Annotated in this window: 42 protein-coding genes (1 of these 42 running past the window's edge); 18 read left to right on the forward strand and 24 right to left on the reverse strand. The window is 44.7% G+C overall.

Annotated features, from left to right (window positions below; genetic code table 11):
• Positions 1-865 precede the first annotated feature (865 nt).
• The 4 genes from L2744_RS13800 to L2744_RS13815 all read left to right on the forward strand — a co-directional run bounded on the left by L2744_RS13800 (position 866) and on the right by L2744_RS13815 (position 4,957).
• Complete coding sequence (locus L2744_RS13800; RefSeq protein WP_248992453.1) at positions 866-1,825, forward strand: integron integrase; 960 nt, start codon at positions 866-868, stop codon at positions 1,823-1,825.
• 456 nt (positions 1,826-2,281) lie between these two features.
• Positions 2,282-2,935, forward strand: a complete 654-nt coding sequence (nfsB, locus tag L2744_RS13805; RefSeq protein WP_248992454.1) for an oxygen-insensitive NAD(P)H nitroreductase — start codon at positions 2,282-2,284, stop codon at positions 2,933-2,935.
• A gap of 330 nt (positions 2,936-3,265) precedes the next feature.
• Positions 3,266-3,910 (forward strand): DNA-J related domain-containing protein, encoded by a 645-nt coding sequence (locus L2744_RS13810; protein ID WP_248992455.1) that lies wholly within the window; start codon positions 3,266-3,268, stop codon positions 3,908-3,910.
• Between the two features lie 294 nt (positions 3,911-4,204).
• Entirely contained in the window at positions 4,205-4,957 is a 753-nt protein-coding gene (locus L2744_RS13815; RefSeq protein ID WP_248992456.1) for a thiol:disulfide interchange protein DsbA/DsbL, read from the forward strand.
• 69 nt (positions 4,958-5,026) lie between these two features.
• Here the strand turns inward: L2744_RS13815 and L2744_RS13820 are convergent, their stop codons facing one another.
• Both L2744_RS13820 and hemG read right to left on the reverse strand, forming a co-directional pair.
• Positions 5,027-5,575: a cytochrome b/b6 domain-containing protein gene (locus tag L2744_RS13820; RefSeq protein ID WP_248992457.1), complete on the reverse strand. Its 549-nt coding sequence runs from the start codon at positions 5,573-5,575 to the stop codon at positions 5,027-5,029.
• A gap of 31 nt (positions 5,576-5,606) precedes the next feature.
• Entirely contained in the window at positions 5,607-6,128 is a 522-nt protein-coding gene (gene hemG, locus L2744_RS13825) for a menaquinone-dependent protoporphyrinogen IX dehydrogenase (protein WP_248992458.1), read from the reverse strand.
• 496 nt (positions 6,129-6,624) lie between these two features.
• On the opposite strand from hemG, the gene L2744_RS13830 reads away from it, so the two are divergent.
• On the forward strand, positions 6,625-7,464 hold the full coding sequence (locus tag L2744_RS13830; protein ID WP_248992459.1) for a TIGR03899 family protein: 840 nt from the start codon (positions 6,625-6,627) through the stop codon (positions 7,462-7,464).
• A gap of 112 nt (positions 7,465-7,576) precedes the next feature.
• On the opposite strand, the gene cysC is transcribed toward L2744_RS13830, so the two are convergent.
• The 5 genes from cysC to cobA all read right to left on the reverse strand — a co-directional run bounded on the left by cysC (position 7,577) and on the right by cobA (position 13,315).
• Positions 7,577-8,194 carry an adenylyl-sulfate kinase gene (gene cysC, locus L2744_RS13835; RefSeq protein ID WP_248992460.1) on the reverse strand — a complete coding sequence of 206 codons (618 nt, stop codon included), beginning with the start codon at positions 8,192-8,194 and terminating at the stop codon, positions 7,577-7,579.
• A 65-nt stretch (positions 8,195-8,259) separates the two neighbouring features.
• Complete coding sequence (locus L2744_RS13840) at positions 8,260-9,984, reverse strand: SLC13 family permease (protein ID WP_248992461.1); 1,725 nt, start codon at positions 9,982-9,984, stop codon at positions 8,260-8,262.
• Between the two features lie 3 nt (positions 9,985-9,987).
• Positions 9,988-11,430, reverse strand: a complete 1,443-nt coding sequence (cysN, locus tag L2744_RS13845) for a sulfate adenylyltransferase subunit CysN (RefSeq protein WP_248992462.1) — start codon at positions 11,428-11,430, stop codon at positions 9,988-9,990.
• A gap of 83 nt (positions 11,431-11,513) precedes the next feature.
• A complete protein-coding gene (cysD, locus tag L2744_RS13850) occupies positions 11,514-12,422 on the reverse strand; it encodes a sulfate adenylyltransferase subunit CysD (RefSeq protein ID WP_248992463.1) in 909 nt (302 codons plus the stop codon).
• A 59-nt stretch (positions 12,423-12,481) separates the two neighbouring features.
• Positions 12,482-13,315 carry a uroporphyrinogen-III C-methyltransferase gene (gene cobA, locus L2744_RS13855; protein ID WP_248992492.1) on the reverse strand — a complete coding sequence of 278 codons (834 nt, stop codon included), beginning with the start codon at positions 13,313-13,315 and terminating at the stop codon, positions 12,482-12,484.
• Positions 13,316-13,755: 440 nt separating this feature from the next.
• Between cobA and L2744_RS13860 the strand changes: the two genes are divergently transcribed.
• Positions 13,756-14,637, forward strand: coding sequence for a phospholipase A (locus L2744_RS13860; protein WP_248992464.1), 882 nt, complete (start codon positions 13,756-13,758; stop codon positions 14,635-14,637).
• A 179-nt stretch (positions 14,638-14,816) separates the two neighbouring features.
• Positions 14,817-16,391 carry a S41 family peptidase gene (locus tag L2744_RS13865; RefSeq protein ID WP_248992465.1) on the forward strand — a complete coding sequence of 525 codons (1,575 nt, stop codon included), beginning with the start codon at positions 14,817-14,819 and terminating at the stop codon, positions 16,389-16,391.
• Positions 16,392-16,446: 55 nt separating this feature from the next.
• Here the strand turns inward: L2744_RS13865 and pbpG are convergent, their stop codons facing one another.
• Positions 16,447-17,418 carry a D-alanyl-D-alanine endopeptidase gene (pbpG, locus tag L2744_RS13870; protein ID WP_248992466.1) on the reverse strand — a complete coding sequence of 324 codons (972 nt, stop codon included), beginning with the start codon at positions 17,416-17,418 and terminating at the stop codon, positions 16,447-16,449.
• A 785-nt stretch (positions 17,419-18,203) separates the two neighbouring features.
• Between pbpG and L2744_RS13875 the strand changes: the two genes are divergently transcribed.
• Positions 18,204-18,644, forward strand: coding sequence for a DUF2846 domain-containing protein (locus L2744_RS13875; protein ID WP_248992467.1), 441 nt, complete (start codon positions 18,204-18,206; stop codon positions 18,642-18,644).
• 128 nt (positions 18,645-18,772) lie between these two features.
• On the opposite strand, the gene lysS is transcribed toward L2744_RS13875, so the two are convergent.
• Together lysS and prfB are read right to left on the reverse strand one after the other, a co-directional pair.
• Positions 18,773-20,275: a lysine--tRNA ligase gene (gene lysS / locus L2744_RS13880; RefSeq protein ID WP_248992468.1), complete on the reverse strand. Its 1,503-nt coding sequence runs from the start codon at positions 20,273-20,275 to the stop codon at positions 18,773-18,775.
• A 29-nt stretch (positions 20,276-20,304) separates the two neighbouring features.
• A protein-coding gene (gene prfB / locus L2744_RS13885; protein WP_248992469.1) for a peptide chain release factor 2 occupies positions 20,305-21,403 on the reverse strand; the annotation gives its coding sequence in 2 pieces (ribosomal slippage) (positions 20,305-21,327 and positions 21,329-21,403; 1,098 coding nt in all).
• A 792-nt stretch (positions 21,404-22,195) separates the two neighbouring features.
• Here prfB and fdhF point away from each other — a divergent pair.
• Positions 22,196-26,464: a formate dehydrogenase subunit alpha gene (gene fdhF, locus L2744_RS13890; RefSeq protein ID WP_248992470.1), complete on the forward strand. Its 4,269-nt coding sequence runs from the start codon at positions 22,196-22,198 to the stop codon at positions 26,462-26,464.
• A gap of 65 nt (positions 26,465-26,529) precedes the next feature.
• Here the strand turns inward: fdhF and L2744_RS13895 are convergent, their stop codons facing one another.
• The 5 genes from L2744_RS13895 to ohrR form a co-directional block, all read right to left on the reverse strand.
• Positions 26,530-28,194: a methyl-accepting chemotaxis protein gene (locus tag L2744_RS13895; protein ID WP_248992471.1), complete on the reverse strand. Its 1,665-nt coding sequence runs from the start codon at positions 28,192-28,194 to the stop codon at positions 26,530-26,532.
• A 133-nt stretch (positions 28,195-28,327) separates the two neighbouring features.
• Positions 28,328-29,482, reverse strand: coding sequence for a chromate efflux transporter (chrA, locus tag L2744_RS13900; protein WP_248992472.1), 1,155 nt, complete (start codon positions 29,480-29,482; stop codon positions 28,328-28,330).
• Positions 29,483-29,599: 117 nt separating this feature from the next.
• Complete coding sequence (rlmC, locus tag L2744_RS13905) at positions 29,600-30,769, reverse strand: 23S rRNA (uracil(747)-C(5))-methyltransferase RlmC (protein ID WP_248992473.1); 1,170 nt, start codon at positions 30,767-30,769, stop codon at positions 29,600-29,602.
• Between the two features lie 77 nt (positions 30,770-30,846).
• Positions 30,847-32,022 carry a glycerol-3-phosphate dehydrogenase/oxidase gene (locus L2744_RS13910; protein WP_248992474.1) on the reverse strand — a complete coding sequence of 392 codons (1,176 nt, stop codon included), beginning with the start codon at positions 32,020-32,022 and terminating at the stop codon, positions 30,847-30,849.
• A gap of 115 nt (positions 32,023-32,137) precedes the next feature.
• Complete coding sequence (gene ohrR / locus L2744_RS13915; RefSeq protein ID WP_283103976.1) at positions 32,138-32,635, reverse strand: transcriptional regulator OhrR; 498 nt, start codon at positions 32,633-32,635, stop codon at positions 32,138-32,140.
• Positions 32,636-32,772: 137 nt separating this feature from the next.
• Between ohrR and ohr the strand changes: the two genes are divergently transcribed.
• The 3 genes from ohr (at position 32,773) to L2744_RS13930 (ending at position 35,121) form a co-directional block, all read left to right on the forward strand.
• Positions 32,773-33,198, forward strand: a complete 426-nt coding sequence (gene ohr, locus L2744_RS13920; RefSeq protein WP_248992475.1) for an organic hydroperoxide reductase Ohr — start codon at positions 32,773-32,775, stop codon at positions 33,196-33,198.
• Positions 33,199-33,426: 228 nt separating this feature from the next.
• Positions 33,427-34,851, forward strand: a complete 1,425-nt coding sequence (locus tag L2744_RS13925) for a cytochrome C biosynthesis protein (protein WP_248992476.1) — start codon at positions 33,427-33,429, stop codon at positions 34,849-34,851.
• Between the two features lie 84 nt (positions 34,852-34,935).
• Complete coding sequence (locus L2744_RS13930; RefSeq protein WP_248992477.1) at positions 34,936-35,121, forward strand: cytoplasmic protein; 186 nt, start codon at positions 34,936-34,938, stop codon at positions 35,119-35,121.
• Between the two features lie 69 nt (positions 35,122-35,190).
• Here the strand turns inward: L2744_RS13930 and L2744_RS13935 are convergent, their stop codons facing one another.
• The 5 genes from L2744_RS13935 to L2744_RS13955 all read right to left on the reverse strand — a co-directional run bounded on the left by L2744_RS13935 (position 35,191) and on the right by L2744_RS13955 (position 43,079).
• Entirely contained in the window at positions 35,191-36,927 is a 1,737-nt protein-coding gene (locus tag L2744_RS13935; RefSeq protein WP_248992478.1) for a hypothetical protein, read from the reverse strand.
• A 271-nt stretch (positions 36,928-37,198) separates the two neighbouring features.
• Positions 37,199-37,984 carry a monofunctional biosynthetic peptidoglycan transglycosylase gene (gene mtgA, locus L2744_RS13940; protein ID WP_248992494.1) on the reverse strand — a complete coding sequence of 262 codons (786 nt, stop codon included), beginning with the start codon at positions 37,982-37,984 and terminating at the stop codon, positions 37,199-37,201.
• Positions 37,985-38,706: 722 nt separating this feature from the next.
• Positions 38,707-39,489 (reverse strand): phosphoadenylyl-sulfate reductase, encoded by a 783-nt coding sequence (locus tag L2744_RS13945; protein WP_248992479.1) that lies wholly within the window; start codon positions 39,487-39,489, stop codon positions 38,707-38,709.
• Positions 39,482-41,179: an assimilatory sulfite reductase (NADPH) hemoprotein subunit gene (gene cysI / locus L2744_RS13950; protein ID WP_248992480.1), complete on the reverse strand. Its 1,698-nt coding sequence runs from the start codon at positions 41,177-41,179 to the stop codon at positions 39,482-39,484. Before cysI ends, L2744_RS13945 begins: the two co-directional genes overlap by 8 nt.
• Positions 41,180-41,279: 100 nt before the next feature.
• Entirely contained in the window at positions 41,280-43,079 is a 1,800-nt protein-coding gene (locus tag L2744_RS13955; RefSeq protein ID WP_248992481.1) for an assimilatory sulfite reductase (NADPH) flavoprotein subunit, read from the reverse strand.
• A gap of 419 nt (positions 43,080-43,498) precedes the next feature.
• On the opposite strand from L2744_RS13955, the gene L2744_RS13960 reads away from it, so the two are divergent.
• Together L2744_RS13960 and pntB are read left to right on the forward strand one after the other, a co-directional pair.
• Entirely contained in the window at positions 43,499-45,025 is a 1,527-nt protein-coding gene (locus tag L2744_RS13960; RefSeq protein WP_248992482.1) for a Re/Si-specific NAD(P)(+) transhydrogenase subunit alpha, read from the forward strand.
• A gap of 11 nt (positions 45,026-45,036) precedes the next feature.
• Positions 45,037-46,521 carry a Re/Si-specific NAD(P)(+) transhydrogenase subunit beta gene (gene pntB, locus L2744_RS13965; RefSeq protein ID WP_248992483.1) on the forward strand — a complete coding sequence of 495 codons (1,485 nt, stop codon included), beginning with the start codon at positions 45,037-45,039 and terminating at the stop codon, positions 46,519-46,521.
• 114 nt (positions 46,522-46,635) lie between these two features.
• Here the strand turns inward: pntB and L2744_RS13970 are convergent, their stop codons facing one another.
• From L2744_RS13970 to hldE, 3 genes are all read right to left on the reverse strand, one after another.
• The gene (locus L2744_RS13970; protein WP_248992484.1) at positions 46,636-47,115 is read right to left on the reverse strand and encodes a TetR family transcriptional regulator; all 480 of its coding nucleotides are present in this window, start codon (positions 47,113-47,115) and stop codon (positions 46,636-46,638) included.
• Between the two features lie 152 nt (positions 47,116-47,267).
• On the reverse strand, positions 47,268-48,095 hold the full coding sequence (locus L2744_RS13975) for a hypothetical protein (RefSeq protein WP_248992485.1): 828 nt from the start codon (positions 48,093-48,095) through the stop codon (positions 47,268-47,270).
• A complete protein-coding gene (gene hldE / locus L2744_RS13980) occupies positions 48,092-49,522 on the reverse strand; it encodes a bifunctional D-glycero-beta-D-manno-heptose-7-phosphate kinase/D-glycero-beta-D-manno-heptose 1-phosphate adenylyltransferase HldE (RefSeq protein WP_248992486.1) in 1,431 nt (476 codons plus the stop codon). The genes L2744_RS13975 and hldE overlap by 4 nt, the downstream gene beginning before the upstream one ends.
• A 103-nt stretch (positions 49,523-49,625) precedes the next feature.
• Between hldE and L2744_RS13985 the strand changes: the two genes are divergently transcribed.
• Positions 49,626-50,552 (forward strand): LpxL/LpxP family Kdo(2)-lipid IV(A) lauroyl/palmitoleoyl acyltransferase, encoded by a 927-nt coding sequence (locus tag L2744_RS13985; RefSeq protein ID WP_248992487.1) that lies wholly within the window; start codon positions 49,626-49,628, stop codon positions 50,550-50,552.
• A 67-nt stretch (positions 50,553-50,619) separates the two neighbouring features.
• Here the strand turns inward: L2744_RS13985 and L2744_RS13990 are convergent, their stop codons facing one another.
• On the reverse strand, positions 50,620-52,344 hold the full coding sequence (locus tag L2744_RS13990) for a potassium/proton antiporter (RefSeq protein WP_248992488.1): 1,725 nt from the start codon (positions 52,342-52,344) through the stop codon (positions 50,620-50,622).
• A 619-nt stretch (positions 52,345-52,963) separates the two neighbouring features.
• On the opposite strand from L2744_RS13990, the gene L2744_RS13995 reads away from it, so the two are divergent.
• From L2744_RS13995 to L2744_RS14005, 3 genes are all read left to right on the forward strand, one after another.
• The gene (locus L2744_RS13995; protein ID WP_248992489.1) at positions 52,964-55,249 is read left to right on the forward strand and encodes a nitric-oxide reductase large subunit; all 2,286 of its coding nucleotides are present in this window, start codon (positions 52,964-52,966) and stop codon (positions 55,247-55,249) included.
• Positions 55,250-55,456: 207 nt separating this feature from the next.
• Complete coding sequence (gene norR, locus L2744_RS14000; protein ID WP_248992490.1) at positions 55,457-57,010, forward strand: nitric oxide reductase transcriptional regulator NorR; 1,554 nt, start codon at positions 55,457-55,459, stop codon at positions 57,008-57,010.
• 171 nt (positions 57,011-57,181) lie between these two features.
• Positions 57,182-57,671: the 5' portion of a L,D-transpeptidase family protein gene (locus tag L2744_RS14005; protein WP_248992491.1), read on the forward strand. 425 nt of this gene lie beyond the right edge of the window; only the first 490 of its 915 coding nucleotides appear in the window; its start codon is at positions 57,182-57,184; its stop codon lies beyond the right edge, outside the window.

Here is a 57,671-nt window from a genome sequence, read left to right on the forward strand (position 1 = left end):
TGCTTCATCTACTGCGTTAACTCAATCCTTTTGAGTAACGTAAAAATAAGGCTTAAATAATTAGGCCGATATTTGTGTGCTCTACTTGACGTGGGGAGTCATACCAACGCCCGGCTAAGGGGTTGACAACGCACCGCCGAACTTAAAAAACACACTGTAAACACTGAACTTCAATTGTGCACTAAAACCGCCACGCGTTGGCAATCCCTCTTGAGCCGTTTGTTAGGCCAACAGATTGACAACGACACTTTCAAAAACAAAGAACAGGCTTTTTTGCAAACTTAAAACTAACTAACCGATTCATTTATAAACCAAAATGCTGAATCAGCAAAGAAACCAAAAAAACTCAAATTGAGCGATTTGGAAGAAAAGTGACGAGCGTAGCATGCTCGGCGGACGTTTGGATGCTGAAGGTTATTTTGCCGCTAAACCCACAGAGCTAAACAACCCAACGCGATCAAGAAACAACAAATATGTGATGATTATTTATTGCTTAAATTAAGCCACAAAGCATGGGATTTACCGTTCAATTCAAACTCGATTTAGCTAATAGAAACTCACTTTGCCTAACATTTTATTAGTGCGCATGCGCGTTTATCTCATTAGACCAGTAAAAACGCGCATTGTTAACTAGTTGTATTGCAAAGAACTTATCAGCTTTCCATTAAATACACCATCAGGAAAAACGCGCATGCGTATTTTCCAAACCTATTAACTCAAACCGTCAAGAACTAAATTGTTGATAATTAATATAATATATAAGGGAAGTAAATGTAAACGCGCAAAAAATTTTTACAGTCTTCCTTGATCTCAGCGATTTTCAAATAATACTGTATATATAAACAGCACTATAGAGATTGCTATCATGAGTATGAAAAGCCCTTTTTTAAGCGGTGTTCAAGAAGAAATGCGCATGCGTGGTTACAGTATCAGAACAGAAAAATCCTACCTGTATTGGATCAAGGCATTCATTAACTTTCACCACAAGCGTCATCCTGAAACGATGGGAACGGAAGAAGTCGCACAATTCTTAACCTTCCTTGCCAACCAACGGAATGTGGCTATCAACACTCAAAAAATTGCACTGAACGCGTTAGCCTATTTGTACCAGAAACATTTGCATCATGAGCTTGGAAATTTAGGTTTTTGCTATGCCACAAAACAGCGTTATTTACCTACTGTGTTATCCCCATCAGAAATCTCACTAATATTAAATGAACTTGATGGCCGCGATAGGTTAATAATAGAGCTGCTCTATGGTAGTGGATTGAGAGTTTCAGAATGCCTCAGGTTACGTATCCAAGATATTGATATTGAAAGAGCTTCGTTGACCGTTAGGGATGGTAAAGGTCATAAAGATAGACAAACAATCCTTAGCCATAAATGTGCCATTAAACTCACAGCATATATTAATAAGGCAATGGAGATTCTACATCGTGACAACCAACAAGGGATCGGTCCTTCCTTACCAAATGCGTTAGAGCGTAAGTATCCTAATGCTTTTAAGCAACACGGATGGATGTTCATTTTCCCTTCAACCACAACCTGTATTAATCCTTATACAGGAACGCTTTGCAGGCATCATCTCCATCAGAGTGTTATTCGTAAAGCTCTCGGAAATGCGGTACGTAATATCAAAATAGCTAAGCGTGTTACCTGTCATACATTTAGACATAGCTTTGCAACCCATCTACTTCAATCGGGCAGTGATATCAGAAGTGTTCAGGAGCTACTTGGCCATAATGACGTTAGTACAACACAAATCTATACTCACGTGCTCGGCCAACATTACGCGGGGACAACTAGTCCATTAGACACGTTATAATTTACTGTCGAAGTCAGAATGCAGAGTGCTTTAGACGCTCTCTAGTATTACTAAAATTTGATCAACTTGAAGCTATCAATCCTCACAATATGGAATGCTTCTAGCTTGGAATGGGGCAAAACAGTGGCAATAAATTCAGGATTGCTAATGGCTCCTTTGCCTCGACTTTGGAGGGCAAATAGCCATTCAACTAAGACAGCTAAAAGCTTCGTCCTAATCTTTGCTGTCAGCACCTGTTGCCGCTATTTATCTGCAATTTTGGTCGTGCCTCAACGGTAATAGCCAAGTTCCTATCCTGAATCTCAATTGAGCTTTTTTGCGTTTCAATAAGGTGCATCGTTGAAGCTACACCCAGTTTCAAAATTTTTTGAAACTAATACCTACTCTGATCACATTGTTTTTTACTTAAACCTGCTTAAAATGCTGACATGAATTTGTACGAATAGGAGCCGTTACATGAGTGATTTAAGTTTTCTTGCTAAAAAGCGTTATACCACTAAGGCATTTGATCCAACTAAGACGATTCCTGCGGATAAAATAACTGAAATCAAAACGTTATTGCAGTTCAGTCCATCATCAACTAACTCACAACCTTGGCATTTTGTGTTAGCGAGCACGGCCGAAGGTAAAGCGTTAATTGCACAAGCAACCGAGAATTATGCCTTTAACACTCAAAAAATTCTTAATGCGTCCCATGTCGTTGTGCTTTGCACACGCACCCAATTAGACGAAGCACATTTACTTAAGGTGCTTGAACAAGAAGCAAAAGATGGTCGCTTTGCTAATGAAGAAGCGAAACAAGGCCAGCATAATGGCCGCTCTTTCTTCGCTAATATGCATAAAAATGAACTCAAAGATGCCCAACATTGGATGGAGAAACAGGTCTACTTGGCGCTGGGCACCTTGATGTTAGGCGCGAGTGTTTTAGATATCGATGCTTGTCCGATTGAAGGTTTTGATGCGACCAAATTGAATCAAGTGTTAGGTTTAAGGGAGCAAGGTTTATGTGCCTCGGTTGTCGTCGCCCTCGGCTATCGCTCAGAGGAAGATTTCAACGCTAAATTACCAAAATCACGCTTAGCACAAGAAGTGATCTTTACCGAAATCTAAAAACAGTTGCAACACACTTCAATTAAAATGTCCTTGATTTAATAGCATTTAAACAAGGACATTTTTTATTATTCCGTTTGCTAATCTGAAGTGTTCCTCATTTTTACCACCTAAAACTAACCAGTTTGACAATCACACAGGGCTAGATTGCTCTAAAATCCATCTTTGCCTACACTTTTCCTCTATGGCATAGTCTAACTTCAATCATATTTTCAGTGGCACTCAGCAAACCCAATTCAGGCCCTCAAAATACAATGGCCGAAAGCTCAAGCAAATGGACATTTTAATAACATTGCTTTGCAAACAACAATATAGGATGGGACAGTTAGTATGTTACTCGCTAAACCTTCGCTCACAGCAGAAGCGCAATCGGCAACATTATCAACCACCAAAGGCGATAATCCGCTGATTTGGCCCCTTCTCTCGGTATTGCAAGCCTCTAATCAAAGCTGGAAAATCCACCACCTCGCCACTGAATTGCAAAGCAAAGGGTTAATTCATCCACTGGATGATAACCCGGGCAATGATTTGTTTAAGCGAAACTTCCTGCTGATGAATGCCCTATTTGAGTTACAGGAAATCCTTCTTCCTAGGCAATGGCTTCAGGTTAAAGCCATGGATATTCAAATCTTTCGCTTAGTACCATCAAACATAAACCTACTGATGATGGAAGATACATCGCTTAGAGAATATTACCTTGACTGGAATAACTACGACACAAGTGAAAATGTGGTAAGGGAGTTATTAGAAGCCTTCTGGAGTAGTTACAAGAGCTATATTGGCCTTAACATTAACCTAATGAATAAAGGGCACGCCCTTAGGGTATTTGAGTTAGATGAAAGCGCCACAGCGCGGGATATTCGCAAACAATGGCGTCGCTTAGCCCTTAAGTGGCATCCCGATCGACCTGAAGGCGATCCCGCAAGGTTTCGCGAAGTCTGTGAGGCTTGGCAATCGCTAAGGGATGTAGCTTAGAAATATGGCTAAGGCTAGCCATAAAACGTAAAGGATCTAGACCCCGCAATAAGTGTGATCCTGTTTGCAGTCCTGCAAATCTAAAGGGAAACTCCCTATGGGATCACAGATTTAGTCTAATATCCTCAACGCAATTCAGCGATAATTAAGTCTTTCAATTTAACCTGAAGAGCCTATACGTCAACAGCGCAGTCTCTGTCTGGCTTCGATGATGAAGCCTATTGACCTATTTTAGGTTTATGCCGCGCAGTGCATAATAATGATCCATTCCATCTAACCGATTTTGAGGAAAATATGATTAAACCATTAACCTTGGCAGTAGCCTTAATTTTGGCACCATTAAGTGCCTTTGCGGCCAACTTTACCGAAGGTACTCATTACACCCAAATCTCGGATAAAGCCCCTAGTAGCGAGCCTAAGTTAACTGAATTTTTCTCTTTCTATTGCCATAATTGCTTTAACATGGAAACAAACTATCTACCTGATATAAAAGCAAACTTAAATAAAAAGGTGGCATTTGATAGCAAGCATGTCGACTTTATGAATAGTGATATTGGCACAGAAGTAATGCGTTCATTGGCTGTTATTCAAGTCGTGGATAATAAAGACGCCTTAACCCATGCCATGTTTGCAGCAATACAAGGTGAAGCAGGGGCGAACGGTCACGATCACAGCGCGCCTGGACATAAACACGAGCCGCAAATCAATAGCCGTGATGATATAAAACAAATATTTGCCAAATTTGGAATTGATGGCGCTAAATACGATGAACTTGCCGATAATAAAAGCACCAATGAAAAACTCGCCCTGTGGCGATCCCAGCAAGACCAGTTCAAAGTAGAAAGCGTGCCCACGTTTATTGTAAATGATAAGTATGCTGTTAACTTAAGCAGTATCAAAACCTTAGATGAATTGATTGGATTAATTAACTATCTGGCCGTTGAAAAGGATGCCCAAGCCCCTAAAAGTTCAGGCGGCAGTTTAGCTTGGTTGTTTCTCGCCTTCGCTGCAGTGATAGGGTTAAGCCGCCAGAAGCAAATGCGTTAAGCATTACACCTTAAGTAAAAATAAAGATGGCCTCCAATGGAGGCCATCTTTATTGAAATGTGCTAAGCATTACTGCCGAATAAATTCAATGATATGGGTTGCAGCCAGCACAATGTGCACAATCAAAAAGCCAATAAAAGCCTGTGCACAAATGAGATGATAACCACGCCACTCCATCGCTGTTGATGTGCCTTGATATACAAACCAAACAACGCCTGTCAATCCGGTCGCGACCAGCAATAACATTCCGATACCTTCAACAACGCTGAATAGCCCTTTACCGCCCGCAACCGGGAGCTTACCTTTCGTTAACCCTGCAATGTCTTGTTTAAGTTGTGCCCAATCACCCACCAACCAACCAAAATATTGGTGCCACTTTCCCTGTAAGGTATTGCGAAGTAGAAATAACAAACCGAGTACCGCACTGACTAATCCTAAGTAAACATGCAAATAATCCCAAAAGCTGGCGGTATTTCTCAGGCTTCGTCCCATAAAAATCCATGGGCTTGTGCATACCAATAAAGTACAGCCAATCACAAGCCACACATGCAAATGTGCTAGCAAAATGCTCAGCACTTTGCCGAACTTTACTGTGGCTGTCGGTTTATCAGTCGTCATTTAATGCCCTTAAACTTCTAGCGAGCCACTTTTATGCTTGATGGATTTGCTCACCAAACTCGTTCACTTTCTGCCAATCAGTATATTCAACATTGGTAACAGGATCCGTTGGCCCCTTAGTTAACCACATAATAAAACGAATTATATTTCTATCTAAGGCGTTATAACCTTGGTAGTTTAAGTTACCACCAAAAACCTGCAGTAGTTGAGGTCTCCAAGTGGTTTTACTTAAAAAAGCCTGCATATAAGGGTTAGTCTCTGGGGTATTTTTTTGTGGCTTACGGGCAACTAAACTCACGGAGAAAAAACCGCTTACTTTTTGTGTCAACAACGCTTGATGCTTTTGAATAAATTCATATAACGTCGGGTTATGTTTTCCATGGCGGATACTGGCGCCGATAATGATTTTGTCGAAGGACTCCATCGCGGGTACGGCCTTAATATCGGCGATAACGACTGAATTACCTAAATCCTTAAGTTGCTGCGCTAACTGATTGGTGATCTTACGGGTTTGGCCGTGAACACTAGAGAAAATGATCAGAATTTTTTTCACTGTAGCCTCGATTATCTCAACAAAAATAAGAAAAAGCGGCCTGAAAAATGATAGTGAAAGGCGGCTTAGATTTATGACGCAAAAAGCAAACTGCCTATTACGAGATTGCATATTAGGTGATTTAATTATCAATTTACATGAAATAGATCACGGGCTTAGCCCCGACGGGCTTAAGTATATACCGTAGTTTTAGCTTGCTCACAAAAATAGGCTCGAGTGATAAATATAGAATGCAAAAATGACATCGCATTACTGACTAACACCACTCCATTAGAGCTCGAATTATTCAGCAATCTCACCTCACCATCTGCTATCAAAATTTAAGCTTTCAACATAAACATAATAATCGTGAATAGATTGAGTTAGATAAGCTAATATAGCCAGAAGCCTGAGAAAGCATAAACTCAAGTAGCGCATAGACTAAGCTAAATCACACTCTTAGGTTCGCAAATTCGTTAGACTCCCGATGTCAGCACACAAACAAGGATCGACTCAAATGAAGGACTCGGATATTTTAATGCTGGCGGAAGAAAGCGAGTCAGCGTCCGAAGTCTCCGCTCGTAAAAAAGCCCTACTACTGGGCCGCCAGTTAGGGCTTGCAAGTGAGCAGGAGTATCGCCCAGCTAACGCATCGATTGCTGAGCGCGCTCAGCACAGGGAACGAAAATTATCGAGCCAATATCAATCGAATGTGGAGACGATTTTCGCGCTGGCACTCAGTTACACACCATCGGATGTGACGGGAGTGGATCTCGATCCTGACTGGAGCCATCAATTCTTCCTGATGGCAGAGCAAATTCATAATCGAAAAATGCAGGATCTCTGGGCTCGTATTTTATCAAGTGAAATCGTTAATCCCGGTAATTTTAGTCTGCGTACCCTAGTCCTCCTTAAACAACTCACCCATAGGGAAGCGCAGATCTTCGAAAAAGCCTTAGGAATGGCGGCAAAAGTTAATAATGAACAACGTCTTAAACTGATCAGTGGCTATCGGCTATCTGGCGGAATTGGACAATACTTCAGAAAAATCACCACAGTAAATCTTGGCCTATCTCAATTTGGTCTGCCTTATTCCAGTATTCTAACCTTAGTCGATGCGGGTATTTTGCATAGTAGCGAGTTTGAAACTGGGCTTCTTAATAGCAAAACCCCAATCCAATTCGCCATGCCAGGCATACATATGAAATTAACGCCTAAAAGCGGTAATCTTCTATTTACTTATTACCGTTTAACCCCCATTGGTGATGAACTCGCCTTACTCGTGCAACCCAAAGCAGATCAAGAATACTTAAAAGCACTACAACTCTTATTCGCTAAAGACTTCAAAATAGAATAATTATCACGACCTGAAAATAGAAAGTTTCGAATTAATCACCACCCACTGCCAAAAAATTTCAGAAGTAAAAAAGGAGCCAAAGGCTCCTTTTAAACAGGATAAACGCCAAAAGTTAAGCGAGCACTTTTGCCTTATCGGCATTGATAACATTTATCGCCGTTAAATAGTCAATTAAGGCGCGCACTTGAGTCGCTAAATCGCCTTTGCTGGTATCTATGGTTAACTCGGCGGCAAGTGGCGTTTCATAGGGTGAGGAAATACCCGTAAAGTTACTGATCTCGCCACTGCGCGCTTTCACATATAGCCCCTTAGGATCGCGCTGTTCACACACACTTAATGGCGTCGATACATGCACTTCGATAAACTGCCCCGCAGGAAAACGGGCGCGAATGCTATCGCGCTCTTCACGGGTCGGTGAAATAAAAGCCGACAAAACCACAAGCCCAGCATCCACCATTAATTTAGCTACTTCACCCACTCGGCGCAGGTTCTCATCACGGTCTTCAACAGTAAAACCTAAGTCTTTGCACAGACCATGGCGCACATTATCGCCATCGAGCAAATAAGTGTGGAATCCCGCCTCAAATAACGCTCGCTCTAATGCTCCAGCCAAGGTCGACTTACCCGCGCCAGAAAGTCCGGTAAACCAGAGTAATACTGGGTTTTGGCCTTTCTGCTCGGCTCTGGCAGCTTGATCTACAGGATGTTGATGCCACACGATATTTGTCATAATAACTCCTCAATCCCCAAAGCTGACAAGCAGCTAAAACTGGGGTAATAAACTCAAGCTAATCACTAAAATGGAAAGATGATCGGCACCATAAAAATAACGATCAGGGAATACAACACAGATAATGGTAACCCGAGGCGGACAAAGTCACTGAAGCGATAATTGCCCGCATTAAAGACCATTAAATTGGTCTGATAGCCGTAGGGTGAAATAAAGCTCGCACTGGCACCAAAGACGACGGCCATAATAAAAGGTCTTGGATCCACACCGTAATTCAGCGCAATGGCGTAGGCAATGGGGAAAGATAAAGCAGCGGCGGCATTATTAGTGACCAGTTCAGTCAATAACAAGGTCATTAAATACACACCAACAAAAGCACCAAAGACCCCATAGCCATTGATTACACTCAATAATCCTTGAGCTAAACTGTTCGCAAGGCCGGTACTCATCATCAAATTGGCAAGACCGAGGGCACAACCAACTATCACGACTAATTCCAATGGGAAGCGGCGTTTAAGCTCTGCTAATGTTACTGCGCCGATGGCAAAATAACTGAGCAGCAATATCACTAAACCTTTGGCCAATGGCAATACGCCAGTGACACTCAGGACGATAGTAGCCGCAAAACCAAGTAACACCCAACGACCACGACGGCTGTCTAAACGCACATTCAAATCTAACCCGCTGATGGCAGCAAACTCTGAGCTGAGTTTAGTGTTGGCACTAAAAGTATCCCCAGGCGTTAGCAGTAATACGTCTCCCGGTTGCAGCACTATGTCACCGAGCCCACCTTTTAGCGGATGATGTCCACGGCGAATCGCCATCACGGCCGCATCAAATTGCTCCCGAAAACGAGACTCCTTCAATGAACTCCCCACCAAACTCGATGATGGTGCGAGTACAGCTTCAACCAGATTTTGCCCTTTAGCCTGATGCTTACCGAACCAATCTAAGCCATCGAATTGATGTAATAACTCAACCGACTCCACTGCACCACTAAAACGCAGTACATCATCAGCCTGTAAAACAAGCTGCGGTGGCACAGGGCAAATACAAATGCCACTGCGTTCTAATTCAACTAGATATAACTTTTTCAGCGCCCTGAGCTTATTGTCGACCACGCTGCGCCCCACCAAGGACGAGCCTGTCGCCACATGTGCTTCGAGTAAATAAGGTAAGGCTTCTTCGCCATTATCTTCACGTCTATCGGGCAATATGTTCGCCAGTAAGATAAGCAACATCATACCAGCAATCAGAATAACCACTGCCACTGGGGTAAACTCGAAGAAACCTAAGGCCGGTAAGCCGGCATTTTCCACAAAGGAATTCACAATCAGGTTAGTCGAGGTACCAATCAGAGTCAGTGTGCCACCTAAAATTGCTGCATAGTTCAGCGGTAACAATAACTTAGCGGGTGCATGTGCCTGATTTCGCCGTACCACACCAATTAAAGATGCGACTACGGCCGTGTTATTAGTGAAGGACGACAACAAGGCGGTAGAAAACCCTAACTTTGCCATTGTCATAGGCAAAGAACTATTGCCAATGACTTGACTCAACTTTCCCAGCAAGGACGTTTTTTCTAACGCAGTCGCGGCCAACACCAGCAGGACTAGCGTGACTAAGCCAATATTGGTAAAGCTTGTTAATGCGGTATCGAGCGCCACCATGCCGAGCAAATAACAGAGCAAAAACGCAAATAAAAACAATACCGCAGGGTTTATACGGCCGCTAATTAAGCCAGCCACAAGACCTAACAAAATAATCGCTAACAGCCACAAGTCACTCACAAATTAAGCTCCAAGCTTAGTGATATCTATCGCTTGCCAATGGGGGAAGTGTTTACGCACTAAGGCATTAAACTCGACTTCAAAGGCACTAAATTGTGATGCTGTTTGCTTGTTAACATGTTGACCCGACACCACCATCACCGCGGCAACCGTCGCATTACTCAGGCGGTCGATTAAGATCATCCCGCCCGTATCACGCACTAACGAATACGCATCGAACACTATGTCTTCGGTCAGTTCTAAGGTCACACGGGCAATCGCGTTTAACCCGAGTGTATCCGTCGCGCTGCGCGCTAAAGTGTTAACGTCAACCACATAATCTATTGTAGTCACAGAGGCTTGCGTCTTCTTACCTGCTACTTTAATGTCATATAACTGACCGAGTTGTAATGGCTTTTCATCCATCCACACTATGTCGGCGCTGATCACGTTAGCGACGGCTGGCGCAGAATCTGGTTTTGCCAGTAAATCGCCACGGGAAATATCAATTTCATCTTCCAGCGTGATAGTCACAGCTTGGCCAGCAACGGCTTCCTGTATGTCGCCATCGAAGGTGACAATACGTTCAACCGTGCTGCGCTTGCCCGATGGCAAAGCGACTAACTCATCACCCACATTGATAATGCCAGAAGCTAAAGTGCCCGCAAAACCGCGAAAATCTAAGTTAGGACGCGACACATATTGCACCGGAAAACGTACGGGCAATGAACTGAGTTCACGTTGAGTATCAATGGTTTCCAGCAGTTCGAGCAGAGTACCGCCTTGATACCAAGGGCTTTGAGTGCTGTGCTCGACCACGTTATCGCCATTGAGCGCCGACAACGGCACAAAGTGGAGGTCGAGATTGCCAAAATCTTTAACGAAATCCGTAAAATCGGCGCGAATACGGTTGAACACTTGTTCGTCAAATCCGAGCAAATCCATCTTGTTCACCGCCACCACAAAGTGACGAATGCCTAGTAATGAGGCGATAAATGCATGGCGCTTAGTCTGGGTCTGCACGCCGTAGCGGGCATCGACTAAGATCACGGCTAAATCACAGGTCGAAGCGCCCGTTGCCATGTTGCGAGTGTACTGCTCATGGCCTGGGGTATCGGCAATAATGAACTTACGCTTATCGCTTGAAAAATAACGGTAAGCCACATCGATTGTAATGCCCTGCTCGCGTTCGGCTTGCAGACCATCCACCAGCAAAGCTAAGTCAATCGCTTCACCTGTGGTGCCCATCTTAGCGCTGTCGCTTTTTAAGCTCGCCAATTGGTCTTCATAGATCTGGGCGCTATCGTGTAACAGTCGGCCGATTAAGGTACTTTTACCATCATCGACACTGCCACAGGTTAAAAAACGCAGTAGACCTTTATGCTGCTGCCGAACTAAATATTCTTTCACGCCATGGAGGGTAATTTCTGCCGCCATGCGATTGGTTTTATTGACCGCGTTGTCCATCTTATTCTCACTCTTGATCTGCTTGGCTGAATGTCGCGCTGCAGTAGCGCCACATTCGCGAAATAGGATTAACCTTACCTAGATTAGAAGTAACCTTGACGCTTCTTTTGCTCCATGGAGGCACTTTGATCTGAGTCGATCAGTCGGCCCTGACGTTCGCTTGAACGGGTTAACAGCATTTCTTCAATAATCTTCTCTAGGCTGTCGGCCTCAGAATGCATAGCGGCTGTGAGTGGGTAGCAACCTAAGGTTCTAAAACGTACCACTTCTTCTTTAATCTGCTCGCCTTCGGCCAACTGCATACGATCATCGTCGGCCAAGATCAACTGACCGCCACGCTCGACCACGGGGCGTTTTGCTGCAAAATATAAGGGCACTAACTCAATGTTTTCTTGGTAGATATATTGCCAAATATCCAACTCGGTCCAGTTAGATAAAGGGAATACCCGAATACTCTCGCCCTTGTTCACTGCGCCGTTATAGGTGCGCCATAATTCTGGACGTTGGTTTTTAGGGTCCCATCTGTGGTGGCGGTCACGGAAGGAATACACCCGCTCTTTAGCACGGGATTTTTCTTCATCGCGGCGTGCCCCACCGAAGGCCGAATCGAAACCATATTGGTTAAGTGCTTGCTTTAAACCTTGGGTTTTCATGATATCAGTGTGCTTAGCACTGCCATGTTCAAAGGGGTTAATCCCTTGCGCTACACCTTCAGGGTTAGTATGGGTCAGTAGCTCGAAGCCAAATTTCTGTGCCTGAGCATCGCGAAACGCGATCATCTCTTTAAATTTCCACCCCGTGTCGACATGCAGCAGCGGGAATGGGATCTTGCCGGGATAAAAAGCTTTACGCGCTAAGTGCAGCATAACGGAAGAATCTTTCCCGATGGAATACAACATCACAGGATTATCGAATTCGGCTGCAACTTCACGAATGATCTGGATGCTCTCAGCTTCCAGTTGTTGTAAGTGGCTTAATTCACGCCCGGCCATACTATTCTCCGTTTACCTTAAATTCGCTGTATTACCACAGCATGGGTTAGCTTAATTTATTAGTTTATCGACACTCTTGCCGACTGATTTTGCTCATAAGCAGACTGAGTATTTGCAATGGATTCAGGTTTGAACCAATTTAGCGTTTCAGTCAGCGCCACAACCTCACCAATGATCATCAACGCAGGCATCTGCAATTCGGGATCGGCGGCAAGTTGTTCAAGCTCCCCTAAACGGCCGATAAAACGACGTTGTTCTTTGGTGGTCGCCTTAGACACTATCGCCACTGGCGTATCTGAACTTCGGCCAGCATTCATCAAACCTTGACGAATAATACCCGCGTTAAGAATGCCCATATACACGACTAAGGTATTGTTGGAATTAGCATATCCTTGCCAATCCATAGGACGAGTCTCTAACTGACAATGACCAGTGATAAAAGTGACACCCTGGGCATAGTCTCTATGTGTCAGGGGAATACCCGCATAGGCTGAGGTGCCGCTGGCGGCAGTGATGCCAGGCACAACTTCAAACTCGACACCCGCTTCAACTAAAGTTTGCAGCTCTTCGCCACCACGACCAAAGATAAAAGGATCGCCACCTTTAAGGCGCACGACATTTTTACGAGTATAAGCCTTGGTAACCAGTAACTGATTTATTTCATCCTGTGCAGCACTATGCTTACCCGCACGTTTACCAACGGCAATCTTCTCAGCGTCTTTGGGAATGAGATCGAGGATATCTTGACTGACTAAGGCATCGTATAACACGGCATCTGCGGTTTTCAGAATGCGCCATGCCTTTAACGTCAATAGCTCAACGTCACCAGGGCCAGCGCCAACCAACCACACTTTGCCTTTAGCCGTTTGACACGGTAAAGATAATACTTCCATCACAATCCCCAATATCACTTTAGTCATATAGAAATATAACGCCTCTTATATTCCATAATAAATAGATAATAATTAGTTTTTATATCATTTAGGAATATACCTAGTATGACCTCGAGGAAAACAACGGAAAAACAGAGTTGTTCAAAGTGAAATACAAATAAAAATGACGTAAAACACTAAATTTAAAGAATTTAAACCCTATCAGCTCCAGACAGCAATCTAACTCGCGAAGGTCAACCCCATCATTTTGGCACTATGTTAGTGCAAAAAATTCTACTTAAATGCCACGTTATTTGAGCTAAACCCCTTTTTTACCTAATCCAAGTGGCTCAAACGCAACTAACGGTTCCTTCATGCAATAACCGTAAATTCATTAACTAGTGTTAAACTGACAAAACGATAGTCAAAAATATGACCAGCAAGCACATCAAGGAGGGCAGATGAACCTATTTTATAAAAGTATCCCATTAATTGGATTGTTAATGTGTGCACAACTCAGTGCAGAATCATTAGTAGAAGGCCGAGTAAAAGATGAGCTTGCCACAACAGAACGCCCATTTGTGATCACCCCACATCGCGTCAATTACTTACTACCAGCCACCTACAATCCCGATCCTAATACGGCCCCCTTTCTTGAAGAAATGGCTCAAGATCCCTATACCTTAGATAAATTTGAGGCTAAGTTTCAGATAAGCTTTAAATTTCCTATTTGGAACAATGTTTTCGGCGATAATGGAAATCTGTTTTTTGCCTATACCAACCAATCCTATTGGCAAGTGTATAACAGGGATACTTCCTCGCCCTTTCGCGAAACCAATCACGAACCTGAAATTTTTATGCTGTTTAATAACGATTGGAAAATCGGTAACGTGACCAATTCTTTTTGGGGCTTTGGGGCAGTACATCAATCAAATGGTAAATCTGGCCTGCTTTCACGAAGCTGGAATCGCATTTACGGCACCATGATTTTTGATGCAGGCCCACTCGCCTTCGCGACCAAAATTTGGTGGCGTATTCCCGAGGATGAAAAAACCGATCCTTATGAAGCAAGCGGCGATGACAACCCGAATATTGAAGATTATGTAGGTAAAGCAGAATTTATCGGTGTTTATGGTCTTGATGAACACAGATTCACCCTAACCCTAAGAAGCAATCTACAAGATATCGATCGCGGCTCAGCAGAAGTCACCTGGAGTTATCCAATTACGGGCAATTTACGTTTATATACTCAATATTTTAATGGCTATGGTGAGAGTTTAATCGACTACGACTATCACAACCAACGCATTGGGATCGGGATCTCGCTTAATGACATCCTGTAGGGTGACGAAGTACAAAAATCAGCCATAATTTTATGCCGACCCAAGCAATCTGCTGTTAGATTGATCAATCTGCCACTGCTAATGGATAAAAAAGATGAGTCTCATTGAAAATTATCGGATTTATACCGATAGTCGCTCACTTTTTTGCTCACAAAAGTATAGCTGTATTACGGAGGTATATGAGTTTTAGCTATCGTACTATTGTTAGCTTACTGACCGTTGTTATTATCGCGAGCTTAATTAAGCTCGCGTTTTTCGCTTTGCCCGAAGAAGAACGAGCTCCCGAATTGAGTGCACAGGAAATACGCCAAGATCTGTATATTTTACTTGCACAAATTGAGCAACACTCTGCTTTCTATGCCCTTGAAGCAGACGATATCACTCAACAACTGGCTGAGACGGCAGCCTTGATCGCCGAACAGTATCAAGATATTGTCTCCAACGACCGTTTTGCAGCTGAAGTCACCAAGTTACTCTATCGGATGAAAGATCCAGGGGCTCAAGTGGTTAACTTTGAAGATAACAGCGGTGATTTACCCTTAATACTCAGACCCGTAAATGTGCAATGGCTCGCCTTAGATACTAAAAATAATCCAATTAATCCTGATTTCCCCTTTATAACCCACATTGATGGCCTACCGATCAGTAAATGGATATCGGCAAGCCAGGCCTATTTACCTGAATCGGCCAAAGATAGCCAAGAAATGCAACTACCTTGGCTTAAAAAACTCAATCTATTGCGGGAGGATTTAGGTCTCAGTATTAAACCTTATGTGCTAGTCACTTTAATGAATGACGATTTACAAACTCAGCAGGTCACTATTGCATTAGCCCCTAAACGCAACAGTAAACCAGAGCCAATCGTTGACAGGGATGATGAAAGATTAGCGTTTAGCTTTGATGAGTTTCTAACCCAACTCGCCAAATTTGAACCCGAAATATCCTCCAAACCCATTTATAAGTTAGAAAGTGTCAACACAACCACCGCTAGGCTTAAAATTGACGATCTGTATGCCTTTGAATTGGATAAATCGCTGCAACAAGAACTTATCAAAGGGATGGAACAAACATTATTGATAGTGGATTTAAGGGAGGCGAGCGGCTTCAGCCCCCAACTACTTACCATGTTATCACGCTATCAAGATATCGAATCTGATAACACGCCACTTAGCACCCGACAGGCACCCTCAAATATCATGGGATTTGCCCACTATCGGCGCTCTACAGCATTTAGAAACGATTACCTACAACCGCTTAATTTTAGACCCCTAGAATCCTTGGGATTCAGTTCGCCAAAACTAAAAATACTCACGCGCAACTTACCCAAAATCGATGAAGATAAATTTAGCCCTTGGTTTGTTCGCACTAAACCTGATGTGGAAGCTGAAGGAAATAACCGCTTAGTATTACTCCTCGGACCCCGTTGTCGGCAAGAATGTGAATGGATAGCTTACCGCACTAAAACCTGGTCTAGGGTCAATTTGATCGGTGAGAGAACCTCTGGTGACTTTGCTCGGCAATACCACTTTACCTTGCCCAACAGCGGATTAAATGTTCGATTTAGTACCTCACTAACCTATGATCCCAAAGGGCAATTACTCTCAGGAAAAGGTACTGAACCAGATATTTCGTTGCCCCAAAATAATGATATCGAATGGCAGGGATTAGTGAGTTTAGTGAAAACGTCGACATCCAAACAGCCAACTCAACATGAATTAAAACCTAAGCTAGCCCAAACTCATTCAGCTAATTGACCATAAAAAAACCAGCTATTAGCTGGTTTTATCAATAATCAAACTATATACAAGACTAGGTCTCGCTTACCTTAGCTATCTGCTGTTGAGTACTTCGCTGCTTTTTATACTGCTTAGCTTCTGTTGGAATAGGAGTCACTTTACCCGTCTCTAACCAATTGCGTAGACGGTTTGCATCGGCCAGATGGGTATATTTGCCATAGGCATCGAGTACGACAAATGCTACTTGACGCTTTGCCATTTCAGTACGCATGACTAAGCAATGACCAGCCGCATTAGTAAAGCCCGTTTTTGTAAGATGAATATTCCAATTATCTTTATAAACTAAGCGATTTGTATTGCGAAAATCTAAACTGTACCTAGGCTTGCCAAACGTCACCGTTTTCTTCTCGGTTGAACTTAACTGACCTAGCATTGGGTACCTTTCACTCGCTTTAAGCAGGACGATAAGATCGCTCGCACTGGACACGTTTTTATGGGACAACCCCGTAGGTTCAACATAACGAGTATTTTTCATACCTAATGCTTTCGCTTTAGCATTCATTGCTTTAATAAAGGCTTTATGTCCACCGGGGTAATGATGAGCAAGGCTTGCTGCGGCGCGGTTTTCTGAAGACATCAAGGTCAGCAACAACATATCTTTACGGCTAATTTCGCTACCAATGCGCACCCGAGAGTGAACACCGCGCATTTCTTTGGTATCCGTAATATTAACCGCTAACTTCTCATCCATAGGTAATTTGGCGTCTAAGGTCACCATAGCCGTCATTAATTTAGTAACAGAAGCTATCGGCATGACCGCATTAGGATTACTAGAATAGAGTACCTCATTGGTTTTTAGATCAACCACCAGAGCACTGTTCGCAGCGACTTCTTGTTTTCTTAAGACAGTCTTCGTCGATGCCGACGATTTAGAAGCTGTACTTTTCGTAGTGACAGAGGCCGATTCGGCGCAATAAGCTGTCGCGGCAACAGTTAAACTGCTGCATACAAAGATAAAACTACTGAGTAAAGAGCTGATCTTCATTTAAGTTTCACTAAATAGAAAAGGATCAAATGTGCTAACGCACGCGGCTTGCCCAAGTATAAGAGGTATACGGTGAAAGGAATAGAATGCAATTAGACTTTTATCTGCGATATCAGCAGTTTCTACCTCTTTTTAAGATATAAATGCCAGCTTAACCTATCATAAATTTTGAATTAAAAAGTACTCACAATCAAACTTTTGAACTACGCCAGCGATTAACACCAATAAAAATCAATTTAACAGTTAAATATTCCAAAATAAAAATTATTAATAATTTTTTAACTTTTACACGAGTGAAGATTAATTTCTGCAAAAAATCACAGGTTTTCAATCTGAAATCAATCATGCACTACAAAAGCAGTTTTAGTCACAGTGATCCCTAACTAACGTTAAAAATAACTATTTAATAAAACTTAATACTGGATCAAAATTTACAACAAACCCCATAGTACTTTGATACAACGTAAGTTATATTGCGAAAAATCAAGGAAGAAACACTTTAACCCTCTTTTTGAGTTTAGTCCTATAACACTCAAATCAGAGCTTATCTTTTAAAGCGTTATCTTACATTAGCATAATGATGGGTTACGCTAACTCAGCCGACTCAGTTTTATTCTAGTGTATTCGCTTCCTCGTAGTTCAAAAATTAGACACCACTTTATTATTTAACAGGAGTGAATGATATTTAGGAATAATCTATCAATAAAATAAGCTCAATATTTGAGTCTCTACACAATAAAAATCAACTCTCGTTTAACGACATCTCATTACTTTAGGGATTAATAATGTTTAAAAAATTGCTAACACCAATCCTCGCTATCTGTCTGCTACTTTCTGGTTGTGCCACCGTACCTATGGCATCAAAAGAAGATGATGCTAAATTAAAAACCTTCCAAAAACCTGCCGATAATAAAACAGGAATTTACATTTACCGTAATAGTTTTGCAGGCCAAGCATTAAAGAAAAACATTTATATCAATGGTGAAATGATTGGTGAATCAGCGAATAAGGTCTACTTCTATAGAGAAGTTGAGCCTGGTGAACAAACACTTTCAACTGAATCAGAGTTTAGTGAAAACGACTTAAAAGTTTCAACTGAAGGTGGGAAAAACTACTTCTTTGAACAATATATCAAAATTGGTGTATTTGTTGGTGGTGCGGGATTACAAGCGGTAACAGATGCCGAAGGCATGAAAAATGTTCAAGACTGTAAGCTAGCAAAATAGTTGGCTCGCAGATTTAAGTGAGTACTAATAAAAAACCAGCCAAATGGCTGGTTTTTTAATAACAACTTAATTCACATTGAGTCGTAGGCTTTTTCTAAGAACTTAGTCTAAGAACTTATTCTAAAAAATTAGGCCTGTGGACGCATTGCTGGAAACAGGATCACATCACGGATGGTATGCGTGTTAGTGAAAAGCATTACTAAACGGTCGATACCAATACCTTGACCCGCAGTTGGCGGCAAACCGTGTTCTAGTGCAGTGATATAGTCTGCATCGTAGAACATGGCTTCATCGTCGCCCGCATCTTTCGCATCAACCTGCGCTTTAAAGCGGTTGTCTTGATCTTCAGCATCGTTCAGCTCGCTAAAGCCGTTAGCCACTTCACGGCCACCGATGAAGAATTCAAAACGGTCAGTGATAAAGTGGTTGTCATCATTACGACGGGCCAGTGGTGAAATGTCCGCTGGGTAGCCAGTGATGAAAGTCGGTTGCATCAATTGCCATTCAGCAGTTTCACCGAAGATTTCTTCAAGCAGCTGACCACAGGTCCAGAATTTCTCAATCTTCATGCCTAAGCTTTTCGCTAAATCGCGCATAAATTCAACATCTTTCACTTGCTCATAGGTCATGGCTTGGATAGTGGCATTATCAGGATTGTACTTCTGAATCGCTTCTAACATGCTTAAACGTGCGTATGGGCCGCCGAAATCCACTGTGTGTTCGCCGTAGGGCATTTGGGCGCTACCTAATAGCTCAATGGCGATAGAGCTTAACAATTCTTCGGTTAAGTCCATCAGATCTTTGTAGTCGGCATAAGCCATATAGAATTCCATCATAGTGAATTCTGGGTTATGGCGTGGCGACAGACCTTCATTACGGAAGTTACGGTTGATTTCGAACACACGCTCAAAGCCACCTACCACTAAACGCTTCAGATATAATTCTGGCGCGATACGCAGATACATTGGCATATCGAGCGCATTGTGATGGGTGATAAAAGGACGGGCCGAAGCGCCGCCTGGGATCACGTGCATCATTGGCGTTTCAACTTCCATGAACTCTTTTTTAATCATAAAGTTACGGATAGCTGAAACCACTTTAGAACGCATTACGAAGGCTTGACGCGATTCTTCGTTAACGATCAAATCAACATAGCGTTGACGATAACGGGTTTCTTGATCCGTTAAACCGTGGAATTTTTCAGGCAGAGGACGCAGTGCTTTAGTCAGCAGTTGGTACTCTTCCATATTGACGTATAAGTCGCCTTTACCAGACAAGTGCAACTGACCCGTTACGCCGATGATGTCACCGATATCCAAACCTTGATAACGGTCCTTCAGATCTGCTTGTACGCTCTTTTCAGCATAGGCTTGGATACGACCAGAAACGTCTTGGATCACGAGGAATGGGCCACGTTTTGCCATGATACGGCCAGCGATGCTGGTTTTAAAACCTAAGGCTTCGAGTTCTTCCTTAGTGTTTTGACCGTATTTTTCCTGCAACTCGGCCGCTTTATGGGTGCGACGGAACGTATTTGGATGCGCATTGGCGCTACAATTCGGGCGAATGCTTTCTAGCTTGGCACGACGCTCGGCGATCAGTTTGTTTTCATCTTGTACTTGTTCAGTCATCTTATTTCTCGTCTATACCTTTGAATTAATTACAGCCCTGATTTCAAACTGGCTTCGATAAACTTATCCAGATCGCCATCGAGTACCGCTTGGGTATTGCGCGTTTCCACGCTGGTACGTAAGTCTTTAATACGGGAATCGTCCAACACATAGGAGCGAATTTGACTGCCCCAACCGATGTCGGACTTGGCATCTTCAGCCGCTTGCTTTTCAGCATTTTGCTTATGCATTTCTAACTCAAACAGTTTGGCTTTCAACTGCTTCATTGCCGAATCTTTGTTCTTGTGCTGTGAACGGTCATTCTGGCATTGCACTACGGTATTGGTAGGCAAATGGGTAATACGTACCGCAGATTCAGTTCGGTTAACATGCTGACCACCAGCGCCCGAGGCACGGTACACGTCGATACGTAAATCTGCAGGATTGATATCGATGACAATGTCATCATCAATCTCAGGGTACACAAACACAGAACAAAACGATGTATGACGGCGGCCGGAAGAATCGAACGGTGATTTACGCACTAAACGGTGTACGCCGGTTTCGGTACGTAACCATCCAAATGCATATTCGCCAGTAAATTTAATGGTCGCGCCTTTAATACCGGCCACGTCACCATCGGTCACTTCCATCAACTCAGGGCTAAAACCATGGGCTTCACCCCAACGCAGATACATACGCAGTACCATGTTGGCCCAATCTTGAGCTTCGGTGCCACCACTACCAGACTGAATATCTAAGTAACAGTTTGAGGCATCCTGTGGGCCAGAGAACATACGACGGAATTCGAGATCAGCAAGGCGACTTTCTAAATAATCCAGCTCTTTTGTAGTTTCATTGAAGGTATCTTCGTCTTCTTCTTCAACTGCCAGCTCGAGTAAGCCTTCGACATCCTCAAGACCTGAGTCCATATCATCAATGGTTTTGACTACGGCTTCGAGACTTGCACGCTCTTTACCTAAGGCCTGCGCGCGCTCTGGGTCGTTCCAAACATCTGAACTTTCGAGCTCTCGGGTGACTTCTTCTAGACGCTCATGTTTAGCATCGTAGTCAAAGATACCCCCGAAGAAGCTGCGTACGCTCGGCAAGCTCCTTAATTTTGAATTTTACTGGATTAACTTCAAACATGAATTTTCAACTTCACTTTATTTAGCCGCTTTAATTGATCTTCCATTAAAAGAGGCGGTGATTAACAGTATTTTCGACCGCGTATTTTAACCTAACAACGCCAGTAAGCCTAGGACGTGTTGATGTTTCGAGATTAAATTTTGTGCTCACGAAACCAGATACGATGTTTAGTTATCTAAATGCATAACGAGCGACTCACCCCCAAAGAGTAAGACCTTACTAGACAACCTCGAGGACAAGGTTGGCTTACCTTTCTGCTGCATTGCCGCCTGTTTATGTAGAATAACTCCCCCGCTGGCTCCGCGTTTTATAAAAAGCAGCCAAATCGCTGTAACAATAATCATGAAACATTAAGGCGGCCTATAGCCGCATAGCTCATTATCCTATGATAATGCAGATTATTTTCGACCATAAAGCGTGAAGACAAGTATTGAGACTATCAAATTATCGTCAGTTAAAACTGTGATCTTAATTAAACTTGACCAAGCTATGGTTACACCACCCGTAAAAGTCTGTTCAAGTAACCGTATGCCTATAAAGAAAATGTGCTGAATATCAATGGCAGTAGAATTTAAAACACGGTTTTTTACTAAGGTCATCACAATCACCACCAAACACAAACCTTGTACTGCACAGTCTTATGCTAGTTTGTGATGAATACAGCAATTCCATCTTAAACTTACTGCGTACATAAGCATCTTCAAAACTACCCTAGGTATACTCAAATCAACCTATGCCTGCAGCCTCGTGCGATAGCAGCCAAGTCCCCTACAAAATATAAAAGGCCATGGGATGATAGAACTTCAAATTGATGACCAAGTGCTGTTGGTTAACCCAAACGACACACTACTGCAAGCGGCACAGGATGCAGGGATAACCATCCCCAGCTTATGTGATCAAAACGCCGCCTCACGGCAACTAGGCACAAATAAAAATTATCAAAAACATACTGATAAGCAAGCCTGTAACCTATGCGTGGTTCAAATTGAAAATGCCGATGCGAGCCTTCGCTGTGTGCGTGCCTGTGAAACGCCCGTTGAGACGGGGATGCGGGTAATTACTCAATCGACGTACCTCAGCAAAAAACGTAAACAAGCACTCAACGATATCCTAAGCGACCACTTTGCCGATTGTGAGGCCCCCTGCCAGCAAGCCTGCCCTGCGGGCGTCGATGTGCAGAGTTATCTGTATCACATCGCCCAAGGTAACCATACGCAAGCCGTTAAAGTCATCAAACAAACCTTGCCATTGCCGCTGTCGATTGGCCGTGTCTGCCCAGCCTTTTGTGAGGCGCAATGCCGAAGAGGAACGGTCGATGAACCTATCGCCATTCGCCAATTAAAGCGCCACGCTGCCGATTTGGATCTAGCTGATGGTGAAAATGGTGGTATGAGTTACGTCCCCGAACGCCAAGCAGAGACAGGTAAAAAGGTCGCCATTATAGGGGCAGGCCCTGCGGGATTAAGCGCCGGATACTATCTATCAAATCAAGGGCATAGTGTTGAGATATTCGAGGCAATGCCCCAAGCTGGGGGCTGGCTGCGTTACGGCATCCCCGAATACCGTTTACCCAAAGCAATATTAGATAAAGAAATAGACTTACTTTGCCGCAACGGTCTAATACTACACACTCAAACTCGTCTAGGGCATGAAGTACATTTAACCCAATTAGTTGAAGATTTTGATGCCATTTGCCTTGCTATCGGTGCTCAAAAAGCCGTTCCTATGGATTATCCTGGCAGCACACTTAAGGGCTGTTATTTAGGGGTGGATTATTTAAAAGATCACTGCCTCGAAAAGTCACTGCCACTGGGTAAAAAAGTGGCCGTGATTGGTGGTGGTAATACAGCAATCGATTGTGCTCGCACCGCTGTACGCGAGGGTTGCGATGTGACTTTAATCTATCGTCGTACCCGCGCCGAAATGCCCGCAGAAGCCTATGAAGTCCATGAGGCTGAAGTCGAGGGCGTCAAATTTCACTTTTTAACTAATCCTATTGAAAACCATAGTGATGCAAATGGTCATGTCCGCGCGGTCACCTTTGCGAAGATGGCTCTTGGTGAAGCCGATGCCTCGGGCAGGCGGGCACCAATAGACACTGGGGAAACCTTTACCCAAGACTTTGATACTGTAATAGCCGCAGTATCACAAACCCCAGATATGAGTTTTCTGCAAAATCCCGCGAGTCATTTAAGCCAAGGTGAAATCGCCCTAAGCCGTTGGAATACCTTTATCGGCTGCGAACACACTATGTCAGCGGGAATCGAAAAACTGTTTGTGATTGGTGATTCTCGCCGTGGCCCAGCAACGGCGGTCGCTGCGATAGGAGATGGACATAAAGCTGCGCAAGCCATTGATAAAATGTTAAAACAGGGCCTCAGTTGCGAACTATATAACGGTGAATTTAATTCATCTAAAGCGGTTACTCACAACATTAAACAAGGTCAAACAGCACGGGATCTTTATCCCAATGTTCAGCGTAAAGCACGCTTGAAAATGCCCGAATTAACTGCTGTGCAACGGCTGCTTAATTACAGCGAAGTCGAGCTAGGATTCACACCCGATGCGGCCATGCAAGAGGCGGCGCGCTGTCTAGAATGTGCCTGCCAGGCCAATACCAATTGCAAACTAAGAGATTATGCGACGGACTACAAAGTCGAATCTAAACAACTGCTCCCTGATCTCGCTCGTCAATTTGTGGTTGATAAATCCAGTCCTTTTATTCAATTTGATGCTAATCGCTGTATCAGCTGCGGTAAATGTGTGGATGTATGCCAGCAACAAAGTGGGCATTGTGCAATTCAATTTGCCCATGACTCTTACCAAGCACTACCTCAGACTCAAGCTCCAATCCAACAACGCAGAGCCCCTAGAGTCGGCTTTAGTGCATCCATGGCCGATAGCCAGTGCGTGCAATGTGGTAATTGTGTTCAAGTTTGCCCTACGGGCGCCTTAGTTGATGCGAGAGATAAACGCCAAGGGGATAAAACACCACTTAAAACAACCTCCACTATCTGTACCTATTGCGGAGTTGGGTGCCGACTCGATCTTAAAATCGACGAAAGTACTAATCGCATTCGTCATATAGAAGGTAATACGGACTCGGTCGTTAACCAAGGCATGTTATGTGTTAAAGGCCGTTTTGGTTTCGATTTTATTCACAGTGAAAAACGTCTCACCACCCCACTTATCCGTAAAAATGGACGACTCGAACCTTGTTCTTGGCAAGAGGCTGTAGACTATATCGCCAAAAACTTGACCGATATAAAACAACAACATGGTAGCGGCGCGCTGGCAAGCCTAGCCTCAGCCAAGGCGACAAACGAAGACAACTTCCTGCTGCAAAAGTTTGTTCGAAGTGTGCTAGGTACCAACAATATCGACCACTGTGCTCGCCTGTGTCACTCCTCAACGGTCACCGGCCTACAGCAAAGCATTGGTAGCGGTGCTATGACCAATGATATTCCGAGCATCCAAGACTCGGACGTCATTTTTATTTTAGGTTCAGATACCACCAGTGCCCACCCAATTATCGCATCTAAGATCAAGCAAGCGGTGGCATTACATGGGGCAAGATTAATCGTTGCCGATCCTAAACGTGTCGCTATTGCCGATAACGCTGAACTCTATGTCGCCCAAAGACCCGGCACGGATGTTATGCTACTTAATGCCATCATGGCGGAAATTATCCGCAACGATTGGCATGACAAAGCCTATATTGCCGAGCGAACAGAAAGCGTCAATGAACTCTATGCTGAGCTTACCAAGACAGATTACAGCCTAGAAAATGCAGCCTTGATCACTGGGGTTAACGCTAGCGATATTGCCCGTCTCGCACACACGATCGGCACCGCAGAAAAAACGGCAATTTACTATGCAATGGGGATCACGCAGCACACCACAGGACATGACAATGTAACCGCCATTTCTAACCTGCAACTGCTGTGCGGAAATATTGGTGTTAAAGGTGCGGGGATTAACCCCCTACGTGGTCAAAGTAATGTGCAAGGTGCCTGCGATATGGGTGCACTGCCAAACTACTTCACTGGCTATCAAAAAGTCACCGATATTCAGGCCAGAATGCGCTTTGAGACTCATTGGCAAACTCCGCTATCTGCTGAAGTAGGGGTTACTGCTACTCATATGATGCATGATATCTCCAGCGGCAAAATTAAAGCCCTATATGTGATGGGTGAAAACCCAGTATTAAGCGATCCCGATCAAACCCATGTACTTAAAGCGCTTAAGGCAATAGACTTTTTAGTGGTGCAGGATATTTTCCTCACCGAAACCGCCGAACTTGCCCACGTGGTCCTCCCCGCGGCAGCGTTTATCGAAAAATGTGGGCATTTCACCAATACAGAGCGCCGAGTGCAACGCCTTGAGCAAGCATTGCAGCCCCCAGGGCTGGCACTGCCTGATTGGCAAATTGTGCAGAAAATTGCTAACGCTATGGGGGCGAATTGGAATTACTCTAATGAAGAAGAAATATGGCAAGAAATCAATGAATTAACACCTCAATATCGAGGTATTCGTTGGCAACGATTAAGTAAAAGGGATGATGGTAACTTCCCTCAAGGTATTCAATGGCCCTGCCCTGATGACAACCATCCAGGTACTCCCATTATGCACCAAAGCCAATTTACTCGCGGCTTAGGCAAATTCACACCTGTCAGTTACCGCTTACCCGCCGAAATGCCCTGTAGTGAATATCCGCTGACGCTCTCAACAGGGCGGTTACTGGAGCAATTCCACACAGGTACATTAACGCGTAAAACAGCGGGACTCGATTTACTCGGCTCGCCTAAAGTGATGATTTCTGTCTTTGATGCTGAGCAACTTGGCATAGGCAATGGCGATAGAATTAAACTCACAACGCGCCGTGGTGAAATTGAAATTGATGCCTTTGTGACTAAACGCGCCCAAGCTGGAGTGCTATTCCTGCCCTTCCATTTTGTCGAAGCGGCAGCCAATAAGCTCACCATCAACGCGCTCGATCCTGTCGCTCATATTCCCGAGTATAAGGTTTGTGCCGTGCGGGCAGAACGAGTAACAACCTGAAAGGGGGGGTTATTGAAATAGAAATGGGAGGTTTTAAACCTCCCATTTTCATGTACTGATTTAAATTAAATTCTAAACTGTCCCACTAACTTACCTAAGTTAGTCCCCTCCTGCGATACGGTTTGACTTATTCTGGCCGCATCTTGGCTAGAATGGAGTAACTCGTTCACAATTTCTTGTATGGCATACACGTTGCGGTTGATCTCCTCAGTTACAGAGCTTTGCTCAGTAGCAGCGGTTGCAATTTGTGTGCTCATATCATTAATGGCGGTCACAGCGGAAGTGACAGAGCCTAAGCTTTCAGATATCGCACGGGAAGATTCCACCGAACGCACACAACTTTGTTGGCTATCTTCCATCGTTTTTACCGCTTGCGCGACAAGCTTGTGCAGTGCCGATAACATCTCATTAATTTCCAAAGTACTGGCCTGCGTCCGACTGGCTAAATTACGCACCTCATCGGCCACCACCGCAAACCCTCTGCCCTGCTCGCCCGCACGGGCAGCTTCAATCGCAGCATTTAATGCTAAAAGATTGGTCTGCTCAGCAATACCACCAATGACCGAAAGCACACTGTTAATCTTTTTAGATTGTTCACTTAAGGATTGAATGCTGCCTGCCGCATTATTAATTTGCTCCATCAAACCAGCAATTTCCTCTAAGGAAGCATCGACACAGCGCTGGGCATTGGCGACATCACCGGTGGCAGCTTGAGTCGCTTCAGCTACTTGCGTGGTATTTTGTGCAACCTCACTGGCCGTTGAAGACATTTCGGTAATCGCTGTTACCACCTGATCAGTCTCATTATTATGGCTGATGAGTTGGCTAGACATCACTTTAGTTTGATCGTGGATCGCGTTGGCCGCCTCTTTTACCTTAGCGGTTGCACTCGCCACATCGCCAATAATGGTTTGAAGTTTATCCACAAAGAGGTTGAAAGATTGACCTAACTGGGCGATTTCATCTTCACCGTTGACTATGAGTCGCTTAGTTAAATCCCCTTCACCCTTAGCAATATCGTTTAAATTTTCAGCCATTTTCTTAATAGGCACAACCATACGGTGCGACGCAATCATAATGATGAATGCTGTAACCCCAGTCAGTAGCAGTGCAATGAGCAAAACGCCAAAGGATTTATCTACCATTTGCTGTGCCATTGTAGTGCGGTAATCTTCGACAACAACTTCTATATCATCAATATAGGCACCTGTTCCTAACATCCAATCAGTACCTGGCACCATCACCACATAGCTCAGTTTTTCAATCTGCTCATTGGTATTAGGTTTTTGATAGTAATAGGAAAAATGACCATCACCTCGTTTAGCAGCATCGAGTAAACCGACAATAATTTTAGTGCCACGGGGATCCGTCATGTCGATTTTATCCTGCCCTTCAAGCGCAGGAATTAAGGCATGGAAAATATTTTTACCTTTAGAATCATATATAAAGAAATAACCCGCACTACCAAAATGAATATCGCGCAGAGCTTGATTCACATTGCCCTGTTCCTTTAAAGACAGCTGGTACTGCACTATCCCTGTTGCAATTTCAGTCGCTTCCTTTATTTGTTGTTTGCGTTCACCGACGAGCTTTGTTTTAAAGGTAGCAACTCCATCATCGAGAGCCTCCTTTTCGGCATAGTAAGAAACAGACATCAATACAAGTAAAGTCAAGATCAGGGGTAACAGAGATAACAATAGTAATTTGTTACGCAAACTAAAATTCAACATGCTTAATTACTCCGAGGGGATACAGCTTATATTTTTTGTATTGTTGAAGTATAACTAAAATTGACCAATATCTAAGCGCCGAAGGTAACAAATCTGAATAATCTTTGTAAAAAATTCCTTTCCACTTGCTGACTTACACTATAAGTGAGCTTAAGACACCATAGATACAAAAGCTCAAAACTAAAAATAGCACCGGTGGTTTAAACAGCCTCAATGCACCAAAACCGAGCAATACCAAGGCCATATCTTGACCTGAAAACACAGCTTGGCTAAAGACAGGTTGATAAAGCGCAGCCGCAAGTAGCCCAACGACGCAGGCATTGATACCTGCTATTGCACCGGCGATTTTTGGCCTAGCAGCAATGGCATGCCAACTTTTCAACCCCACTAACATCAACAAAAATCCGGGTAAAAAAATAGCCGCAGTCGCAATACAAGCCCCCATAAGGGGTTTGTCTAACATCATCTCGGCACCAAGAAAGCTGGCAAAGCTAAACATAGGACCGGGGACCGCCTGTGCGAAGGCGTATCCGGTTAAAAAGCGATCACTGCCAAGCATATCGCCAACGGCGGTTTCAAGCAGCGGCAGAACAACATGACCACCACCAAACACAAGGCTACCAACACGATAGAACTCCCCAAAGATCCCGGCCTCTGGCCCCATACTCACCATAAAGAAGCTAGCAATAAGTAAGGCTACAAATAACAGCAGCCAGAAGTAATTTAAACGGATGGGCGCAATTGCGTTCTGGTCATTCCCATTCTGAGCGCTCAGTAAACGCACGCCCAAAATAGCAGCAAGTATTAACACCCCTATTTGTGTCCACATAAAAGGGGCAATCATAATGGCCGCGGCGCTTACCAGCATTAAGATCCGTGCAATTTTACGCTGGCAAAACTGTTTAAACATCGCGAGCACAGCGTCGGCTACCACCACAACGGCCATTAATTTAAGCCCGTGGATCATGCCCTGCATAGCGTGATTAGTCAGCCAAGCTGCGGTGGTTACTGCAAGTAAATACATGAGGATAAAGGAAGGTAATGTAAATCCGACAAAAGCGGCTAACGCGCCAACTAATCCCCCTCTGTGATAACCGATAGCAAAACCCACTTGGCTAGAGCCCGGCCCTGGCATAAATTGGCTTAAAGCGACAAAACTGGCATAACGCTTATCATCGAGCCAACCCAGCTCATTAACAAAGGTCTGGCGAAAATATCCAATATGGGCGGCTGGACCACCAAAGCTCATCAAGCCTAAGGTCAAAAAACGTAAGAAAATCTGCAGCATGATATTTGCCCATTTATGCCTAAAGTGCTGAAGAGTATGCCACTAAAAAGACATCTTGATGAAATACATAAATCATCTGGTCACTCGCTTCACCAGCAACCAAAACCATTTATGCCGTTAATCCTTCACCAACATAGCTAACACTTCGAAGTGATCCGTGTGCGGGAACAGGTCAAATAGTTGCACTTTAGTTAAGTGATAACCTTGAATGTGCTCCAAATCCTTGGCTAAGGTTTTAGGATTACAGCTGGAATAAAGAATAGCCTTAGGAGCAAACTCGCTTAAGGATTGACACAGCGCGTCTCCAATACCGCGCCGTGGCGGATTGACGATAATCAAATCTGGCTTATCGGCGGCGCTTTTACCCTTGGCAAAATCGGTTGAGTCGAGCGCCATAAATTGCACATTCTCAAGTCCCATCAACTGAGCTGACATTTGTGCACAGCTAATTGCCTCTGCTTCAATTTCAATCCCAGTAAGCGCAATGTCCTTCGTAGCACAGTGCAACCCAAAGCCGCCCACTCCGCAAAATAGATCCCATAGCGACTTAGGCGCAAATTCAGCGACCCACTCACGGGCAGTTTGATATAACTGCGCAGCTACTTGAGGATTCGTTTGGAAAAAACTTTTAGGTCGAATAAACAACGGAACATGATTAAATCGCTCTTCGAGACGGGTATTTTCAGTTAAAAAAATCTCTTCATCCCCTTCAAGGATCGCCATATGAATGGGCTGAATATTCACTGAAACCACTTTAATCTGTGGATATTCGGCCAGTAATGTGGGCAACTCTCTCTCGATACGTTCAATACTATTATGTGATCGCAATACAAAACGCAGTAGATACTCGCCACGCACTTGGCTGCGCGTTAACAGAATAAACTTAAGTTCACCCTTGGCTTTATCGACGCGATACGGAGGGATACCCGCCTGCTGCACAAATTGCGTTAAACGATGTAATAGCATTTGCATATCAGATGGATATAACAAGCAATCACAAAGACTTACCGCCTCACCACTCGGGCTAATAATTCCAAGCACAGGAGCGTGAGCAGCGCCTAACACCACCATTTTGGCCTTATTGCGAAAGGCACTCGCATCACCAACAACGGGCGGTTGAAAAATATCCGCAGGATCTGCAACAAATGGCATGAGTAATTGCTGTAATTCTAGGATTTTAGCCGTCAGCTGTAGCGCCATAGGAACTTGAATATGGCGACAGGATTGACATTGGCCTCGATTAAAATAACCACATTGCTTGACGGTATTTACAATAGCAGCACTCACGACAGTTCCTAGATTTCAATAAAAAAAACGCCACACTGTAGCGTTTTTGCAGGTAAAAATCACCCTAAGCCGCACGATTAGCTCAAGGTGAGTGAGTCTACATCGGCGATAGGTTTACGTTTACCTATGGCTAGCTCAACCCATTCAAGTACTTCTACAGAGGTACTTCGAAAAGTCGTTAATTTACCGCCATATAAACTTAAGATGCGCGGATGGGATCTTGATGTTTGCATCAAGGTATCCCGCGGACGCTCAAAGGCTTGACTACTTTGTTTGGGTAAGACTCTTACCCCACAAAAAGTACTGATGATCTTCGCTTTAAGTTCATCCATTTCAGGTGCAAGTGGAAAATAATGCCTATAGATACCGAGGAGATAATTCAATTCAGACTCAGTCACCTCTGGTGGTTCATCTAATGAACTAAGCTGGGTTTCAGTCGTGCCAACCAAGGTCTTTCCATACCAAGGCATCACAAAAATGACCCGTTTATCGAAACAAGACTCAAGGTATAAAATGCCATCGGGAGCGGGAATATCGAGTAACAAATGAGATCCCTGCACCCAGTCCAGCTCAACGCCCGCTAAAGGAGGCGAAACTTTACCCAAAATATCATTAACCCAAGGGCCGGCAGTATTGATCACTAAACTCGCCTGCACTTGCTGAATATCTCCCCTATGACGAAAACTCAACTTACAACATTGAACTTGATGCTCGAGCCCTAAAAACTCGGCTTCTGCATATACCTCAGCACCCAGAGTTTGAGCACTGCGCGCTACAGCTTGGGTCAACAACTTATCATCGGTCTGCGCATCCCAATACTGGAACACCGCTTTTAATCCCGAAAGTTTTAACCCCTTAAAACGGTGCCAATGCACGGCGGGAATGGATTTAAATTGCCCCAAGGCATCAAACTCACTCAAGAGCGCATACAAACTAAGGCCAGCCCGTATAGTCAAAGGGCTTCGTTGGCTGTCTTCATAGACAGGAATGTAAAAAGGTATCGCTTTGACGAGTGTGGGCGCAAGCTTGAGTAGATTACGCCGCTCAAGCAAAGACTTACGAACTAAGTTAATTTGTCCTGTTTCTAAATAGCGCAGACCACCGTGGATAAGCTTGCTGGAATTAGCCGAAGTTTGCCCACCAATTTCAGCCTTTTCAATTAAGAGCGTCGAATAGCCTGCCGCTGCCGCATATTGAGCAATGCCTACGCCACTAATCCCGCCACCAATAATGGCTATATCAAAAGAAGTCATAAATATCCCCTAGATAATACTGCCATAACCAACGCATCCATACGCTACACCTTTAATGACGCTTGACCTCTATTACGCTTAAATATGTCAATAGGTTAAATTGGGATCAAATATCTTAGTCAATACTGGCATGTAATTGTTTAAGCGCCTTATCGCAAAGCTGCTTCAACGCTTTGAGTTCACTCAACTCTCCCCCCACTTTACAGCGCATTAAATGGGGAATGCCACTCGCTTGGGATTTAAGCGCTACCCCTTCTGGCGTTAAATCCAACACTCGCACCCGTTCATCTAACTCACTGCGACCTCGACGCACTAATCCTTTAGATTCTAGCCGTTTAAGCAAAGGAGTTAAGGTGCCAGAATCAAGAAAAAGTTTATCCCCTAAGGTTTTAACGCTAATCCCCTGTTCTTCCCACAGCACTAACATCACTAAATACTGAGGATAGGTTAAATCCAACTTATCCAATAAAGGGCGATAAGCTCGTACCATCGCATTAGCTGCACTATAAAGTGAGAAACACACTTGATGTTCTAGACATAAGGCATTGTCTGTATTTGTATTTTCATCCATATCAGCTGAATGAGTTTGGGGTTGAGATTCAAGTGTTGGCATAGGGAGACTCATAAATTTAAATATATTGTGCACAATATACTTGCATTCGTGCCAAAGATCGAACTATAGTTTACCACAATTGAATTGCTCACAACTTAAATCGCTTTACTCAATCCTAAACTTGAAAGGTCAATACCATGAAAACACTTTATGAAACACGCGCCACGGCAAAAGCAGGTCGTCAAGGTCAAGTCAGTACTGATGATGGCTTACTCGATGTCGCCCTTACTTATCCTAAGTCGATGGGAGGCAGTGGACTTGCCACCAATCCTGAGCAACTCTTTGCAGCAGGTTACGCAGCCTGTTTCTCTAACGCCGTTTTACACGTTGCCAAACTCGGTAAAATCGACATTACACAAGCCCCCGTCAGTGCTGTCGTAGGCATTGGCGCTAATGAAACGGGTGGTTTTGCCCTTACGGTTGCATTAGAGGTCAGCTTAGATTTACCACAAGCTGAAGCCGAAGCTTTAGTCCGTCAGGCTCATCAAGTATGCCCTTACTCTAACGCCACTCGAAATAATATTGATGTGAAACTCAGCGTAAACGGCACTGTATTAAGCTAAATGACCTGTGTAACACCATCCATAAAGCACCTTTTGGGTGCTTTATCTTTTATCCAGTGCCATCAAATAACTGCTAAAAAAAGACCTGTCAGAGTTCCCAAAAAATGGCTAATCGCGAGTTGATTAACACTTCTTATTATCCAATTTAATCAAATGAATGGAATTAAGTAGAGTAAGTGCTAATTTAACCGTTTGATGATCCACTAACCCACATTTGTGGGAGGCGCTATGACAAAATACCTTTCAAGATTCTCTTTTCTATGCTCCCTCATGTTTGCGCTACTCTTTATCAGTCCAAGTTGGGCCAACACAGAGACGCCAAACACAACGGATAACACTTGGCATTATGTGAATGAGCAAGGCGAGCTTAAAATAAAGCTCTATTTTTTCTGGTCAAAAACCTGCCCACACTGCGCCGAGGCCCATCCCTTTATTGACTCATTGCCACAAAAGTATCCTTGGATAGAACTTGAGTCCCATATGATATCCGCAAAAGGCGTGCAAGATATTTGGCAAAATATCGCTTCAAAAACAGCGACTGAAGCGCGTTCAGTTCCCTATATGGCAAACTGTGAAAAAGCCATCGTAGGTTATTCCAGTGAAGCTGTTACTGGAGAGTTTCTCGTTAATCGTTTGAAAAATTGCTATTTATCACTGGGCGGCACACTTAGTGAGGCGGATATGCCCACTAAAGGGGTTGCGAATATATCTGCAAATACAGAAAGTAATGAGCCACTTTTTGGCACCTGTGGCAGCGATACTGGAAATGGTACTTGTGATGCAACTAGCTTAAGCGAGCCAGAGGTTCAACCCGTCGAATTACCGCTAGTTGGCGTCGTCACCCCAGAAACCATGTCTCTGCCCCTACTCACCTTAGTACTTGCAGGCGTCGATGCCTTTAATCCCTGCGCCTTCTTTGTATTGCTGTTTTTGTTGTCAATCATGGTAAATGCAAAGAGCCGCGGACGTATGTTATTAGTGGGCGGCATCTTTGTATTCTTCTCAGGTTTTATCTATTTCCTGTTTATGACCGCATGGCTAAATATCTTTAAATTACTCGGTGCTGGCAGTGACGGTGGCATGATCATCCTCGCGGCGGGTTGTTTAGCGTTAATCGCGGGGGTCATTAACGTGAAGGATTACTTTTTCACGAAGGGAGACGTGACCCTATCTATGTCGGCAGAGAATCGTACTAGCCTGATAAAACGTATGGGGAAACTCTCTAATTCGAGCAGCTTGGGCGCATTGATTTTAGGCTCGACTGTACTGGCAATTCTGGCTAATACCTATGAACTGTTATGCACCGCAGGTTTCCCAATGATCTATACCAGCGTGCTATCTATGCATAACTTGCCGGATTTCGAGCGTTATATGTATTTGGTTTTATACAATATTGTCTATGTGATCCCACTGGCAATTATTGTTATCGTATTCAGTGCAACCTTAGGTAAACGTAAGCTGACGGAAAAAGAAGGCCAAGCCTTGAAATTAATGTCAGGGATTATGATGTTTGGTATGGGTGTAGCCCTCGTTATAGACCCAACATCACTACAAAATGTTGGTCTCGCACTAGGATTAATTTTAGGTTCGCTAGGGGTAACGGCTATTATTGTACTTAGCAGAAAATTCCTAGCCGCTAAGAAGACGAGCTAACCAAAGTGCAAAACTGGGCAAATTCAACTAAAGTAAATCCTGAGTTTGCCGATAGACAGGGCTAGCTTATAACCGAGGTTAATTATGTCAATTTCACTAAATACTCAAGCAATCACACCTAATCTAGAAAATGGTGCTATTGGGGTTAAAGTCGCTCAATTAGCCAAAGAGCAGCAAAAGGTTGAAGGCCAGATTGCGGTAGATTTAATTCAAGCTGCTACACCACAACCTGTAGGTAATACTGGCCGCAATATCAACACTACAGCATAAGCCTTAGTGTCTTAGGATAATAAAAAGCGCCTCATTATCAGGCGCTTTTTTTATAGCAAAAATAACGACTTACTTTTTATCACTGGCCTTAGAATTAACAACAGAACCCAAAACAATTCCCTGCTTGTTCACATCGAAACTCATTTGAACACGCATGTTGTAATCTTTTAGCATTTGCACTTCTTCTGGAATGGGTTCACCGCTCATTTCTAACAGAGTAAGTATAGGAGTAAACATCTTGCCATAGTCAGCAGACAGGCTATACATGCCATTGGCCGATAGTTTTTCACTCGCCAACTTGTCTGCAAGCGCCAAGCCTTTATCACCGCTATAAACCACTAAATGCTGACCTTTGATGGCAAGCATTGGCTTAATGCCTAATTCAGGCGGCAACATCAGCAATGGCGATAAATCTGTGGCATCACCGTTTTCTGCAAGCTGTACTTCGGCCAGCATAGGCGCAAATGGCTTGACCATATTGAATAGCATCGCTGGATTATCGGCACTTAAGCTCACTAAGGCATCTAAACTTTCTAACTGAGGTTCGGACTCTTGGGTACCCATTTTATAATCGAGTAATGAAATGCTCATGCCTTTCACGCCATTTGCCATACCGGTGAACATACCTAGCATAGCTGGACTTTGCTGGCTCAGTTCAGTTTGAAGCTCAGCCAATGGTGCGCAGGTTAATTGTGGTTTTTGCAAGTCATCCCAAATGGCTGTCAATGACGGTGTGACTTCGTTAACATCAAAACCGAGCCCCATCGAAAAGATAGTACTATCGATATTAGCTAAGTGAGCAGGGATAAAACCACGCATTTTTTGCAGTGCTGTAAGGATAGGCTGGTTTTTAGTTTCCACCACAAAGGAAGCTGCCATATGGCTTTCTTTCTCTGTCACGGAGAACGCAGTCAATCCCGCTACTGTACGCGGCCAATTGGCTGCAATCGCGCTTAATTCAGCACGACACTCAGGCGTTCTGATCTCTGCTAATGGATCTTCACCGCTGTTTTCAGCGGCAAATAACTTAGTTAGCTGCTTAGAGAGCATATTGCTATCGGGTGACGTTAAGGCTTTTACAATTTCCACATGGTTGATAAAGCTAATGCTATCTTCCATAAAACCGTGGGTTTTAATGATCTCTTGCAACATACCTGATGCTGCCAAAGATTGTGGTGCCTTCTTCAATCCTAAAGCCATTTCTAATAATTCAGGTTCGGTCACTGAAGTACTAAAAGTCACGGTAAGAATGCCATCTTTATGGGCAAATAGCAGATCTGCTTTTTCAGATGAGCTGTCATCGGATAATGCATAGGCACGGTAATCAACACCGCCAACTTGACGTATTTCGTGGGCAACACCACTGTCTTTTTCGGCTTTATCTAAAACAGCCCAAAATGCCGCGACTTGATCCACATCGATTTTAAGTACAGGTAAGGCACCTAAAGTATAGAAGTATGGCTTAATTTCATCGGGAAAACCGAAGGTTTTAAGCAGTAAGGCAGGATCTTTAATCCCATCCATATACTGCTGATAAATACTCACAAAGAACTTGCCCATAGGGCTGTCTAATTCACCTAATTCAGCGAAAACATCCGTTGGATATTGCTGATAATTTCCAGAAATCGAGTGTAAATATGCTTTTAACGGGAATGGCTTTAATTGACCTGAAAACACTGGTGTGTCGGCAGGCACATAATCGAGCAGAGGATTTGCGGAGACACTTGAGCTTGTTCCATGCTGAGTGTACCAATACGCGCCTGCACCCGCCGCTATTATCGCCGCAGCTATCACAATCTTTTTCATCTAAAAACTCCATTTAAGTACATTTAATTTTGTAAATAATACCTAGGCACTGACCTTTGGTATTTAAAAATACATTCACTTTTACATAAGTTCGATAAAGACAATGTAAAACGAAAAATCAATTCTCCCTCACTGAGCCACAATAAATATTGCACTCCAACAAGACGCAAAATTTGCCCGATAATTTAGCATTAATCAGGGCTATAAGCTAACAGCTAAGATTAGGTCAACAAAAAACCACAGAAAATACCTTAGCCAAATCGGTTGTAACTTATTCCACACCATGCACTTTATTAAGGGTCACTTCTCCTAACTGACGCATTTGTTTACGTATCCAATCGGAACGCTGTTCAACATAGGAAGAGGGAGGAGAAACCTTATAACGCCATGGATTAGGCAAAACAGCCGCGAGCAAAGATGCCTCATAACGGGTCAATTTGGCGGCAGACTTACCAAAATAATGCTTAGATGCGGCCTCGGCACCATAAATTCCTGGGCCAAATTCGACGATATTTAAATACACCTCAAGAATGCGCGATTTATCCCAAATAAGCTCCATTAGTAGGGTAAACCAAGCTTCAATTCCCTTACGCAAAAAGCTACGGCTTGGCCACATAAACAGATTCTTAGCCGCTTGTTGACTAAGCGTACTTGCGCCGCGCACCTTGCTCCCCTTCTGGTTATATTCGAGCGCAGAACTGATTGCCGCCAAGTCAAAACCGGTATGATCAGCAAATTTTTGATCTTCTGCTGCAATCACTGCCAACTGCAGTTCTGGGGAAATTTGTTCAATATCACGCCATTGGTGACGAACCTCGGTAATAGTGGCAGGAGGAAACAAAGCACGCTCTATCCGCCAACTCCACATAGGTGGATCGACGAAGCGCAAAAAGATTACGATAAGAATCGAGCTTAACCACAGCCAAAATACAATTTTAAATAACCAAGAAATTAAACGCTTAAAACCACGCTTACTCGATTTGGGTGAAAGATGATTCGTTCTACCGATTGAGGGATGATTGACATGATCCCGCATCGCATACAAAGGAGCGGTCATTTGCATAGTCTCATTTAAAAAATCCCGTCAATATTAGCTTATTTTTCAGATACATTGCTTTAACCCATTTTCCCTTATCTAAAAATATATACAAATAGAAAATGGTCGCCCAGAAATAAGTGATTATATTGTCATAAACCCAGTAATAAACCGAGTCAAAAAATAACAATAGGAAAATAGGAACAAGAGATTAAGGAATGATAACCCAGTTAATTTCTGAGGATACACTTGATTCAACCTCGGCAGCTTTGACGACAGCTGGCCGAGGTGAAAATGACTGATTAACGAGGGCTAGCAAGTCAATCAAACTGCTTGATACTCGCGGAGGCGAGTAAGGTCTTTCGGAATATCACTGCTTCCACACCCGTGATCTTGCTATACAGCAAAACAAGCCCATAAATAGCAATATCCAAAGGTTGCATGACAAAACATACGTGAGATGTTTGTGTCACCTATTTTACACAGCCACATTCCTCAAAACCATCTACGGGAACTTCAAAATATAGCTCAGACTTGGCTGATGTGCATAACTCTGTGAATAAAAATGTACAACATTTAATCATCTAAAAATTCATATGCACTGGACCCAATCTATCTTAATTAAATGTCGACTTGATGACACCACGAACATTGTTCAGAAACCTATTGTTCCAATAACAACAAACCTTTCTCGCGCATATAAAAACGCCCTAATGGCTATTAAGGCGTTAAATCAAAAATGACTAGATTTCGTAGTGCAGACCACACTCGCGCTGTAGGCCATTAAAGCGAGTTTCTTCCTCTGTCATACCTAATTCGAGTGGTTTGCTCGAATGGGTATCACCCACAGAAACATAGCCTTGGTCCCAAAGTGGATGGTACGGCAAGTCAAATTGAGTCAGATATAGGTGCACATCTTTATTCGACCACTCGATAATCGGCAATAACTTAAAGCGAGTACCATGAATCGCCAGTATCCGCAACGCCTCACGGGTACTGGCTTGACTGCGTCTAAGCCCTGCAAACCAAGTGCCGACCTCAAGCTCGGCTAAAGCGCGTTGCATAGGCTCAACTTTGTTTAACCGGTTGTATTGCTCTAGTCCGTTTACCCCTTGCTCCCACAACTGACCAAAGCGCGCCTCCTGCCATGCCGATGTCATCACTGCTTGATACACTTTTAAATTCAGCGATAAACGCTCTGTCAGCTCATCGATAAACTGATAGGTCTCAGGGAACAAATAACCCGTATCCGTGAGGATCACCGGAATATTCGTCTGTGCCTGACTCGCCATATGCAGCATCACAGCGGCTTGAATCCCAAAGCTTGACGACAGTGCATGGTTAGCGGGCAAATAGGTTAAGCCCCATAGCACCCGCTCCTGTGCGCTCAATCCGGCTAAGAACTGATTTATGCGCTCAAGCTCTATCCCTTGCTCTGCCTTAGGCGCACTCAATAATGCCTTGAGTTCGGCAGCGCTGACCACAGTCGGCACTTTATCACTGGTTTTTTGCTCAAGATCAGCCATGAAAATCCTTAGCGGCATCGATCACCGCCTTCACTACGCCCACGCGGACGGTGAAGTTACCGAAGGTTTCGCCAGCATCACGCTCAACGGCGTAGCGGCCAAACAGGGCATCCAATTCGGCGAGAATGTCCGCCTCTTGGATATTTTCTCTGTGCATCTTGTTCAAACGAGTCCCTTCAAAACTTGCACCTAAGTACAAGTTATAACGACCCGGCGCCTTACCCACAAGCCCAATTTCAGCGGCAAATGGGCGGGCACAACCGTTTGGACAACCCGTCATACGCACCACAATCGCTTGCTCGCTGATGCCGTGTTTTGCCTGCAGCGCATCGATATGATCGATAAACTCAGGGAAATAACGCTCGGCTTCCGCCATCGCTAATGGACACGTCGGCAACGCCACACAGGCAATCGAGTGACCGCGGGTTTGCGTCAACACTTGCCCAAGTAGACCGTGTTTGCGGGCTAAGCCTTCAATCGTGGCTTTATCTTCTGCTGCGACGCCTGCGATGATCATGTTTTGATTCGAGGTCATGCGGAAATCGCCCTTGTGGATCTTAGCAATTTCACGCAGCCCCGTTTGCAGGGTTTGGCCCGGTAAATCTTTAATACGACCGCTTTCGATAAATAAGGTTAAATGCCACTTACCGTCAACGCCTTCGACCCAACCATAACGGTCGCCGCGATCGCCGATCACAACCTCACGCTTAGGTTCAAACTTCACCCCTGCACGCAGTTCTACTTCGGCTTTAAACTTCTCATAGCCATGGTCGACGATAGTGTATTTAAGGCGTGAACGCTTACGGTTAACACGATTACCCCAGTCGCGTTGCACTGTCATGACAGCTTCGGCAAACTTCATCACGTCTTCGGTTTTGATAAAACCAAAGTCATCAGCCAGACGTGGGAAAGTTTCCACTTCGCCATGGGTCGAGCCCATGCCACCGCCCGCGGTTAAGTTAAAGCCAACCAACTCGCCGTTTTCGGCAACAGCAATAAAGCCTAAATCGTTGGTGTAAACATCGACATCGTTATCGGGAGGAACCGCAACCGCCATTTTAAATTTACGTGGCAGATAGGTTTTGCCATACACAGGTTCGACGGTTTCATCTTCGGTAGTGAGTAACTTTTCTTCATCTAACCAAATTTCGGCATAGGCGCGAGTGTGTGGCAGCAGATGATCGGACAGTTGTTTCGCCACCGCATAGGCCTGCTCGTGCAGTTTAGATTCCACCGGATTGGGGTTACACATCACGTTACGGTTAACATCACCACAGGCAGCAATCGAATCCAGCGCTTCCCGATCTAAGTCTTGAATAATGGTCTTCAAGTTACGCTTAGGAATACCGTGGTATTGGAAGGTTTGACGGGTCGTCAAACGAATGCTGTTCGAGCTGGTGAGCGTCGAAGCAATTTTGTCTACGCCTAACCATTGCTGCGGAGAACAAATACCGCCAGGTACACGGGCTCGCAACATAAAACTATATAAAGGTTCGAGTTTTTGCTCTTTACGTTCGTTACGTAAATCGCGGTCATCCTGCTGATAGAAGCCATGAAATTTGATCAGCTGCTGATCGCCGTCACTGAAACTGCCAGTCACAGAAGAATCTAAACCTTCTTTGATGGTCCCGCGCAGGTAATCACTGTCGGTCTTTAGGTATTCGTTTAACGCTAACTTTTGCTCACTCATGGCAACTGCCTCTTAAAATTGGGTTCGCTGGCTGCACAGGTCATCATGTGTGCAGCTTTGGCTATTCTTATGCGTTTCTTTATGTGCGCAACGGTTGAGATTAATACACGTCTTTTTGGTAGCGTTTATCGCTGCGCAGGGTTTCAAAGTAGGCTTCTGCAGCCTCAATATTTAAACCACCGACTTCAACTGCCACCTCAATCAAGGCTTGATGAACATCTTTTGCCATCCGCTCGGCATCGCCGCAAATGTAGAGGTGCGCGCCATTTTGCAACCATTGCCACAGGGCTTGGCCTTGCTCTTTAATGCGGTGCTGCACATAAATCTTATGGGCCTGATCGCGTGAGAACGCCACGTCGATACGGCTGAGATCGCCATTTTTCAAATACTGTTGCCACTCAGTTTGATACAGGAAATCCTCTTCAAAGTGAGGATTGCCGAAGAATAACCAGATATCCCCTTTAATTCCTTGAGCAACGCGTTCCTGCATAAAGGCGCGGAAGGGTGCAACACCTGTACCTGGACCCACCATGATCACCGGTGTTTCTGGGTTTTCGGGTAAACGGAAATGCTTGTTCGACTCAACATAAACCTTAACTTGCGTGCCTTCCTGCGCAGACGCTAAGAAGTGTGACGCGCCGCCAAAACGGGCTGCGCCGTGACGCTCATCTTCCACTAAGGCCACCGTTAAGTGAACTTCAGTTTCGACTTCACTTTGGCTTGAGGCGATAGAGTAAAGTCTTGGCGTTAATGGACGCAGTAGCTCAAGCAGTTTTGCTGCGTTTAAGGTTACAGAGTTGTTTGATAACGGATACTGAGTGACTAAATCGGCAAATTGGTGCTTAAGGATAAAGTGGCGCACTTGTTCTTTATCCTCGCTCAATGCCAGCAGTTCTGCATTGCCGCTTAATTCGGCCCAGGCTTTGACTAATCCAGGGTATAACTGAGTCAGCTCTTTCCTATCGACCAGGGCTTGCTTAAGGGGCAAGGATTCAGTACCAATCGTCACTAACTCATCAGCGGCCAATGACAGACCCGCTAGGACTTCATCGACTAACACTTCGTTATTACTAAACCACACACCAAGGGCATCGCCCGCTTGATAGCTTAAGCCTGAGTCGCCTAAGTCGATTTCAACATGACGCACGTCTCTGTCTGATCCACGGCCGGTAATTTTCTGGCTCACAAGTACTTCGGCGCTATAGGGGTTTTGCTTAGTAAACTCACTTTCGCCAATCGCTTTAGCCGTGCCGATGGATACCACACTGGCGGACGAGGTTTCGATTAGCGGCTTAACGGCCTCTAATACATCGGCGTGCCACTGACCCGCGGCAGCTTCATAATCCACATCGCATTCAATCAAAGGTAACAGTGACTTAGCACCCAGAGCTGCTAAGCGGGCATCGAAGTCTTTACCGGTTTGGCAGAAGAACTCATAGCTAGAATCCCCCAGCGCGAGCACTGAGTAATGTAGATTGTCTAACTTAGGGGCACGTTTCGATGCTAAAAACTTATGTAATTCAATCGCATCATCCGGTGCTTCGCCTTCACCATGGGTGCTGACCACCAGCAAAAGCACGCTTTCTTGTTTTAATTGGCGAACATTATATTCACCCATAGAAGCGAGATTGACCGCATAGCCTTGGGATTGTGCTTTCTCGGCAAGCGCCTTAGCCACACCCCGGCCATTACCCGTTTGGCTGCCATAGAGAATCGTCACTGTTTGAGCCGTTTGCACTTGCGCAACAGGCGCTAATTGACCCGCATTGGCAGTTGCAGCAAGATAGCCACTCACCCAAGCCAGTTGCACAGCACTTAACTCAGAAGTGAGTTGTTTTAGCTTCTCGACTTGTCCTTGAGACAATGGCGAAGCTAGCGATGAAAGTTCTTTTAACAACATGAGACGGCCCTATGACAGTGTAATGTCCACAAGCTTATCGCGGTTTAAGAAAAGCAAAAAAGAATAAAATCGGATTTTTAATTCCATTTTGGAATATACAAAGTGCGAAATTTAGGCTACAAAAGTGTGCACTAGTTAAAAGTTTTTGATACGACCAGTGCAGAAACGACTAGCTTGAGAAATATGCGCTTGTGTCAAACCAAAGTATTGCCACAATGGAACGAGCCTGCCGTACAGTGACCTCTGTTGCTCGCAGAGAAGTTTGTTTTGAAAGCACAAATTTCACACTCAAGATTTAATGCGCTAACTTGCCACTATCGAATAAACGAGTTAACTCTTGCTGCTGCCTAGCCCTACCTAGGTTTGGCTCAGGGAAAGTACTCAGGCGGAACGATTATATAAACCATCAGGGAGTAGTCATGCAGATTGGAATACCGAGAGAGAGTCTCGCCGGTGAAACTCGGGTCGCCGCGACCCCTGCCACCGTAGAGCAGCTTAAAAAACTCGGCTTTGAAGTTGTTATTGAGGCCAATGCGGGTCAACTGTCAAGTTTCGATGATGCAGCGTTTGAAGCTGCGGGCGCGAAGGTGACAACAGACGTTTGGCAAGCCGATCTCATTTTTAAGGTCAATGCCCCAAGCGACGCCGAAATCGAACAAATCAAAGACGGAGCGACTATCGTCAGCTTTATTTGGCCCGCACAAAACCCTGAGCTGGTAAAGAAGTTATCTAAACGTAAGATCAACGTGATGGCAATGGACATGGTGCCACGCATCTCCCGTGCCCAGTCACTCGATGCCCTATCTTCTATGGCTAACATTGGCGGTTATCGCGCCGTTGTTGAAGCCGCGCATCAATTTGGCCGTTTCTTTACCGGCCAAATTACCGCCGCAGGAAAAGTGCCACCCGCCAAAGTGTTAGTGATTGGTGCCGGGGTTGCAGGTCTTGCCGCTATTGGCACTGCAGGCTCGCTTGGCGCCATAGTGCGCGCCTTCGATACGCGTTTAGAAGTCGCCGAGCAAATCGAATCTATGGGCGGCCAGTTCCTCAAACTGGATTTTGGTAGCGAAGAAGGTGGCTCATCGGACGGTTATGCTAAAACCATGTCGGACGAATTTATTGCCGCCGAAATGGCACTGTTTGCCGAGCAAGCCAAAGAAGTCGATATCATCATCACCACAGCGCTGATCCCAGGTCGTCCAGCACCTAAGCTCATCACCAAAGCCATGGTCGATAGCATGAAGAGCGGCTCAGTGATCGTCGATTTAGCGGCAGCGACAGGCGGTAACTGCGAATACACGCAATCGGGTGAGCTGTTTGTTACCCCTAACGGCGTAAAAGTGATTGGTTATACCGACCTTCCCGGTCGTCTACCTGCGCAATCGTCACAGCTTTACGGCACTAACCTAGTCAACCTGATGAAGTTAATGTGTAAAGAAAAAGACGGCACGGCCAACATCAACTTCGATGATGTGGTCATGCGCAATATGACTGTGATTAAAGAAGGTGAAGTGACTTTCCCGCCACCACCAATCTCGGTTTCTGCGGCGCCAGCAAAACCGGCTGCAAAAATCGAAGCGAAAAGTACCACTCCGAAAGCACCATCCAAACTGAAATACGTGCTCGCCGCCTTAGGTGCGCTAGGATTCGCGGCTGTGGCATCGGTTGCACCGCCAGAGTTCCTATCTCACTTCACCGTTTTCGTGTTGTCCTGCGTGGTGGGTTATTACGTAGTGTGGAACGTATCCCACTCACTTCATACGCCTTTGATGTCAGTGACTAACGCGATTTCAGGCATTATCGTGGTCGGCGCCCTACTGCAAATCGGTCAGGGTTCAACTTTGGTCACTGTACTGGCATTTATCGCCGTGCTGATCGCCAGTATTAACATCTTCGGTGGCTTTACTGTCACTCAGCGTATGCTGAAGATGTTCCGCAAGGGTTAAGGGGGTATAACGTGTCTCAAGGACTGGTAACAGCAGCTTATATCGTTGCCGCCATTCTCTTCATCTTCAGTCTCGCGGGACTGTCGAAGCAAGAGACGGCAAAAAATGGCAACTTATTCGGTATTTTAGGTATGACGATCGCCCTATTGGCGACCATTTTCAACCCTGATACTAACGGTATTGCATGGATCTTAATTGCCATGGTGATCGGTGGTGCCATTGGGATCCGCTTGGCATTGAAAGTCGAAATGACTGAAATGCCAGAACTGGTTGCCATATTGCACAGCTTTGTGGGTATGGCCGCGGTATTAGTGGGTTTCAACAGTTTTATCGACTTGCACCCACAGGAAGTTTCACAAGTAGTGGTAGCCGTAAGTGGTGATATTAATAGCACATTAGCGGCAGTACAGGATGCCCTTAGCAAAGCGGCAAACGCTGCCAGCAAAGCGCATCTCACTGGCGCTATGCTTAACATTCATTTGGTCGAAGTCTTCCTCGGGATCTTTATCGGTGCGGTGACCTTTACGGGTTCTATCGTTGCCTTTTGTAAGTTACGCGGACTGATTTCTTCTAAACCTTTGATGTTGCCACATCGCCATAAACTGAACCTAGTGGCAGTACTAGTGTCCTTCGCGCTGATGGTGTACTTCGTTCAGACAGGCGGCACTATGCCTGCACTGCTACTGATGAGCCTAATTGCCTTCGCCTTTGGCTGGCATTTAGTGGCATCGATTGGCGGCGCGGATATGCCAGTAGTAGTGTCGATGCTGAACTCCTACTCAGGTTGGGCAGCTGCTGCTGCGGGCTTTATGCTGTCGAACGATCTGCTGATCGTGGTCGGTGCCTTAGTGGGCTCATCGGGTGCAATTCTGTCTTACATTATGTGTAAGGCGATGAATCGCTCGTTTATTTCAGTTATCGCGGGTGGTTTTGGTACAGATGGTGTGGCATCGACTGCCGATGAAGAAATGGGCGAATACCGTGAAACCAACGCAGAAGATGTGGCGGATATGCTGAAAAATGCAACGTCTGTCATCATCACTCCAGGTTACGGTATGGCGGTGGCACAGGCGCAATATCCTGTCGCTGAAATCACCCAAAGACTGCGTGATCGCGGCGTAAAAGTCCGTTTTGGTATCCACCCAGTTGCAGGCCGCTTACCCGGTCATATGAACGTACTGCTAGCGGAAGCAAAAGTCCCCTACGATATCGTGCTCGAAATGGACGAAATCAATGAAGACTTTAAGGACACTGACGTAGTGCTCGTCATAGGCGCAAACGACACGGTTAACCCTGCGGCGATGGAAGATCCAGGTAGTCCCATCGCAGGTATGCCAGTGCTGGAAGTGTGGAAAGCACAAAACGTGATTGGCTTTAAGCGTTCGATGAACACAGGTTATGCCGGCGTGCAAAACCCACTGTTCTTCAAAGAAAATACCCAAATGCTGTTTGGGGATGCCAAGGCCAGTGTTGAAGCAATTTTAAAAGCCTTGTAACTAAAAGCATTCCATCAATCCGATAAAAGGGAGCTTCTGCTCCCTTTTATATTTCGGCAATTTCAGCAATAAAAAAGGAGCCGTATGGCTCCTGTTTTATAGCAATTAGACTGTTTATGCAGCTTTAGCGATATCAAAGTTTGATAACAACATCATAGCTGTACGGCCCAATAAATGATTGATCGTACGATCACCCGCTAAGCCTAGCTCTGCAATCGCTTGCTGACGAGCTGTGCTAACCGCCCTAAAAAGGGTGATTTCATTGTTTGCACCACCACAAAGACTAAAGAACAGTCTCAATACTGCGCGATAATGCTCTTCCTGCATTGCCTGCATCCACGATGATTCGAGTGTTTCTTGGCTCGAAAAATCGAGAGCCGCAACAAATAGATTGCCAATACGGCTATCTAAACGAACGAGAAAATCGCTCTTGCGCGGAAAATGATGACTAATGCCTGTACGGCTAATACCCGTAGCTTCAGAGAGCGTGGTATAAGACATAGTGTCAAAGCCAATCGTCAAAATTTGTCTTAACGCTTCATCCATAATCTGATTAATGGTTTGCTCAGTTTGTACTCGCGAGCGCTTAGCCATAGTAAAGTCCCCTTCTTCTTTTTCTTGGTGCGGAGCTTACCAAAGCATCTCAGGGATTACTGCTGCCTAAAGAACCAAAACGAGTGTATTTCACTTTTGTTCAGCTAGGGTTCAGTTTTAAACAAGGGGTTATGCTTATTTTATTTACATTTTCACAACATCGAGTTTTGTACCAACCAGTCATGGGCTTTTTCTTCTCCCATAAGCAAAACGAAGGTTGGTTTTAAGTAGAGACCAAGTTTGGACTTTCGCCAAAACAGGTATTTAGGAAGGGGTTGCAGAACACTAGCTCCAAAAGTACGTTGTATTAAACTCGAATACTCCTGCAATACGCTAGGCTCTAATTGTTCGATTTTCGGATAAAAGTCAGCCAAAAAATCTTGATAGCGAGAATATTGCCCAATCTGTATTGCATTATACTTATTTAACACTTGTATCATCATTGGCGCACTCCAATGAGACATATTATGCACACTTGTTAATGCGGCAAGGTTGCGCCTATGGTATTGCTGCCATGCAAGGTTAAAGTCATTACTCTCCCTTGCAATACGCCAAATCAAATAAATATCAGCCAAGCATTCCTGCTGATAAGCGCTTAAATTATTTGGTAATACTGTACCTTGCAACGCAATATTTTCAAGATGCCCTAGCTCGTGCCATAGGGTTAGCTGAGGCTGCTCTAGCAACTCTAACTGATAGGTCATACTATCAATATTGACGAATTGTACTTGAGGTGTTTCTTGCTTATTTATGAGGATTAATCCGGATAAATGACTATCATCGACTGGCATCACCATAGCACTTCTAAAACCGATATCACGCTTGAATTGCTCAAGCGTGCTTGGTAATTGTGTACGTACCGATGTGGAAAGAGTTTCAAGACATTCGGTCAGTTCCGATAAAGGACAAATTAAAGCCTGCTTATCCGCGATAGGCACCCAAGACAGGCTAGAAACCAATGTCAGAACAATTAAACTCACTGATTAGCCATGATATTTTGGATAATTGCCGTGGTTGAAATACCATCCTCAAAGCCCAGCACTTGCACTTGACCACCGGCGGCAATCACTTCGGCACCACCCGCGATATCTTCAATTTTATAATCGCCGCCTTTAACCAGCAGATTTGGTAGCATTCGAGTGATGATCCGCTGCGGCGTGTCTTCACTAAAAGGCACGACCCAATCAACAGAGGCTAATCCCGCGAGCACAGCCATACGGCGATCAACCTGATTAACTGGTCGACCTTCACCCTTGAGCCGTTTAACCGAGGCATCATCGTTTACCGCAACGATCAAACGATCGCCCAAGGCTTTGGCTTGTTTGAGATAACTCACGTGGCCCGCATGTAAAATATCGAAGCAACCATTAGTCATCACTACCCGCTCACCACGCAGTTTGGCTTGCTCTAAGGCGTAAGCCAGTTGATCTTCACTCACAACACCAAAACCTGATTCGCCATGGTGCAAGGCTAAGGCTTCGATAAGCTCAATGCGGCTGACAGTAGAAGTGCCGAGTTTGCCGACCACAACACCAGCGGCGGTATTTGCAATCGCACAAGCTTGCGCCAAATCGGCACCCGCAGCTAACGATGTAGCTAAGGCCGAAATCACAGTATCGCCCGCACCAGTCACGTCATAGACCTCACGGGCAACGGTAGGTATGTGTAGCTCTGGCGCATTGGCAGTCACTAAGGTCATGCCCTTTTCTGAACGGGTGACTAAGATGGCATCAAAATGATGTTGCTTGAGTAAGCCTCGTGCTTTTTCCAGCAGATCTGCTTCAGAGGTCACAGCACCAACAACGGCTTCAAACTCGCTCATATTTGGGGTAATTAATGACGCGCCCTGATAACGGCCAAAGTCGCTGCCCTTAGGATCGACTAATACCATCACACCTTTCGAACGCGCTAAGGCAATGAAATCACGCGGCTGATCGATAGCGCCCTTAGCATAGTCAGACAACACCAGCACATCGACAGAATCGAGTAAGGCTTCACACTGCTTAAGTAAACGGACACTATCGGCCTGGTCGAAGGCTTCTTCGAAATCGAGGCGGATCAACTGCTGATTACGCGACAATACCCGCAATTTAGTGATGGTTGGCTTATCGGCAATACTTAACCATTGGGGTGCCACCCCTAAGGTTTGCACACCGAGCGTTAAGGCATTAGCGGTATCGTCTTGGCCGACGAGCCCTGCAAGCTGGACTTGACCACCTAAGGTCGCGATATTGAGCGCCACGTTGGCCGCGCCGCCGGGCCTGTCTTCGACTTGATTAATCTTCACCACAGGGACAGGGGCTTCGGGAGAGATACGACCCGTAGGACCAACCCAATAGCGGTCTAACATCACATCGCCGACGACTAACACTCTGGCTTTTTCAAATGCTGGCAGAGAAACCTTCATAGTGCTCTTATCTTTATGCAGAAATTAAACCGTGATTGTACCTAATTTTCAGTGAAAATTGAGTTAGAATAAGCAGTAATTTTCAAAAGTAGTGAGTATTTTTGTGGTCGAGAAAGCCGAATTTTCATCTTCTTTATATCATCCTAAGCATTGGCCCATGTGGTTTGGCGTATTTTTGATGCGTTTAACTCAGTTTCTACCCCTCTCTTGGCAGACGAAACTGGGTAAAGGCTTAGGTCGCTTAGTGATGGTCTTTGCCGCTGGCCGCACCCATACCGCACGCCGCAACTTAACCCTTTGTTTCCCCGATATGCCTGAGGCTGAACGGGAAAATCTACTCAAACGTAACTTTGAAGAAACGGGCAAAGCGGTTTTCGATACCATCAATGCTTGGTGGTGGTCCGATGAAAAAGTGCAACAACACATGAGCATCAAAGGCAAAGAACATGTGCAAGATACGCTCAATGCCGGCCACGGAGTTATCCTCTTCGCGGTGCATTGTTTACCGTTAGAAATGGGCGCACGTATCTTCGGCCAATTCCAGCCCGGTGTTGGAATTTATCGACCACACAATAATCCGGTGATGGAATACCTGCAGGTCAAAGGCCGTTTACGCTCGAATAAAGGCCTAGTCTCTAAACGGGATTTACGCCAAATGGTGCGCTGCCTACGTAATCCCGATGTGATTTGGTACACAGCCGATCAAGACTTTGGCCGCTCAAGCGCCGTATTTATTCCCTTCTATGCCATGCCAGATGCGGCAACCATTACGGGTGCCTCCACTTTAGCTAAGCTCGGCAAAGCCAAAGTATTGCCCTTTTTTGTGGAACGTACCGCTGGTGATGAAGGATATCGGATTGAAATCATGTCACCACTAGATAATTTCCCCGGTGAAGATGAACAGGCCGATGCGATTCGCGGCAACAAGATTATCGAATCGATCATAGATAAGAACCGCGCTCAATATATGTGGTTACATCGACGCTTTAAGACCCGTCCAGATCCTACTGACAAGTCTGTATATCAGTAGTTTAATCGTGTTTCGCTAATAAAAATGCCAGCTCGATTGCTGGCATTTTTTGCAAATCCACAGGATGCTAGGTTTCTGTAGGTAGACGAATCCCCACATTGGTCACTTTACCCTCATGCAGCCCTGCAACGACCCAATGCAAAGATTGCCACTGGAAATGATCCCCAATTACCGGATGTGTGCCAAGCTCTGATACCACAAGATCTGCCACAGTCATCTCGGTAGAATTCTCATCCAAGCTCAAACCATAGATAGGCGCAAGGTCGGCCAATTTGACATCTGTCTCAATAAAGAAATCACCGAAGAAACGAGGCACTTCCTTAGTCTCAGGCGCTTGGCTAAAGAGATTGCTTAGATCTTCTAAACTTCGTTCCTGCCCGAGAACACACAGTATATCTCCGGCTTCTAAGCAAGTACTTCCAGAGGGATGCAACAGTTTATCCCCCCTAAAAACGGCCGCAATCCTCGTTCCATCAGGCATAGATAACCGCTTTAAGGGTTCACCAATACACCATTTATTTTCGCTCAAACGATAAACAAACACCTCCCATTCACTACTCGGATAAATCTCAACACCCGAGCGTGAAATGGGCAGCGGCTTTGGGGGTAATTCGACCTTTGCCAAACGTGCGGCAGTGGTTAATGAAGCCCCTTGAACGAGTAGCGAGACTAACACTACGAAGAAGGCTAAATTGAAATACAACTGAGCCCCAGGTAAGCCCGCCATCATAGGAAATACCGCTAAAATAATCGGCACGGCGCCGCGAAGTCCGACCCAAGAAATAAACCAACGGTCGCGGCTGCTAAAACTCTTAAAGGGCAATAAACTCAACCACACCGCCAGTGGGCGGGCAAATAAGATCATCCCAAATGCCAAGGCAAAACCTGGGAGCAAAATATCAAATAACTCCGAGGGTGTAAGTAGCAAGCCTAATACAAGGAACATACCGATTTGGCTGACCCAAGTCATACCATCGAGTACGTTTAAAATGGAATGACGACCACGGGTAGGTTTATTACCGAGGAATAACCCGACTAAGTAAATCGATAAAATACCGCTACCGCCCAATTTATTAGATGCGGCATAAATAATAAGTCCACCACTTAGCACTAAAATCGAGTAAAGCCCCTCGGCGAGCTTACTTAAATTGACTAATTTCCACAGCATCCATCCACCGCCTAGACCTAAGCAGATCCCCAGACCAAATTGCTTAATAAAACTTATAAGCATAAAGCTGAAGGAAAGCTCAGAGTCCACATTGGCGAGAATTGCAATCAAAGTGACGGTTAAAAACACCGCCATAGGATCGTTACTGCCGGACTCAATTTCTAAGGTAGCCCCTACCCGCTCGTTGAGACTACGTCCTTTAAGCAGGGAGAATACCGCAGCAGCATCGGTAGAACCCACAATGGCACCCACAAGTAAACCTTGCAGCCAATGCAAATCAAACAACCACGCCGCCATCAAGCCAGTAATACTCGTGGTAATCGCAACGCCAAAGGTGGCTAACGATAATGCGGGCCATAGCGCAACCCTAAAACTGGCGACACGGGTACGCATACCGCCGTCAAGTAAGATAATCGCGAGGGCTAAGTTACTGACTAAATAAGCAGTCGAATAATCATCAAATAAGATACCACCGAGGCCATCCTCCCCGGCCAAAATACCTACTGCAAGGAATATCAATAAAATAGGGATACCTAAACGGGAGGACATAGGACTAAGCAAAACACTCACTGCAGCAAGCAAGGCACCGATCAGAAAAAAATTATTGATGGAATCTGCATCCACACATGCCTCCTTAAATACAGGTTGTTTAGTTAAACGATAGATAAATCACCGAGGTTAAAAATGACTCAACTGACAATTTTTGTGATTTTATATTAGCACAACGGCACCGAATTATTGGAGTGTTAAATATTAAATTTCAATCATCTACAGGCAAATAGCGCTAATCGTAACTTTGTATTAGCTTTTGTATAAAAACCAATAAAAACACCAAATCTACGATAACATCAACAACCCAACAAATTAAAACTAAAAACATTAAATATCAAACAATTAAAAAATACAATGTCAATTAAAACTCAGCTATTCGACGCAAAAACTAGACAATAACCCTATAGAAACACCTACATAATCTAAGAATCAGTACAAAGTACAACAACACCAATAAAAATAGCGAGTTATAAGATAAAAATCTAAAGACGATTTGTTTTAAGGACATAGCTCATCTTGTAGTGTCATAAAAACAATGAATGTCATTATGACACCTAATAACGCTATCAAAAAGACAATAATCATAATGTAAAATTAAAATAATACCTTAATTTCAACGAGATAAATATTGGCACGTTTCGAGCTATAGCTAATACAAAGGTATCAAAATGACGTTGTATTAAGGGGATTTATGAGCAAACAAAAACTCACAGTAATTGCACTATTATTAGTGCTAATTGCTTCATTTACGGTACTGCTTAGCATAGGCAGTGAAATTTATCGGGAAAAACCACCCATTCCAACAGCCTTCACCGATGCCAGCGGGAACACCGTCTTTAGTGAACAAGATATAGAACAAGGCCAATTAGTATGGCGGTCTATGGGAGGTCATCAACTGGGCTCCATTTGGGGACATGGTTCTTACGTCGCCCCAGATTGGACGGCGGATTGGTTACATAAAGAAGCCGAAGCTTGGCTCGATATCAGTGCGAAGGAGCAATACCAACAACCCTTTGAACAATTAACCAATCCTGTAAAGGCAGGCTTAGAACAAGCACTGAGGGACGATTTACGTCGCAATACTGTAGAACAGCAGGTCGATGGTACTAGCATTATCAGATTATCTACAACACGAGTTGCAGCCATCAGTAGAGTCAGTCAGCATTACCTTTCGCTGTTTGGTAGCGATCCTGAACTCAGATCCCTACGCGAACAATACGCAATGAAAGAAGGCACAGTGCCCGACATCACTCGCCGTGAGCAACTCAATGCCTTTCTTTTCTGGGGCGCATGGGCCGCGATAACAGAACGTCCTGATGCTTCATATACTTATACAAATAACTGGCCCTTTGATCCGCAGCTAGGCAATACGCCAACCTCGGATAACATTGTTTGGTCAATTCTGAGTATCATCACCTTAATCGCTGGGATTGGCGCATTAATCTGGCATCACGCCAGTGGTAAGCACGAAAGTCTACCTAAACCCGCCGAGCACGATCCGCTATTCATGGCTAAACCTACCGCCTCACAAAAAGCGGTTGGTAAATATTTTATTACCGCGATTGGGCTCTTTTTACTACAAATTTTACTCGGCGGTATTACCGCCCACTATGCGGTAGAAGGACAGGAATTCTATGGTTTACCCATTTCAGAAATTCTACCCTACTCTGTCACTCGTACTTGGCATACTCAATTAGCGGTATTCTGGATTGCTACGGCTTGGCTAGGAACAGGATTATATATTGCCCCAGCATTATCCGGTCATGAGCCTAAATACCAACGCCTTGGTGTTAACGTGCTATGGGTTGCCTTAGTCGTGATTGTGCTCGGTTCCATGGCTGGCGAGTGGATGGGAGTACAACAGTACTTCGACCTCGATATGAATTTCCTTTTCGGCCATCAAGGCTATGAATACATAGATTTAGGCCGTGTATGGCAAATACTGCTGTTAATTGGACTATTAATTTGGTTAGCCCTAGTCACTGCAGCAATGAAACCTGCGCTCAAAGTCCAAAGTGAAATGCGACCCGTTATATGGGTACTTTACGCCTCCTGCGTCGCTATTGGATTATTCTATGGCGCAGGTCTTTTTATGGGTAAACACTCTAACCTCGCGATTGCCGAATACTGGCGTTGGTGGGTGGTGCATTTGTGGGTCGAAGGCTTCTTTGAAACCTTCGCAACAGCCGTTATCGCTTTGATGTTAGTTCGCCTAGGCTTGATACGCGGTCGCAGCGCCAACAGTGCCGTACTTTTTACCACTGTGATCTTTTTAACTGGCGGATTAATTGGCACCTTACACCACTTATATTTTACCGGTACGCCAACATCCGTTATTGCTTGGGGTGCGATTTTCTCCGCATTAGAAGTAGTCCCATTAGCCATTATTGGTTTTGAGGCAATGGAAACATATCGTCTACGCAAAGCCAGCCACTGGATGCAAAGATATCATTGGGCGATTATGTTCTTTGTCGCCACTGCATTTTGGAATTTAGTCGGTGCTGGCATACTGGGGTTTCTTATCAATCCACCTATCGCCCTCTATTACATACAAGGCTTAAACACAACGGCCACCCACGCTCATGCGGCTTTTATGGGAGTATATGGCATGTTAGGTATGGGCTTGATGCTCTTCTGTTTACGCGGATTAACAGGCAAGATGCAATGGAATGAAAAAATGCTAAAGGGCGCCTTCTGGAGCCTCAATATAGGGCTTGCTGCTATGGTCTTTATGTCACTGTTACCTGTGGGGATTACGCAATTTTTCGCCGTAATCGACCATGGTTATTGGTATGCTCGCTCGCCTGAAGTCATCCACAGTCCATTGGTAGAAAGACTCGTATGGATGCGAATGTTTGGTGACGTTATCTTCAGTGTCGGCGGTTTGTTGATGGGAACATTCCTGTTCGATCTGATTAAAAAAGCACTGAATAAAACACCGCAAGTTCAGCATGAATTACTCGAACCCAATCGCTAACATCCTATTTAAACCAGTCCAAGGCATCGTTTGCGGTGCCTTGGATTTAGCTAACCACAGTGGGTCTAGCCACCACGTATCAAACCGTATTTCATTGACTCATTTACATAATAACTCAACTTAGAAGTTCAAAGCAGACTGGTATTGTCTAAACTACCTGTGTCAATATCACAATTATTTACGTTCACTGAATACACTGGAGTTTGTATGGCATTAAGTCAAACCGATCTGACCCGTATTGCCCTTGATATCACTTCAGGTTTAGGTCATAGGGATCGTTTCTCGCGTTTACTGGATACCGTAAGACAAAATCTCCACTGTAACGCCGCAGCACTGCTCACTTTCCATGGACAATACTTTACGCCACTCGCCATCAATGGCTTAAATGACGATGTGCTCGGTAGACGGTTTATCCTCAGTGAACACCCAAGGCTTGAAGCCATTGCAAGGGCGGGTGATATAGTGCGTTTCCCCGCAGACAGTGAGCTGCCCGATCCCTATGACGGTTTAATCCCGAATCGAGCCGACCAACTAAAAGTACACGCCTGCATTGGCCTGCCGCTATTTTCCGATGAACGCCTTATCGGTGCAGTCACTATCGATGCGTTTGATCCGCTGCAATTTGATCAATTTAGCAATACCGAGCTACGCAGTTTAAGTGCTATCGCGGCGGCTTCTTTAAGTAATGCGCTACTGGTAGAAAAACTCGAGCGTTTGGCCCTTAATAGCCACGCCACCCATACTGAGGAAAATGGTCCAAACTTGAATACGGATGGCGAACTTATTGGTCATTCTCCCATCATACAAAGTCTAAATCGGGAGATTGAAGTCGTTGCCCACAGTGATCTCAATGTATTAATCCTAGGGGAAACAGGTACAGGCAAAGAATTAGTCGCCCAAGCGATACATCAAAAATCGGCAAGAGGGACTAAAGCCTTAGTCTACCTAAATTGTGCAGCACTACCCGAGTCGGTCGCAGAGAGTGAACTCTTTGGACATGTAAAAGGCGCCTTTACTGGCGCAATAAGCCATCGCAGTGGCAAATTCGAAACGGCAGATAAGGGCACTCTATTTTTAGATGAAATCGGCGAATTGCCACTCACGCTACAAGCAAAATTACTGCGAGTATTACAATATGGTGATCTACAAAGAGTAGGAGACGATCGCAGTCTAAAAGTCGATGTACGGATTATTGCCGCCACCAACAAAGTACTCAAAACCGAAGTGCTAGAGGGACGCTTTAGAGCCGATCTCTACCACAGATTGAGCGTATTCCCGCTATTAGTACCACCACTACGGGAACGTGGACAGGATATCACGCTATTAAGTGGTTTCTTTGCCGAGCGTTACAGGCAAAAGCTTGGGATGAAACAAATCAACTTTAGTCCCACCAGCTTATTACTACTCAACCAATACACTTGGCCTGGTAATGTACGTGAGTTAGAACATGCAATTCACAGGGCAACAGTTCTGGCTCGCGTATCCGCCGAAAACGGCTGCTGCACAATTGAGCCGCAGCATTTTGACTTACCACTCAAACTCAACCCCCTCGAAACGAGCCAATCAATAGCGACTAGCGATGCGTCCGCACGAGAAACGAGGGAATTTTTAAACTTAACGCTTGCGACTGAGTCATTTCAGAGCGACTACATTAAGCGCGTCTTTGCAACGCAAAATAATAATTGGGCCGCCACGGCGAGGGTATTAGGAGTCGATCCGGGCAATCTACACCGCTTAGCCAAACGTTTAAAGTTAAAATAAGCGATAAATACACTGTACGGATCAGATTTCAGTTGAAATAATGTTCAAAATAAGGAAGGATGCGAGCTTCGCGCGCCAGAGCATATTGCCCGTCAATTTGCCGCTCTATTTTAGGTAGAAAAAGCAGCGTTAAACACGCTTTTTTATTAACAGGAATCGTAGTATCCGCTTATGAGTATGCTTCGCACCACAGCTATATTATTGACTTTGGTTTTCCCAAGTCTCTCCGCTTTAGCAACGGAATACCCTTTACCGGCTTCTCCAAGTCGGTTAGTTGGCGAGAACCATTATTACACTGTGCCAGAGGGTAAACACACCCTAGAAGATATCGCGGCTCAATTCCAACTTGGTCTAAGTAACTTGATGGAAGCCAATCCCGGTGTCGATCCATTCTTACCTAGACCCGGTAGCCAGCTTTTAATTCCACACCAATTAATTCTGCCAAATGCCCCACGTGAAGGCATAGTGATTAACGTGGCGGAAATGCGCTTGTATTACTATCCAAAGGGTAAAAAGACCGTTGAAGTGCTCCCTATCGGTATTGGACAAATTGGCAAAGATACACCAGAAAACTGGGTAACCAGCGTTCAACGTAAACGGGCAAATCCCACTTGGACACCTACGCCGCGGATCCGTAAAGAATACGCCGCTAAAGGTGAAA

This window comes from Shewanella profunda, from assembly GCF_023283765.1.
In the GTDB taxonomy this organism is placed as follows: Bacteria; Pseudomonadota; Gammaproteobacteria; order Enterobacterales; family Shewanellaceae; genus Shewanella; species Shewanella profunda.

What these genes read in the sequence shown, in the direction of transcription:
- L2744_RS13800 (WP_248992453.1), top strand. Translation starts at nt 866, where the DNA reads ATGAGTATGAAAAGCCCTTTTTTAAGCGGTGTTCAAGAAGAAATGCGC.
- nfsB (WP_248992454.1), top strand. Translation starts at nt 2,282, where the DNA reads ATGAGTGATTTAAGTTTTCTTGCTAAAAAGCGTTATACCACTAAGGCA.
- L2744_RS13810 (WP_248992455.1), top strand. Translation starts at nt 3,266, where the DNA reads ATGTTACTCGCTAAACCTTCGCTCACAGCAGAAGCGCAATCGGCAACA.
- L2744_RS13815 (WP_248992456.1), top strand. Translation starts at nt 4,205, where the DNA reads ATGATTAAACCATTAACCTTGGCAGTAGCCTTAATTTTGGCACCATTA.
- L2744_RS13820 (WP_248992457.1), bottom strand. Translation starts at nt 5,575, where the DNA reads ATGACGACTGATAAACCGACAGCCACAGTAAAGTTCGGCAAAGTGCTG.
- L2744_RS13830 (WP_248992459.1), top strand. Translation starts at nt 6,625, where the DNA reads ATGAAGGACTCGGATATTTTAATGCTGGCGGAAGAAAGCGAGTCAGCG.
- cysC (WP_248992460.1), bottom strand. Translation starts at nt 8,194, where the DNA reads ATGACAAATATCGTGTGGCATCAACATCCTGTAGATCAAGCTGCCAGA.
- cysN (WP_248992462.1), bottom strand. Translation starts at nt 11,430, where the DNA reads ATGGACAACGCGGTCAATAAAACCAATCGCATGGCGGCAGAAATTACC.
- cysD (WP_248992463.1), bottom strand. Translation starts at nt 12,422, where the DNA reads ATGGCCGGGCGTGAATTAAGCCACTTACAACAACTGGAAGCTGAGAGC.
- cobA (WP_248992492.1), bottom strand. Translation starts at nt 13,315, where the DNA reads ATGGAAGTATTATCTTTACCGTGTCAAACGGCTAAAGGCAAAGTGTGG.
- L2744_RS13860 (WP_248992464.1), top strand. Translation starts at nt 13,756, where the DNA reads ATGAACCTATTTTATAAAAGTATCCCATTAATTGGATTGTTAATGTGT.
- L2744_RS13865 (WP_248992465.1), top strand. Translation starts at nt 14,817, where the DNA reads ATGAGTTTTAGCTATCGTACTATTGTTAGCTTACTGACCGTTGTTATT.
- pbpG (WP_248992466.1), bottom strand. Translation starts at nt 17,418, where the DNA reads ATGAAGATCAGCTCTTTACTCAGTAGTTTTATCTTTGTATGCAGCAGT.
- L2744_RS13875 (WP_248992467.1), top strand. Translation starts at nt 18,204, where the DNA reads ATGTTTAAAAAATTGCTAACACCAATCCTCGCTATCTGTCTGCTACTT.
- lysS (WP_248992468.1), bottom strand. Translation starts at nt 20,275, where the DNA reads ATGACTGAACAAGTACAAGATGAAAACAAACTGATCGCCGAGCGTCGT.
- fdhF (WP_248992470.1), top strand. Translation starts at nt 22,196, where the DNA reads ATGATAGAACTTCAAATTGATGACCAAGTGCTGTTGGTTAACCCAAAC.
- L2744_RS13895 (WP_248992471.1), bottom strand. Translation starts at nt 28,194, where the DNA reads ATGTTGAATTTTAGTTTGCGTAACAAATTACTATTGTTATCTCTGTTA.
- chrA (WP_248992472.1), bottom strand. Translation starts at nt 29,482, where the DNA reads ATGCTGCAGATTTTCTTACGTTTTTTGACCTTAGGCTTGATGAGCTTT.
- L2744_RS13910 (WP_248992474.1), bottom strand. Translation starts at nt 32,022, where the DNA reads ATGACTTCTTTTGATATAGCCATTATTGGTGGCGGGATTAGTGGCGTA.
- ohrR (WP_283103976.1), bottom strand. Translation starts at nt 32,635, where the DNA reads ATGCCAACACTTGAATCTCAACCCCAAACTCATTCAGCTGATATGGAT.
- ohr (WP_248992475.1), top strand. Translation starts at nt 32,773, where the DNA reads ATGAAAACACTTTATGAAACACGCGCCACGGCAAAAGCAGGTCGTCAA.
- L2744_RS13925 (WP_248992476.1), top strand. Translation starts at nt 33,427, where the DNA reads ATGACAAAATACCTTTCAAGATTCTCTTTTCTATGCTCCCTCATGTTT.
- L2744_RS13930 (WP_248992477.1), top strand. Translation starts at nt 34,936, where the DNA reads ATGTCAATTTCACTAAATACTCAAGCAATCACACCTAATCTAGAAAAT.
- L2744_RS13935 (WP_248992478.1), bottom strand. Translation starts at nt 36,927, where the DNA reads ATGAAAAAGATTGTGATAGCTGCGGCGATAATAGCGGCGGGTGCAGGC.
- mtgA (WP_248992494.1), bottom strand. Translation starts at nt 37,984, where the DNA reads ATGACCGCTCCTTTGTATGCGATGCGGGATCATGTCAATCATCCCTCA.
- L2744_RS13945 (WP_248992479.1), bottom strand. Translation starts at nt 39,489, where the DNA reads ATGGCTGATCTTGAGCAAAAAACCAGTGATAAAGTGCCGACTGTGGTC.
- cysI (WP_248992480.1), bottom strand. Translation starts at nt 41,179, where the DNA reads ATGAGTGAGCAAAAGTTAGCGTTAAACGAATACCTAAAGACCGACAGT.
- L2744_RS13955 (WP_248992481.1), bottom strand. Translation starts at nt 43,079, where the DNA reads ATGTTGTTAAAAGAACTTTCATCGCTAGCTTCGCCATTGTCTCAAGGA.
- L2744_RS13960 (WP_248992482.1), top strand. Translation starts at nt 43,499, where the DNA reads ATGCAGATTGGAATACCGAGAGAGAGTCTCGCCGGTGAAACTCGGGTC.
- L2744_RS13970 (WP_248992484.1), bottom strand. Translation starts at nt 47,115, where the DNA reads ATGGCTAAGCGCTCGCGAGTACAAACTGAGCAAACCATTAATCAGATT.
- hldE (WP_248992486.1), bottom strand. Translation starts at nt 49,522, where the DNA reads ATGAAGGTTTCTCTGCCAGCATTTGAAAAAGCCAGAGTGTTAGTCGTC.
- L2744_RS13995 (WP_248992489.1), top strand. Translation starts at nt 52,964, where the DNA reads ATGAGCAAACAAAAACTCACAGTAATTGCACTATTATTAGTGCTAATT.
- norR (WP_248992490.1), top strand. Translation starts at nt 55,457, where the DNA reads ATGGCATTAAGTCAAACCGATCTGACCCGTATTGCCCTTGATATCACT.